The organism is Streptomyces sp. NPDC002324, assembly GCF_053593335.1.
In genome coordinates, this window is record NZ_JBSFCF010000021.1 from 1 (window position 1) to 56,718 (window position 56,718).

General features: G+C 71.7%; 48 protein-coding genes (1 of these 48 only partly in view). 17 read left to right on the plus strand and 31 right to left on the minus strand.

Annotation, left to right across the window (positions count from 1 at the left end):
• Positions 1-163: 163 nt before the first annotated feature.
• Positions 164-1,444, minus strand: coding sequence for an ABC transporter substrate-binding protein (locus ACWCRJ_RS25395; RefSeq protein WP_450941440.1), 1,281 nt, complete (start codon positions 1,442-1,444; stop codon positions 164-166).
• Between the two features lie 33 nt (positions 1,445-1,477).
• Positions 1,478-2,518 carry a carbohydrate kinase family protein gene (locus ACWCRJ_RS25400; protein ID WP_450941441.1) on the minus strand — a complete coding sequence of 347 codons (1,041 nt, stop codon included), beginning with the start codon at positions 2,516-2,518 and terminating at the stop codon, positions 1,478-1,480.
• A gap of 150 nt (positions 2,519-2,668) precedes the next feature.
• Here ACWCRJ_RS25400 and ACWCRJ_RS25405 point away from each other — a divergent pair, with 150 nt between their 5' ends.
• The 3 genes from ACWCRJ_RS25405 to ACWCRJ_RS25415 all read left to right on the plus strand — a co-directional run bounded on the left by ACWCRJ_RS25405 (position 2,669) and on the right by ACWCRJ_RS25415 (position 8,000).
• Positions 2,669-3,418: a DeoR/GlpR family DNA-binding transcription regulator gene (locus tag ACWCRJ_RS25405; RefSeq protein WP_450941442.1), complete on the plus strand. Its 750-nt coding sequence runs from the start codon at positions 2,669-2,671 to the stop codon at positions 3,416-3,418.
• A gap of 106 nt (positions 3,419-3,524) precedes the next feature.
• A complete protein-coding gene (locus ACWCRJ_RS25410; RefSeq protein ID WP_450941443.1) occupies positions 3,525-4,865 on the plus strand; it encodes a 6-phospho-beta-glucosidase in 1,341 nt (446 codons plus the stop codon).
• An 87-nt stretch (positions 4,866-4,952) separates the two neighbouring features.
• The gene (locus tag ACWCRJ_RS25415; RefSeq protein WP_450941444.1) at positions 4,953-8,000 is read left to right on the plus strand and encodes an alpha-mannosidase; all 3,048 of its coding nucleotides are present in this window, start codon (positions 4,953-4,955) and stop codon (positions 7,998-8,000) included.
• 250 nt (positions 8,001-8,250) lie between these two features.
• On the opposite strand, the gene ACWCRJ_RS25420 is transcribed toward ACWCRJ_RS25415, so the two are convergent.
• On the minus strand, positions 8,251-9,405 hold the full coding sequence (locus tag ACWCRJ_RS25420) for an ATP-grasp domain-containing protein (RefSeq protein ID WP_450941445.1): 1,155 nt from the start codon (positions 9,403-9,405) through the stop codon (positions 8,251-8,253).
• A 279-nt stretch (positions 9,406-9,684) separates the two neighbouring features.
• On the opposite strand from ACWCRJ_RS25420, the gene ACWCRJ_RS25425 reads away from it, so the two are divergent.
• Genes ACWCRJ_RS25425 through ACWCRJ_RS25435 form a run of 3 tightly spaced genes read left to right on the plus strand, consistent with a single transcriptional unit; the run spans position 9,685 to position 12,261 of the window.
• Positions 9,685-10,596: a metallophosphoesterase family protein gene (locus tag ACWCRJ_RS25425; RefSeq protein ID WP_450941446.1), complete on the plus strand. Its 912-nt coding sequence runs from the start codon at positions 9,685-9,687 to the stop codon at positions 10,594-10,596.
• Positions 10,541-11,278: a 4'-phosphopantetheinyl transferase family protein gene (locus ACWCRJ_RS25430; RefSeq protein ID WP_450941447.1), complete on the plus strand. Its 738-nt coding sequence runs from the start codon at positions 10,541-10,543 to the stop codon at positions 11,276-11,278. The genes ACWCRJ_RS25425 and ACWCRJ_RS25430 overlap by 56 nt, the downstream gene beginning before the upstream one ends.
• Complete coding sequence (locus tag ACWCRJ_RS25435; protein WP_450941448.1) at positions 11,275-12,261, plus strand: polyprenyl synthetase family protein; 987 nt, start codon at positions 11,275-11,277, stop codon at positions 12,259-12,261. Before ACWCRJ_RS25430 ends, ACWCRJ_RS25435 begins: the two co-directional genes overlap by 4 nt.
• A gap of 49 nt (positions 12,262-12,310) precedes the next feature.
• Here the strand turns inward: ACWCRJ_RS25435 and ACWCRJ_RS25440 are convergent, their stop codons facing one another.
• The 5 genes from ACWCRJ_RS25440 to ACWCRJ_RS25460 form a co-directional block, all read right to left on the minus strand.
• Positions 12,311-12,538 carry a hypothetical protein gene (locus tag ACWCRJ_RS25440; RefSeq protein ID WP_450941449.1) on the minus strand — a complete coding sequence of 76 codons (228 nt, stop codon included), beginning with the start codon at positions 12,536-12,538 and terminating at the stop codon, positions 12,311-12,313.
• Positions 12,539-12,663: 125 nt separating this feature from the next.
• On the minus strand, positions 12,664-14,091 hold the full coding sequence (locus ACWCRJ_RS25445) for an FAD-dependent monooxygenase (RefSeq protein WP_450941450.1): 1,428 nt from the start codon (positions 14,089-14,091) through the stop codon (positions 12,664-12,666).
• Positions 14,075-15,283: an MAB_1171c family putative transporter gene (locus tag ACWCRJ_RS25450; RefSeq protein WP_450941451.1), complete on the minus strand. Its 1,209-nt coding sequence runs from the start codon at positions 15,281-15,283 to the stop codon at positions 14,075-14,077. The genes ACWCRJ_RS25445 and ACWCRJ_RS25450 overlap by 17 nt, the downstream gene beginning before the upstream one ends.
• A 53-nt stretch (positions 15,284-15,336) precedes the next feature.
• Positions 15,337-15,867 carry a toxin-antitoxin system, toxin component gene (locus ACWCRJ_RS25455; protein WP_450941452.1) on the minus strand — a complete coding sequence of 177 codons (531 nt, stop codon included), beginning with the start codon at positions 15,865-15,867 and terminating at the stop codon, positions 15,337-15,339.
• A 31-nt stretch (positions 15,868-15,898) separates the two neighbouring features.
• Positions 15,899-16,555 (minus strand): helix-turn-helix domain-containing protein, encoded by a 657-nt coding sequence (locus ACWCRJ_RS25460; RefSeq protein ID WP_318811083.1) that lies wholly within the window; start codon positions 16,553-16,555, stop codon positions 15,899-15,901.
• Between the two features lie 274 nt (positions 16,556-16,829).
• Here ACWCRJ_RS25460 and ACWCRJ_RS25465 point away from each other — a divergent pair, with 274 nt between their 5' ends.
• The gene (locus ACWCRJ_RS25465; protein ID WP_450941453.1) at positions 16,830-17,513 is read left to right on the plus strand and encodes an MmyB family transcriptional regulator; all 684 of its coding nucleotides are present in this window, start codon (positions 16,830-16,832) and stop codon (positions 17,511-17,513) included.
• Between the two features lie 71 nt (positions 17,514-17,584).
• On the opposite strand, the gene ACWCRJ_RS25470 is transcribed toward ACWCRJ_RS25465, so the two are convergent.
• From ACWCRJ_RS25470 to ACWCRJ_RS25485, 4 genes are read right to left on the minus strand one after another with little or no spacing between them, the layout of a single operon-like run.
• On the minus strand, positions 17,585-18,385 hold the full coding sequence (locus ACWCRJ_RS25470; RefSeq protein WP_450941454.1) for an ABC transporter ATP-binding protein: 801 nt from the start codon (positions 18,383-18,385) through the stop codon (positions 17,585-17,587).
• 23 nt (positions 18,386-18,408) lie between these two features.
• A complete protein-coding gene (locus tag ACWCRJ_RS25475) occupies positions 18,409-19,188 on the minus strand; it encodes an ABC transporter permease (RefSeq protein ID WP_450941455.1) in 780 nt (259 codons plus the stop codon).
• Positions 19,185-19,958, minus strand: coding sequence for an ABC transporter permease (locus ACWCRJ_RS25480; RefSeq protein WP_450941456.1), 774 nt, complete (start codon positions 19,956-19,958; stop codon positions 19,185-19,187). The genes ACWCRJ_RS25475 and ACWCRJ_RS25480 overlap by 4 nt, the downstream gene beginning before the upstream one ends.
• Complete coding sequence (locus ACWCRJ_RS25485) at positions 19,955-20,917, minus strand: ABC transporter substrate-binding protein (RefSeq protein ID WP_450941457.1); 963 nt, start codon at positions 20,915-20,917, stop codon at positions 19,955-19,957. Before ACWCRJ_RS25485 ends, ACWCRJ_RS25480 begins: the two co-directional genes overlap by 4 nt.
• A gap of 272 nt (positions 20,918-21,189) precedes the next feature.
• Between ACWCRJ_RS25485 and ACWCRJ_RS25490 the strand changes: the two genes are divergently transcribed.
• Positions 21,190-22,038 (plus strand): IclR family transcriptional regulator domain-containing protein, encoded by an 849-nt coding sequence (locus ACWCRJ_RS25490; RefSeq protein WP_450941458.1) that lies wholly within the window; start codon positions 21,190-21,192, stop codon positions 22,036-22,038.
• Here ACWCRJ_RS25490 and ACWCRJ_RS25495 read toward each other — a convergent pair.
• Genes ACWCRJ_RS25495 through ACWCRJ_RS25505 form a run of 3 tightly spaced genes read right to left on the minus strand, consistent with a single transcriptional unit; the run spans position 22,015 to position 24,208 of the window.
• Positions 22,015-22,968, minus strand: a complete 954-nt coding sequence (locus ACWCRJ_RS25495; protein ID WP_450941459.1) for a PDR/VanB family oxidoreductase — start codon at positions 22,966-22,968, stop codon at positions 22,015-22,017. The two genes, ACWCRJ_RS25490 and ACWCRJ_RS25495, sit on opposite strands and share 24 nt — an antisense overlap.
• Complete coding sequence (locus tag ACWCRJ_RS25500) at positions 22,965-23,147, minus strand: hypothetical protein (protein ID WP_450941460.1); 183 nt, start codon at positions 23,145-23,147, stop codon at positions 22,965-22,967. The genes ACWCRJ_RS25495 and ACWCRJ_RS25500 overlap by 4 nt, the downstream gene beginning before the upstream one ends.
• A complete protein-coding gene (locus ACWCRJ_RS25505) occupies positions 23,144-24,208 on the minus strand; it encodes a Rieske 2Fe-2S domain-containing protein (protein ID WP_450941461.1) in 1,065 nt (354 codons plus the stop codon). The genes ACWCRJ_RS25500 and ACWCRJ_RS25505 overlap by 4 nt, the downstream gene beginning before the upstream one ends.
• A gap of 285 nt (positions 24,209-24,493) precedes the next feature.
• Between ACWCRJ_RS25505 and ACWCRJ_RS25510 the strand changes: the two genes are divergently transcribed.
• Entirely contained in the window at positions 24,494-26,545 is a 2,052-nt protein-coding gene (locus ACWCRJ_RS25510) for a phosphocholine-specific phospholipase C (protein ID WP_450941462.1), read from the plus strand.
• Between the two features lie 131 nt (positions 26,546-26,676).
• On the opposite strand, the gene ACWCRJ_RS25515 is transcribed toward ACWCRJ_RS25510, so the two are convergent.
• Positions 26,677-27,636 carry a hypothetical protein gene (locus tag ACWCRJ_RS25515; RefSeq protein ID WP_450941463.1) on the minus strand — a complete coding sequence of 320 codons (960 nt, stop codon included), beginning with the start codon at positions 27,634-27,636 and terminating at the stop codon, positions 26,677-26,679.
• Complete coding sequence (locus ACWCRJ_RS25520) at positions 27,633-28,433, minus strand: phosphatase PAP2 family protein (RefSeq protein ID WP_450941464.1); 801 nt, start codon at positions 28,431-28,433, stop codon at positions 27,633-27,635. The genes ACWCRJ_RS25515 and ACWCRJ_RS25520 overlap by 4 nt, the downstream gene beginning before the upstream one ends.
• A 230-nt stretch (positions 28,434-28,663) precedes the next feature.
• On the opposite strand from ACWCRJ_RS25520, the gene ACWCRJ_RS25525 reads away from it, so the two are divergent.
• On the plus strand, positions 28,664-29,278 hold the full coding sequence (locus ACWCRJ_RS25525) for a TetR/AcrR family transcriptional regulator C-terminal ligand-binding domain-containing protein (RefSeq protein WP_450941465.1): 615 nt from the start codon (positions 28,664-28,666) through the stop codon (positions 29,276-29,278).
• Positions 29,279-29,478: 200 nt separating this feature from the next.
• Here the strand turns inward: ACWCRJ_RS25525 and ACWCRJ_RS25530 are convergent, their stop codons facing one another.
• Positions 29,479-30,525, minus strand: coding sequence for a DUF2510 domain-containing protein (locus ACWCRJ_RS25530; RefSeq protein ID WP_450941466.1), 1,047 nt, complete (start codon positions 30,523-30,525; stop codon positions 29,479-29,481).
• A 555-nt stretch (positions 30,526-31,080) separates the two neighbouring features.
• Between ACWCRJ_RS25530 and ACWCRJ_RS25535 the strand changes: the two genes are divergently transcribed.
• Positions 31,081-33,753 carry an ATP-binding protein gene (locus ACWCRJ_RS25535; protein WP_450941467.1) on the plus strand — a complete coding sequence of 891 codons (2,673 nt, stop codon included), beginning with the start codon at positions 31,081-31,083 and terminating at the stop codon, positions 33,751-33,753.
• A 1-nt stretch (position 33,754) separates the two neighbouring features.
• Here the strand turns inward: ACWCRJ_RS25535 and pcaDC are convergent, their stop codons facing one another.
• The 5 genes from pcaDC to ACWCRJ_RS25560 form a co-directional block, all read right to left on the minus strand.
• Positions 33,755-34,876 carry a bifunctional 3-oxoadipate enol-lactonase/4-carboxymuconolactone decarboxylase PcaDC gene (gene pcaDC, locus ACWCRJ_RS25540; RefSeq protein ID WP_450941468.1) on the minus strand — a complete coding sequence of 374 codons (1,122 nt, stop codon included), beginning with the start codon at positions 34,874-34,876 and terminating at the stop codon, positions 33,755-33,757.
• On the minus strand, positions 34,873-36,309 hold the full coding sequence (gene pcaB, locus ACWCRJ_RS25545) for a 3-carboxy-cis,cis-muconate cycloisomerase (protein ID WP_450941469.1): 1,437 nt from the start codon (positions 36,307-36,309) through the stop codon (positions 34,873-34,875). Before pcaB ends, pcaDC begins: the two co-directional genes overlap by 4 nt.
• Positions 36,306-36,911: a protocatechuate 3,4-dioxygenase subunit alpha gene (pcaG, locus tag ACWCRJ_RS25550; protein ID WP_450941470.1), complete on the minus strand. Its 606-nt coding sequence runs from the start codon at positions 36,909-36,911 to the stop codon at positions 36,306-36,308. The genes pcaB and pcaG overlap by 4 nt, the downstream gene beginning before the upstream one ends.
• 6 nt (positions 36,912-36,917) lie before the next feature.
• Complete coding sequence (gene pcaH, locus ACWCRJ_RS25555; protein WP_450941471.1) at positions 36,918-37,691, minus strand: protocatechuate 3,4-dioxygenase subunit beta; 774 nt, start codon at positions 37,689-37,691, stop codon at positions 36,918-36,920.
• 114 nt (positions 37,692-37,805) lie between these two features.
• Positions 37,806-37,967, minus strand: a complete 162-nt coding sequence (locus tag ACWCRJ_RS25560; RefSeq protein WP_450941472.1) for a hypothetical protein — start codon at positions 37,965-37,967, stop codon at positions 37,806-37,808.
• Between the two features lie 297 nt (positions 37,968-38,264).
• Here ACWCRJ_RS25560 and ACWCRJ_RS25565 point away from each other — a divergent pair, with 297 nt between their 5' ends.
• Complete coding sequence (locus ACWCRJ_RS25565) at positions 38,265-38,726, plus strand: MarR family winged helix-turn-helix transcriptional regulator (RefSeq protein WP_450941473.1); 462 nt, start codon at positions 38,265-38,267, stop codon at positions 38,724-38,726.
• Between the two features lie 2 nt (positions 38,727-38,728).
• Here the strand turns inward: ACWCRJ_RS25565 and ACWCRJ_RS25570 are convergent, their stop codons facing one another.
• Positions 38,729-39,733: a DUF3048 domain-containing protein gene (locus ACWCRJ_RS25570; protein ID WP_450941474.1), complete on the minus strand. Its 1,005-nt coding sequence runs from the start codon at positions 39,731-39,733 to the stop codon at positions 38,729-38,731.
• A gap of 130 nt (positions 39,734-39,863) precedes the next feature.
• Here ACWCRJ_RS25570 and ACWCRJ_RS25575 point away from each other — a divergent pair, with 130 nt between their 5' ends.
• Complete coding sequence (locus ACWCRJ_RS25575) at positions 39,864-41,054, plus strand: zinc-dependent alcohol dehydrogenase (RefSeq protein ID WP_450941475.1); 1,191 nt, start codon at positions 39,864-39,866, stop codon at positions 41,052-41,054.
• Between the two features lie 45 nt (positions 41,055-41,099).
• On the opposite strand, the gene ACWCRJ_RS25580 is transcribed toward ACWCRJ_RS25575, so the two are convergent.
• Positions 41,100-42,176: an ATP-dependent DNA ligase gene (locus tag ACWCRJ_RS25580; protein ID WP_450941476.1), complete on the minus strand. Its 1,077-nt coding sequence runs from the start codon at positions 42,174-42,176 to the stop codon at positions 41,100-41,102.
• A gap of 87 nt (positions 42,177-42,263) precedes the next feature.
• Between ACWCRJ_RS25580 and ligD the strand changes: the two genes are divergently transcribed.
• A complete protein-coding gene (ligD, locus tag ACWCRJ_RS25585) occupies positions 42,264-43,274 on the plus strand; it encodes a non-homologous end-joining DNA ligase (RefSeq protein ID WP_450941477.1) in 1,011 nt (336 codons plus the stop codon).
• 37 nt (positions 43,275-43,311) lie between these two features.
• On the opposite strand, the gene ACWCRJ_RS25590 is transcribed toward ligD, so the two are convergent.
• From ACWCRJ_RS25590 to ACWCRJ_RS25600, 3 genes are all read right to left on the minus strand, one after another.
• Complete coding sequence (locus tag ACWCRJ_RS25590; RefSeq protein ID WP_450941478.1) at positions 43,312-45,438, minus strand: HEAT repeat domain-containing protein; 2,127 nt, start codon at positions 45,436-45,438, stop codon at positions 43,312-43,314.
• A 100-nt stretch (positions 45,439-45,538) separates the two neighbouring features.
• A complete protein-coding gene (locus tag ACWCRJ_RS25595) occupies positions 45,539-47,746 on the minus strand; it encodes an OmpL47-type beta-barrel domain-containing protein (protein ID WP_450941479.1) in 2,208 nt (735 codons plus the stop codon).
• Positions 47,746-50,226, minus strand: coding sequence for a ThuA domain-containing protein (locus tag ACWCRJ_RS25600; protein WP_450941480.1), 2,481 nt, complete (start codon positions 50,224-50,226; stop codon positions 47,746-47,748). Before ACWCRJ_RS25600 ends, ACWCRJ_RS25595 begins: the two co-directional genes overlap by 1 nt.
• Before the next feature lie 199 nt (positions 50,227-50,425).
• Here ACWCRJ_RS25600 and ACWCRJ_RS25605 point away from each other — a divergent pair, with 199 nt between their 5' ends.
• Complete coding sequence (locus ACWCRJ_RS25605; RefSeq protein ID WP_450941567.1) at positions 50,426-51,460, plus strand: multicopper oxidase domain-containing protein; 1,035 nt, start codon at positions 50,426-50,428, stop codon at positions 51,458-51,460.
• A 33-nt stretch (positions 51,461-51,493) separates the two neighbouring features.
• Here ACWCRJ_RS25605 and ACWCRJ_RS25610 read toward each other — a convergent pair whose 3' ends face one another.
• Positions 51,494-52,369 (minus strand): hypothetical protein, encoded by an 876-nt coding sequence (locus tag ACWCRJ_RS25610; RefSeq protein WP_450941481.1) that lies wholly within the window; start codon positions 52,367-52,369, stop codon positions 51,494-51,496.
• A 153-nt stretch (positions 52,370-52,522) separates the two neighbouring features.
• Between ACWCRJ_RS25610 and ACWCRJ_RS25615 the strand changes: the two genes are divergently transcribed.
• A complete protein-coding gene (locus tag ACWCRJ_RS25615; RefSeq protein ID WP_450941482.1) occupies positions 52,523-53,581 on the plus strand; it encodes a LacI family DNA-binding transcriptional regulator in 1,059 nt (352 codons plus the stop codon).
• A 10-nt stretch (positions 53,582-53,591) separates the two neighbouring features.
• Here ACWCRJ_RS25615 and ACWCRJ_RS25620 read toward each other — a convergent pair whose 3' ends face one another.
• On the minus strand, positions 53,592-54,050 hold the full coding sequence (locus ACWCRJ_RS25620) for a hypothetical protein (RefSeq protein ID WP_450941483.1): 459 nt from the start codon (positions 54,048-54,050) through the stop codon (positions 53,592-53,594).
• A 406-nt stretch (positions 54,051-54,456) separates the two neighbouring features.
• Here ACWCRJ_RS25620 and ACWCRJ_RS25625 point away from each other — a divergent pair, with 406 nt between their 5' ends.
• Positions 54,457-56,397, plus strand: a complete 1,941-nt coding sequence (locus tag ACWCRJ_RS25625; protein ID WP_450941484.1) for a helix-turn-helix domain-containing protein — start codon at positions 54,457-54,459, stop codon at positions 56,395-56,397.
• On the opposite strand, the gene ACWCRJ_RS25630 is transcribed toward ACWCRJ_RS25625, so the two are convergent.
• On the minus strand, positions 56,375-56,718 hold the 3' portion of the coding sequence (locus ACWCRJ_RS25630) for a glycoside hydrolase family 64 protein (RefSeq protein ID WP_450941485.1). 874 nt of this gene lie beyond the right edge of the window; the window shows 344 of its 1,218 coding nt (coding positions 875-1,218); its start codon lies beyond the right edge, outside the window — the gene reads right to left on this strand; its stop codon occupies positions 56,375-56,377. The two genes, ACWCRJ_RS25625 and ACWCRJ_RS25630, sit on opposite strands and share 23 nt — an antisense overlap.

Genomic DNA, 56,718 nt, shown 5'->3' on the forward strand with positions numbered 1-56,718 from the left:
CCCTTTACACCCCCACGACGCCATACGCGATTTGGGTCGGGGTGACTGGTGTTCAGCGGTGTGCTCTTCCGTTGGGGGGCGCCGCGGGCGGACGCGGGCGGGGCCCGGCCCGCCACGGTGCCTCGGCACCGTGGCGGGGCCGGTGACCGGAGGTGACGTCACCTCACTTCACCCCCTGCCGCCTGGCGATCTGCTTGGCCTGGGAGACCGCGTCCTTCCAGGCGTCGTCGGGCTTCTTGCCCTTGGCCTCGATGCTGGTCAGCTCGGCCATGAAGGGGGCCATGACCGCCGAGTCGGCGGGTGCCTCGTAGCTCACGGGGATGGCCTCGGCGGCCGGGCCGAAGACCTCGATGATCTTCTGTCCGCCGAAGAAGGCGTCGGGGCCGGTCATGGCCGGCATCGCGTACGTCTCGGGGGAGGCGGGGAAGATGGCGGCGTCGGTGAAGCTCTTGGCGTTGTTGTCCGGGCTCAGGATCCAGCTGATGATCTTGAACGCCTCTTCGGGGTTCCGGCACTGCTTGGGCAGGGTCAGGTAGGAGCCGCCCTGGTTGGCCGGCCCGCCCGGGGTCGCGGTGACCCGCCACTTGCCCTTGGTGTTCGGCGCCGCCGACTCGATGTCCAGCGCGTGCCAGGCCGCGCCGACCTCGGTGGTCAGGGTCTTGCCGACGGCCGCGTTCCAGCTCTGGTCGTTGATCTTGGCGTCGAGGCCGAGCGTGTAGGCGCGGATCGCGTGGTCCCATGCGGCGCGGATGTGGTCCTGGTCGCCGATGAAGTGGTTGTCCTGGTCGATGAACCGCTTGGTGCCCTGGCCGACCGCGATGCTGAAGACCGAGCCCATGTTGTTGATGAGGAAGGTGCCGGGCAGCGCCTTCTTCAGCTCGGTGCCGAGCGCGAAGTAGTCGTCCCAGGTCTTGGCCTCGGCCGCGACCTTGGCCGGGTCGCTGGGCAGCCCCGCCTTCTCGAACTGGTCCGCGCGGTAGAAGAGCGCGGTGGGGCCGATGTCGATCGGGAAGCCGATCTGCTTGCCGTCCTCGGTCTGGGCGAGCTTGGTCTTCCACTCCAGGTACTGCGAGGAGAGCTTCTTGAAGCCCAGGTCGTTCAGGTCGAGGAAACGGTCGGCGTTGGGCAGGAAGGAGGCGATGTCCTCGCCCTTGATGCCGGTGATGTCCGGCACGGAGGAGCCGCCGGCCGCGAGGGTGGTGGTGAGCTTCTGCTTGAAGTCGCCGCCGATGGAGGAACTGGTCAGCTTGATCTGGCTCTTGAAGTGCGTCTTGGCCTCGGCGACCACCTTGTCGCTGAGGGCTCCGCCCCAGTACCACATGGTGAGGCTCTTGCCGTTCTTGGTGCCGCCGGATTCCGAGTCGCCGCCACAGGCGACGGTCAGTCCGGAGGCCGCCGCGGTGAACACGGCAGCCTGGAGGAAGCCTCTACGAGAAAGGTCCACGGGTCACTCCTGTTTGTTCCTGTTCGTGGTACTTCAGGGCTTTGGTGCGTGGGGTCGGTGGGGCCGCGCGGGCGGGGTGACCGGGGCGTGACGCACCGGTGGGCCGACGTCGGCGGGGATACGGTCCGTGAGGAAGCCGTAGGCCTTCTTCAGGCTGGGGTCGGTCAGCGAGCGCCACCAGCGGTCGACGCCGTACCAGCCGGGCGCCGCCAGGCCTCCGCCGTGGTGGCCGACGGACAGCCCGGCGGACAGGACGGCGAACCGCAGCCGCTCCGCCAGGGGCCAGCCGCCGAGGGAGGCGGCGACGAAGCTCGCTCCGAAGACGTCACCGGCGCCCGTCGCGTCGAGCACGTCGACGTCCAGGGCCGGGACCTCCGCGTACTCCCCGGTCGTCTGGTCCACCGCGACCGCTCCCTCGCCGCCGCGGGTGACGACGGCCACCGGCACCAGCTCGCTCAGCGTGCCGAGCGCGGCGGCCGCGCTGTCGGTGCGGGTGTACGCCATCGCCTCTCTCTCGTTGGGGAGGAAGGCGTGGCACAGGGCGAGTTGGTCGAGCAGGTCGCGGGACCAGCGCTGGGTGGGGTCCCAGCCGACGTCCGCGTAGATGTGCGTGCCGTTCGCGGCGGCCTTGGCGAGCCATGCGCGGGGCTCGGCCTCGATGTGCACGAGCGCCGTGCGCGACTCGGGCGGGTCGCCCATCAACACGTCCTGCGAGTACGGCGGTTCCTGACCGTGGGTGACCAGGGCCCGGTCGTGACCGTGCGCGAGGGAGACGGTGACGGGGGTGTGCCAGCCGTCGGCGGTGCGCGAGAGGGAGAGGTCGACGTTCTCCTGGCCGGCGAGGACGTCACGGCAGTACCCGCCGTAGTAGTCGTAGCCGAAGACCGTGGCCAGGGAGGTCCGCAGGCCGAAACGGGCGGCGGCCACCGCGAGGTTGGCGATGCCGCCCGGACCGCAGCCCATGCCGCCGGTCCAGATCTCCTCGCCGGGGGTGGGCGGTTTTCCCAGCCCCGTGAGCACGAGGTCGTAGAAGAGCAGCCCGGTCAGCAGCACATCGGGCCGGTCGTCGTCCACGCGTGCACCCTCTCGTCGAGACGTTCGAAGATCACTCTTCAAAAGTCTTCAATTTCGGTGCACAGATCGTGCGCGCCTCCGAGAGGTTTGGCAAGAGTCGAGCAGAAGTGAGCATAGAAATGATTGGGAATGACGAGTACTGTTCAGCGCGTGCTGGCAGAGCGTAGACACCAACTCATCCTGCGGGCCCTGCGATCAGGGGGCCCGGCGGCCGTCACCGACTTGTCCGAACAGCTCGGTGTGAGCCCCGCCACCATCCGGCGTGACCTCGTCAGGCTGGAGGAGGAGGGGCTGCTCACCCGGGTGCACGGCGGCGCGGTCGTGGACGAGGGCGACCAGCCCTTCGCCGAGGTCGCCGAGGTGCGGGTGGCCGAGAAGGACGCGATAGCGGCGCAGGCCGCCGCGATGGTCCGCGACGGCCAGTCCGTGCTCCTCGACATCGGGACCACCGCCTACCGCCTGGCCCGGCAGCTGCACGGCCGCCGCCTCACCGTCATCACCAGCAACCTGGTGGTCTACGAGGAGCTGGCCGACGACGAGGGCATCGAACTGGTCCTGCTCGGCGGCATGGTCCGCCGTGAGTACCGTTCCCTCGTCGGCTTCCTCACCGAGGACAACCTCCGGCAGCTGCATGCCGACTGGCTGTTCCTCGGCACGAGCGGAGTGCGCCCCGGCGGGCAGGTGATGGACACGACCGTCGTCGAGGTCCCGGTCAAACGCGCGATGATCAGGGCAGGTGACAAGGTCGTCCTGCTCGCCGACTCCGCGAAGTTCCCCGGTACGGGGATGGCGCGGGTCTGCGGCCCCGGGGAACTCGACGTGCTCGTGACCAACGGGTCCCTCGACCCGGGCACACGGTCGTCGTTCGAGGACGCGGGGGTCGAAGTGGTCACCGTATGACCGCCCGCACGGCCGCCGGGCGGCGACGGCTGACACGTGTCGGACGGAGCGCGCGCGGCGGCCGGACGGCCGGGACACAAGCACGATCGGCAAAGGTGGTAGTTGCGTGAAGCTGACGATTCTGGGCGGCGGAGGATTCCGGGTGCCCCTCGTGTACGGGGCGCTCCTCGGGGACCGCGCCGAGGGCCGGGTCACCCGTGTCGTCCTGCACGACCTGGACGCCGAGCGGCTCTCCGCCGTCACCCGCGTCCTCGCCGAGCAGGCCGCCGACGTACCCGACGCCCCCGAGGTGACCGCCACCACCGACCTCGACGAGGCCCTCACCGGCGCCGACTTCATCTTCTCCGCGATCCGCGTCGGCGGCCTGGAGGGCCGCGCGAACGACGAGCGGATCGCCCTGGCCGAGGGCGTCCTCGGCCAGGAGACCGTCGGCGCCGGCGGCATCGCCTACGGCCTGCGCACGGTCCCGGTCGCCGTGGACATCGCCCGCCGCGTGGCCCGTCTCGCCCCCGACGCCTGGGTCATCAACTTCACCAACCCGGCGGGCCTGGTCACCGAGGCCATGTCCCGGCACCTGGGCGACCGCGTCATCGGCATCTGCGACTCACCGGTCGGCCTCGGCCGCCGGATCGCCCGCGTCCTCGGCGCCGTGAACCCGGCTGAGGCGTGGATCGACTACGTCGGCCTCAACCACCTCGGCTGGGTCCGCGGCCTGCACATCGCCGGCCGCGACGAACTCCCGCGTCTGCTCGCCGACCGCGACCTGCTCGGCTCCTTCGAGGAGGGCAAGCTGTTCGGCGTCGACTGGCTCCAGTCCCTCGGCGCCATCCCGAACGAGTATCTCCACTACTACTACTTCAACCGCGAGGCCGTCCGCGCCTACCAGGCGGTCGACAAGACCCGCGGCGCCTTCCTCAAGGACCAGCAGGCCCACTTCTACGAGGAGATGCGGCGCCCCGACGCCCACGCGCTCAAGGCCTGGGACCGCACCCGCGCCGAGCGCGAGGCCACCTACATGTCGGAGAACCGGGAGACGGCCGGCGCCGGCGAACGCGACGCCGACGACCTCTCCGGCGGCTACGAGAAGGTCGCCCTCGCCCTGATGCGGGCCATCGCCCGCGACGAGCGCACCACCCTCATCCTCAACGTCCGCAACAAGGGCACCCTCTCCGCCCTCGACACCGAGGCCGTCATCGAGGTGCCCTGCCTGGTCGACGCCAACGGCGCCCACCCGGTCGCCGTGTCCCCGCTGCCCGACCACGCCACCGGCCTGGTCTGCGCGGTCAAGGCCGTCGAACGCGAGGTCCTCGCCGCCGCCGAGTCGCGTTCCCGTACGACGGCGGTGAAGGCCTTCGCGCTGCATCCGCTGGTCGACTCGGTGAACGTCGCCCGCCGCCTGGTCGAGGGCTACACGGCGGTGCACCCTGGCCTTGCGTACCTGAAGTAGGCTCCCGCCCGGAAAGCGCTTACTGCCCGTGTGCGGGCTCCTTCCTCCGACCTCTGCTCACCGCTCCGCCCTCTCTGGAGACCTCCCATGCATGACGAACGCCACCGGATCGAGGAACGCGTCGAGCGCGTCCACACCCAGCGCATCAAGCCCGCGATCTACGCGGCCTCCGTGCCCTTCGAGGTCGAGGCCTGGCAGGCCCCGGGCGAGCCCGTCCCCTTCGAGGAGGCCGCGGCCGCCTCGTACACCCCCTTCGCGATGGACACCCCCTGGGGCCCGCCGTGGGGCACCACCTGGTTCCGGATGCGCGGACAGGTCCCCGCCGAGTGGGCGGGCCGCCGCGTCGAGGCGGTCGTCGACCTCGGCTTCGTCGGCGACTGGCCCGGCAACCAGGCCGAGGCCCTGGTCCACCTCGCCGACGGCACCCCGCTGAAGGCGGTCAACCCGCTCAACCAGTACGTACCGATCGGCAACCCCGTACGCGGCGGCGAGACGATCGACTACCTGGTCGAGGCGGCCTCCAACCCCGACATCCTCGCCGACAACTTCTCCAGGATCACGCCGCTCGGCGACATCCTCACCGCCGGCGACAAGCCCCTCTACACCTTCCGGCGCGCCGACATCGCCGTTCTCGACGAGGAGGTGTTCCACCTCGACCTGGACCTCCAGGTGCTGCGCGAGCTGATGGTCCACCTCGGCGAGCACGAGCCCCGCCGCCACGAGATCCTGCACACCCTGGACCGGGCCATGGACGCCGTCGACCTCGACGACGTCTCCGGCAGCGCGACCGCCGTCCGCGAGATCCTCGCCCCGGTCCTCGCCAAGCCCGCCCACGCCAGCGCCCACACCATCTCCGGCGTCGGCCACGCCCACATCGACTCCGCCTGGCTCTGGCCCATCCGCGAGACCAAGCGCAAGACCTCCCGCACCTTCTCCAACGTCACCGCGCTCGCCGACGAGTACGAGGACTTCATCTTCGCCTGCTCCCAGGCCGTGCAGTACGAATGGGTGCGCGACAACTACCCGCAGGTGTGGGAGCGGATCAAGAAGGCCGTCGACAAGGGCCAGTGGGTGCCGGTCGGCGGCATGTGGGTCGAGTCCGACGGCAACCTGCCCGGCGGCGAGGCCATCGCCCGCCAGCTCGTCCACGGCAAGCGGTTCTTCATCGAGCACTTCGGCATCGAGACCAAGGGCGTCTGGCTGCCGGACTCCTTCGGCTACAACGCCTCCTACCCGCAGCTCGCCAAGCTCGCCGGCAACGACTGGTTCCTCACCCAGAAGATCTCCTGGAACCAGACCAACAGGTTCCCCCACCACACCTTCTGGTGGGAGGGCATCGACGGCACCCGCATCTTCACCCACTTCCCGCCGGTCGACACCTACAACGCCCGCTTCAGCGGCGAGGAGATGGACCGAGCGGTCCGCAACTACCAGGAGAAGGGCGGCGGTACGCGCTCGCTGGCCCCCTTCGGCTGGGGCGACGGCGGTGGCGGCCCCACCCGCGAGATCATGGAGCGCGCCCGTCGCCTCGCGGACCTGGAGGGCTCACCGAAGGTCGTCGTCGAACACCCCGACGAGTTCTTCGCCAAGGCCCGCGCCGAGTACGAGGACGCCCCCGTCTGGAACGGCGAGCTGTACCTCGAACTCCACCGCGCCACCTACACCTCCCAGGCCCGCACCAAGCAGGGCAACCGCCGCAGCGAGCACAAACTGCGCGAGGCGGAGCTGTGGGCGACGACGGCCGCGCTGCACGCGCCCGGCTACTCCTACCCGTACGAGAAGCTCGACCGCCTCTGGAAGACGGTCCTCCTCCACCAGTTCCACGACATCCTGCCGGGCTCCTCGATCGCCTGGGTCCACCGCGAGGCGGAGGCCGAGTACGCGCGGGTGGCGAAGGAACTGGAGGAGCTGACGGCCGAGGCGGTCACGGCACTCGGCGCGGGCGACGCGCGCGTCTTCAACACCAGCCCGCGCGACCGGGCCGAGGTGGTCCGCACGGCCGCGGGCGCGCCGGTGTACGTCGAGGTGCCCGCGGGCGGCAGCGCGCCGCTGACCGCCGCCGAAGCCCCGCACTCCGTCACCGTCTCCGGCCGCGTCCTCGACAACGGTCTGGTCCGGGTCGAGATCGCCGAGGACGGCACCCTCGCCTCGGTCCGCGACCTGGTCGCCGACCGCGAGGTGCTCGGCGACACGGGCAACCTGCTCCGCCTGCACACCGACCTCCCGAACTACTGGGACGCCTGGGACGTCGACAAGCACTACCGCAACCGCTACACGGACCTGCTGGACGCCGACTCGGTGACCGTCGTCGAGGAGGACCCGCTGCTCGGCGCGGTCCGCGTGGAGCGCTCGTTCGGCAAGGGCTCCCGCATCACCCAGACGATCACCCTGCGCGCCGGCAGCCGCCGGATCGACTTCGAGACGGACATCGACTGGCACGAGGCCGAGAAGTTTCTCAAGGCCGGCTTCCCGATCGACGTCCGCGCGCCGCACTCCTCCGCCGAGATCCAGTTCGGCCACATCCAGCGCCCCACCCACACCAACACCAGCTGGGAGGCGGCCCGCTTCGAGGTCTCCGGCCACCGCTGGGTGCACGTCGGCGAGCCCGGCTACGGCGTGGCGGTGATCAACGACTCCACCTACGGCCACGACGTCACCCGCACGGTCCGCGAGGACGGCGGTACGACCACCACGGTCCGCCTCAGCCTGGTCCGCGCCCCGCGCATCCCGGACCCCGAGGCCGACCAGGGCAAGCACCGCATCACGTACTCCCTGCTCCCCGGCGCGACCATCGAGGACGCGGTCGCCGAGGGCTACGCCCTCAACCTGCCGCTGCGCGTCGCCGACGCGGCGGGCGCCCCCGCGCCGGTGGTCTCCGTCGACGGCGACGGTGTGACCGTCGAGGCGGTCAAGCTCGCCGACGACGCGTCCGGCGACGTGGTGGTCCGGATCTACGAGTCGAGCGGCGGCCGGGCCCGGGGCGTCCTGCGCACCGGCTTCCCGCTCGCCGGGGCCCAGATCACCGACCTCCTCGAACGTCCCCTGTCCGAGGCGGCCACGGAGGGGAACGGCGTCCCGGTGACCCTGCGCCCGTTCGAGGTGCAGACGCTGCGGCTGGCGGTGGGGGAGCGGTGACCGATCTTTCCAGGGGGTGCTGAGCGGGGCCGCGGCGGACATCTCGTCCGCCGCGGCCGTGTTCGCCGAGCGCAGGGGGCTTTCACGCGGGAGGGCGGGTGCGGGTGCGTGGGGCTTCTCGCGCAGTCCCCGCGCCCCTGAAAAGCAGGGGGCGTGCTTTTCAGGCCCGCAGGGCCTGGGTTTTTGGGGGCGCGGGGAACTGCGCGAGAAGCCCCCACCTGACCCGCACCCGCGAACGGGCCCCCGGTCCTCAGACCGCCAGCGGCCGGTCCGCGGACGGCTTGCAGGCGACCGGTGCTCCCACGGCGAGCGGTCGCGCCTCCACGGACTCCGGCTCGGGCAGCGTCACGGCGACCGGCGTCTCGACCTGGTGCGGCAGCACGACCGGACGTACCGGCCGCGTCCCCGACACCACCGTGTAGTCCTGCCCCAGCCGCGTCGGCAGCATGTCCCCGGTTTCCTCGCCGAGCGCCAACTGCACAGCGGCCCAGGGCGCGTTGATGCCGCACAGCGCGAGCTGGTGCAGCCCGCCCGCCGGACGCGTGTTGACGTCCATCAGCACCGGCTCGTCGCCGAACATCCGGAACTGGATGTTCGTCAGGTAGTGCAGTCCGAACCCCTCCGCGATCCGCCGCGCGGGCTCGATCCACGCGGGGTTCTGGCTGAACCCACGACGCCGCCCGTTCTTCGTGCGGCCCACGGACATCCGCACCCGTCCGTCGGGACCGGTGAGGCAGTCGACGGACACCTCCGGCTGCTCCAGACGCGGCATCACCATCCAGTCCACGGGCTCCTCGGCCGCCCGCAGGGCCTCCACGACCATGTCGAGCTGCACGTACGGGCTCGGGAAACCGCTGAGCTGGGAGAGCGAGAAGGGGGCGCGCGAGACGACCCGGAAGCCGACACCACCCGCTCCGGACGCCGGCTTGAAGCAGGCCCGGTGCCCGGCGTCCTCCAACTCGTCCACCGCCGCGACGAGTTCGTCGGCGTTCGTCACCCGGAACCACGGCGGCACCGGAACCCCGTGCGTCCGGACCGCCTCGTACGCGGTCACCTTGTCCTCGAAGACCTCGATGGCCCCGGCGGTCGGCGCCAGCAGGACCGTGCCGACGGCCGCGAACTCCTCGCGGTGCGCGGCCAGGGTCGCCTGGTGCAGCCGGGGCACGAACACGTCGATGCCGCGCTTGGCGCACTGGTCGAGCGCGTACTCGACGTACGCGGCGGGGGAGAGGCCCTCGGGCTCCAGGTCGGCGGTGTCGGCGGCGGCCAGCACGGGGGAGTCGGCGTCACCGTGCGTGGCATGGATGTCCACCGGACGAGCGTGCGGATTATGCCGCAGCTGATCCATGAAGAAGACGTTCTCCGCGTACGTGCGGTTGAGCCAGACGCGTACGCGAGAGACCATGCAGGCCGCCTTTCAGGGGTTCGCGGGCACGGCGGAGCAGGCCGTGCCCGGCCAGGGGGGATGGAGGTACGCCGAACCGCCGTACGCGAAAGAGAGGGCGTGGCGGTGGTGTAGGAGGGATCATACGGCCACCGGGGCCCAGGTTTCTGTCACGCGCGTGTTAATCCTCGCGCGGCGGGCTCTCCGGGACGCGGGACGGACGGCCCGGCAGGTCGGTCTTGTCCGCCGACGCGCCCGTGTGTTCTCGTGTTGATGTTCGGTGTCCGGAAGGGAGAACGGGTGGACTCGAATGCCGGCCGGCACGGAAATCTGCTGGCCATCAGCGATCTGCACATCGGCTATCCCGAGAATCGCGCCCTGGTCGAGCGGATGCGCCCCGAGACCGACGACGACTGGCTCCTGGTGGCGGGTGACGTCTCCGAGAGCGTCGCCGACATCCGCTGGGCCCTGGAGACACTGGCCGGCCGCTTCGCCAAGGTCGTCTGGGCGCCGGGCAACCACGAACTGTGGACCCACCCCGGCGAGAGCGTTCCGTACCGGGGCGTCGAGCGGTACGAGCACCTGGTCGCCCTCTGCCGGGAACTGGGTGTCGTCACTCCGGAGGACCCCTACCCCCTCTGGGAGGGACCGGGCGGCCCGGCGGTGATCGCCCCGCTGTTCCTTCTGTACGACTACTCGTTCCTGCCCGAGGGCTGCGCGACGAAGGACGAGGGCCTGGCGTACGCGCACGGCACCGGCATCGTCTGCACCGACGAGCACCTGCTGCACCCCGACCCGTACCCGAGCCGCGAGGACTGGTGCCGCGCCCGGGTCGCCGAGACCGAACGCAGACTCGCCGAACTGCCGCCCGGCCTGCCGACGGTGCTGGTCAACCACTACCCGCTGGACCGGCACCCCATGGACGTGCTGCACCACCCCGAGTTCGCCATGTGGTGCGGCACCGGACTGACCGCCGACTGGCACCGCCGCTTCCGCGTCGAGGTCATGGTCTACGGTCATCTGCACATCCCGCGGACCACCTGGCTGGACGGGGTCCGCTTCGAAGAGGTGTCCGTGGGTTACCCCCGCGAGTGGCGGCCGCGTCCGGGACCGCCCGGCAGGCTGCGCCGCATTCTGCCGATGGAGGTCGAAGCCGGTGATCGAGGAACTGCTCCCGGGAGCGGTCGTGGCCGTGGAGGCGTACGCCCCTGACACGGACGCGGCCGTCGAGGGGATCGAGCTGTACCCCGAGGAGGAGGCGGTCGTGGCGCGCGCGGTGGCGAAGCGGCGCCGCGAGTTCACCGTCGTCCGCGCCTGCGCCCGGCGGGCCATGGAGAAGCTGGGCGTGGCGCCGCGGGCCCTCGTGCCCGGCGAACGGGGCGCCCCCGTCTGGCCGGACGGGCTCACCGGCAGCATGACCCACTGCGAGGGGTACGCGGCCGCCGCTCTGGTCCGTCAGGACGACCTCGCCTCCCTCGGTATCGACGCCGAGCCGCACGGTGCCCTGCCCGAGGGCGTCCTGGCGGCGATCGCGCTCCCCGCCGAGGAGACCCGGCTGGGGCATCTGACGGCCGGCGACCCCACGGTCCACTGGGACCGGCTGCTCTTCAGTGCCAAGGAGTCCGTCTACAAGGCGTGGTTCCCGCTCACCGGGCGGTGGCTGGACTTCTCGGAGGCCGACATCGAGATCTCCGTCGAACCCGGCGGCCGCTCCGGCGCGCTGCGCGCCGCACTCCTCGTGCCGGGACCGGTGGTGGACGGCCGACGGGTCGACGCCTTCGACGGACGCTGGACGGTCCGGCGGGGACTGGTGGCGACGGCCGTGTCGGTTCCCCGTTCCACGGCGCCCTTCGCCGCGGGATCCCGCTCCGGCGAGGCCCGGGACGCCGGGTGATCGTCCTTGCCTGCGCGGACCTGCACAGACGGGTCTCGTCGGCCGTCGACGCGGAGATCGCGGCGGCCCTGGAGCATCTCGGGTCTTCGTCCACGGCCGTACGAACGGCCATATCCGGGCTGCTGGTCCACCAGCGGATGACCTACCCGCTCTGCCTCCTCCCGCTCCTCGTGCACGCCGCCGAGACCGGCGCCCCGGAACCGGCGATCCCGCTGTCGGCCGTCCACGTCCTGTGGTGGACCTCCGCCTGCTACCTCGACGACCTGGCCGACAGCCACCAGGGGCGCCCTCCCGCCGGACTCGGCACCGACGAGGCGCTGTTGGCGGCCGTCCTCACCGGACAGGCCCTCCCCCTGCGGATCGTCCAGGCCCAGCCGCTCCCGCACGCGGTGCGCAACGCCCTCACCGCCGAGATCGTCGACTGCTGGTTCGCCGCCGTGGAGGGGCAGTTGCGGGATCTGCGCGGCGACCTGGAACACGCCTCTCCCGAAGCGGTCGTCGCCGTCTGTCGCGGCAAGTCCGGTGTCCCGTTCGGAATGATCACGGCGATGGCCGCGATCCTCTCGGGCGCGGACACCGAACGGACCGAGCAGTGGCGGGAGTTCGGCAACGCCTTCGGCGTTCTCTGGCAGCTGTTCAACGACCAGGAGGACCTTCTCTCCGGCCGCGACGAGGACCTGCGCAACGGCACGGTCACCTATCTCCTCACCTGCGCGGTGCGGGAGACACCCCCCTCGGCACGGGGCCGGCTCGCGGAACTCGTGCGCGCCGCCCGCGGTTCCGCACAGGCGCGCACCGAACTGCGGGCACTGCTGCTCGACCCCGTCGTGCTCCGCCACTACGAGAAGGACCTCGCGGCGTTCCGCGACGAGGCACACCGGGTGCTGGACCGACTGGACGGCGACCCGGCCTCTCTGCGGTCCCTGCGGCAGCTGGTGGACCAGGTCGCCGCGCTGTATCTGACGAGCCACCAAGGGCCCTAGGGGCGACGGCGACGGTCCGCCGGGCCCCGGCGGACCGCCGCCGCACGCCTCAGACCTCCGGGCACCAGCTCCGCAACAGCCGGAAGAAATCCTCCTCGTTGCCCGCGAGTCCCGCCGCCGTCAGCGCCTGCTCCGCCTCGGCGAGCACGGCGGGCGGCACGACGGGTGGTCGGCGTGTCCCCCCGGGCCCGTCGAACGCTGCTCGTACGGTCCCCAGCAGCCGTAGATAGGCCTGTACGGCGGCGCGCTCGCGGTCGGTCAGTACGGCGGTCGGCATCGAACGGCTCTCCCCTGGTCGGATCGGCGAAACTGCGTGCCCGCCCCGGCGTACGGGTGGCACACTCCCAGCTTGCCGTCCCCCACTGACAATCCCGTTCTCCCGCGCGCTGAAGTCGCCCGGGGCTACCGCGGAGCCGTCCCCAGCACCGTCTGCCGCTCATGCTCCGTCAGCGGCGGTTCCGTCAACGGGGATCTGACCGGACCGCGCAGCACCGCCAGGAGGACCTCCGGCCTGACGAGGGCACCGATCGGTGCGCTGAGGGTGACCACACCGAGATACGCCTTGAAGACCAGCGGCCGGCCGAGCGCGGTCCGCGCCAGCCGGTCCACATAACGGCCGAAGAGTCGTTGCACGGCGTTCGGCCGCTTGCCGATGGCCTCCGGGTAACGGATGTCGGTGCCGGTGGCCAGGTCCCAGGCCAGGGACACCGGCACCGCCACGGCCTTCTGGGCCCGGCGGGCGAGTCCGGGCGCCGTCAGACCGTGCGCGGCGACCCGTTCCCGCAGTGCCAGGGCGCTCTGGGCGGCGACGGACATGCCGTGGCCGTATATCGGGTTGTACGTGGCGACCGAGTCACCGATCGCGACGAAACCGTCGGGCCAGCCGGACACCTTCTCGAAGAAGCGCCGCCGGTTGATCGTGCTGCGGGTGACCACGACGTCCGTCAGCGGCTCGGCGCGGGCGATCAGCTCGCCCACGACCGGGTGCCTGACGTCCCGCGCGAACGCCTCGAACTCCTCCGCACGGGTGGTCGGTTGACCGCCCCGGGTGCCCGACAGCGTCACCAGCCAGCGCCCGCCCTCGATGGGCACGAGGGTGGCGCTGCGCCCCGGTACCGGCTGCGAGCCGTCCGGCTGCACATTGACCACCGGGTACTCCTCGGTGCCCGCCGGCGCCCGGAAGACCCGGCTGGCGTACACGAGCCCGGAGTCGACCTCCTCCATCGGCGCCGGCGCGACCCCGAGGGAGTCGAGCCAGGCGGAGCCCCGCGAACCGCGTCCGGAGGCGTCCACGACCAGATCGGCGGCGAGGACCCGCCCCTCGCCGTCGGCGGAACGGACCCGCAGCCCCGTCACCCGGGAGGCGTCGCCCTCCAGCCCCAGGATCTCGGTGCGGTCGAGAAGGGTGACCCGGGGCCCGGCGAGCAGCCGGGCGCGGACGACCGACTCCAGCAGATCGCGGCTGCACGCGATCATGAACTCCATCTCGGGCCAGCGGCGCAGCCAGCCCTGGGGCGACAGGGAGACCAGACCGGTCGGCAGCGGGATGCGCCGGGCACCGGCCGCCAGCCAGGCGTCCGTGACCCCCGGCAGCAGCTCCTCCATCGCGCGGGCCCCGCCGGACCACAGCAGATGGGCGTGCCGGGCCTGGGGCACGCCCCGGCGAGGGCCGGGCTCCTCGGGCAGCGTGTCGCGTTCGACGACGGTGACGTCGGCGTGGTCGCGCAGCGCGGCGGCGGCCAGCAGGCCGGCCAGGCCCGCGCCGACGACGACGGCACGCCGGGATGTCGTGACCGCGGTGTCGCGCGGGCCGCTAACGGGTTCGCTCATGGAAGTCGCTCTCTGACCTGGTCGCGGCGGCCCATTCACGGGCGGCCGCTACGACGGGTGACTGACGCAGGGCGATGGACATCCGTACGAGGTCACGGGGGTTCTCGGTGGGCGGGACGGCGGCCTCGGCCGTGGCGGAGCTGATGACCCGGCCCTCCGGGTCGTGCTCCCTGGCCCGGACCGCCGCCGTCACCATCGCCGCGTCGGCCTCCGCCCGCGCCTGAGCGGGCTCGGAACCCGCCGCGACGGCGGCGTCGTACGCCTTGGCGCGGACCCCGGCGTCGAAGTACGGGTACAGGCTGAGCATGCCGTCGTGGATGTCGGACTCCCGCTGCGTCATCTGCAGCCGGGCGGGCGCCCACCAGGAGATCCGCACCTCGTGGCTCGCCTGGGCCCAGACGGGACGCAACTCCCGCCACAGCGGGCCGAGCCGACGGTACGTCGACCAGATGGTCCAGGAGTCGCCGAGGCGCTCCCCGGCCAGGGGCAGACAGAAACCGACCGCACAGACCTGCGCGCCGACGGACGACAGCACGGGGGCGACGTACGTGCTCAGGTAGTCCAGGTCTCCGCCCTGCCAGCGGGCGGCCACGGCGATCAGCTTGACCGCCGCGAACGGTACGTTCAGCAGGAAACCGAACGCGATGATCAGCAGTCCGGCGCGCAGCCAGCCACGCACCTGCAGCGCCCAGCGCCAGCACATGACGTTCATCGCGACACCCGCGACGGTGAACCCGGCCAGGTACAGCACGATCATCTCGCGCATGAACGGCGTGCCGGCGTAGTACGTGTCGAAGTCCCGCACGCGCTCCACGGGGGCGTCGCCGAGCACGAACAACAGCACGATCGCCGCGCACACCGCGCCGTACCCGGCGATCCAGCGGTGCGAGAGGCGGCGGGTCGTCTCGGGCGGGCCGCCCCGCCAGTTGGTGATCAGCACCAGGCAGGAGCCGCTGAACGCGCTCAGCAGGAAGTACACGACGGCCGCCGAGACGTTCGTGACGCCGGTGACGCGGTTGACCTCGCTGATCGTCGGCGGCGCGGCGAAGCAGAAGACGAGGGTGGCCAGCGTCATCAGCGCGCACACGGACCTGATCAGGGGGTCGCCCCAGTTCCGCAGCAGCGCGGGCGTCTTCGAGGCCAGGGCGATCGCCATCGCGATGGCCGGAAGGTAGTAGCTGGACCCGTCCATGTTCTCGGTGTCTCTGCGTCTTCGCGTCGTGACGTCTCGGCGTTTCCGGCCGCTCAGCCCTGCGGCCCGCGGTAGCCCAGCGAGGCCCCGATGCGGCCGGCCAGGTGATCGCGGCGCACGGGCCCGCGCATCGCCGAACCGGCGAGCCAGGCACGGCACTTGCTCGCCAGCAGCAGTCCGAAGCTCTCGGCGTCCTGCTCGTCCGTCAGGTCGAAACGCGTACGCGCGGCGACCTTCAGCACGGTCGCCCGCAGATCGGCGTCCTGGCTCAGTAAGCGGGCGGCGACCGTGGTGCCCTCCACGTGCCGGCCACAGTGCCCGGCCTGCATGTGCCACAACTCGTGGCCGAGAATCACCAACTGGTGGTCGGGCGCGGTGCGTTCCTCGATGACGACCAGGTCCTGTTCGGCCATGTCCAGCCACAGCCCGCTGGCCGTGCCCGGTGGGAAGACGGCCGTGCGGTACCGGACCGGGCGGCCGCGGCGCCTGCTCATGGCGTCGCACAGGGCGCTGTAGAGATCGGCGGGGTCCGCCGGTGCCGGCAGGGTGAGTTCGCCGACCAACTCGCCGCACAGACGGCGCATTTCCTTTCCGATGCCCACAGATCTCCCCCGGTCAGGACTCGGGCCGCTTGACGCTCTCCAGCAGCATGTCCAGCCACTCCGCCACCTTGTCGCGGTGCTGGTCGGTGGGCAGCTGGGCCGCCCGCCAGGCGATGGAGCGCACCCCGTGGTTCTGCAGCAGCCGCTGCAACGGGTCGTCCGCGGCCTCGGCCGCCGCGCGTTCGCGGTCGGCGAGCTGCTGGAGAAGCTCCTGCTCGGTCCGCATCAGGGCGCTCGCCAGCGCCTCGGGGTCCTCGGCGGTGAGGAAACCGGCGTGCACCCTGAAGAAGCGCTGGATGGCGTCGCAGTGCTCCATCGTGGGCCGCCGGTCCCCGTTGATCAGGGCGCCCGCCTGCTGACGGGACATCCCCGCGCCGTCGGCGATCTCCTGCTGGGTGTACTTGCGGCCGCCCGGCTTGAGACGGGTGCGTCGCAGCAGGTCCAGGCGCTGCAGAAAGCGGGCCTGGACGTCGGGTTCACCGGCGCGCTGTCCGCTCAGCAGGGCCTTCACCACGGCCTCCGGCACGCCCGAGGCGACCGAGAGCCGTCGGGTGTCGAAGACCTCCGTGTGGCGTACGCGCAGCTTGTCCGCCAGCGCGGTGACACGGGCCACGACGGCCGGCAGCAGAACCGTCGCCGCGGCGTCCGGAACCTCGAAGCCATCCGTCACCGACAGATCTCCTACGTCTCTCTCAGGCCAATTTCGCGGTACTGCGGAATCCGTGGATCCAAGCCTGGCGCGAGACCCTGGTCCCGGCAAGTACACCGTGAACTGCGGGGAGACTAGCGGTTTTGTCGAACTCACATCCAGGTCTCGCCACAACTGTGGCGAGATTCAGCCGTCAACCGTCGCCGAATGCCACGATAGTTGACACCGATCCGACCGGGGCACCAGGATCAAGGCGCCGCGTGAAGGCCGCATAGGCAAGAGGGGTGACCTCCCGATGGCGTTTCAGGCAGGAGGGGAGCGGTGGGTACCGCGGCCCGTCCCCGACACTCTCGAAGCCCAGGAAGCACAGGCGTACCTCCAGGACTACGCCGTGCTGCTGGATTCCGTCCTGTTCCCGTCCGTCGTCCTCGACCACCGCTGGGACGTCGTTCTGGCCAACGCCGCGTTCCGGGCCCTCTTCAACGGCGTGGGGCCGCACCCGACGGCCATGCCGGGTGACAACTTCCTCCGCTTCGTGCTCTTCCACCCCGACGCCGCCACGGTCCTCGGCGACCACGAGGCCGGCTGGTGCCTGCCGATGCTCGCCCATTTCGCCGCCGCGGTGGAGCACCACCCCCAGGACCGGGGCCTGCAGGCCGTCCGCCGGGAGATCGCCCAGGACCCGATCATGGACGCCGCCTACCGCCACGGACTCCCGCACTGGCTCCGCGCGGTCGGCCCGGCGGCCATGCGCCACGACGGCGCCGTACGCCACGTCGTCCACCCGGACCCGCGCTGGGGCGCCACCGTCTGCCGCGTCGTCGGCGAGACCCCGGACACCCTGCGCGACATGGGCTACCACCGCATGACCCTTGTTCTGCGCGAGGTGGGCCGTCCGGCCGACCCGCTGCGCAGGACGCGCCGCCCCCGGCACGCCGCCACGAGCCATCTGAGTGTGGTGCCCTCTCCCGAGCGGTGAGCCGCACCCCCTCCGGCGCCGCCGGCGTTCAGGTCGCCGACGGCGCCGGAGGACAACCCCTCCACCCGCGCTCACCCCTTGTCCAGGGCCGGCGGGACACCCCGCTTCGCCGCCTGGATCTGCTCGTACACATGGGTCCGCAGCTCAGCGAAGCGGGGTGCCACCCGGGTGTGCAGCTGGTCCCGGTCGGCGGGCAGGTCGACCTTGAGCTGTTCCCGTACGACGGTGGGGGAGGCGGAGAGGACGAGGACCCGTTCACCGAGATAGACCGCCTCGTCGATGTCGTGGGTGACGAAGAGGATCGTGACGCCCCGCTCCCGCCACAGGCGCCGCACGAGGTCCTCCAGATCGGCCCGGGTCTGGGCGTCGACCGCCGCGAACGGCTCGTCCATCAGCAGCACTTCCGGCTCGTACGCCAGCGCGCGGGCGATGGCGACCCGCTGCTGCATACCGCCGGACAGCTGCCAGGGGTACGCGCCCGCCGCGTCGGACAGACCGACGGAGGCGAGCGCGTCGTCGACCAGTTCCCGCCGCCGAGCCCTGCCCGATCTCTTCTGCCGCAGGGGCAGTTCGACGTTGTCGCGGACCCGCATCCAGGGGAACAGGCTGCGCCCGTACTCCTGGAACACGACCGCCATGCCCGGCGGCGGTCCGTCCACCGGCCGTCCACCGAGGCGGACCTCACCGGCGGTCGGGTCCAGCAGCCCGGCCACGCATTTCAGCAGGGTCGTCTTGCCGCAGCCCGACGGGCCCACCAGACAGACCAGTTCACCGGCGTCCACGGTGAAGGTGAGGTCCCGCACCGCCTCCACCCGGCGCCCGGAACCCTCGTAGACCTTCTTCAGGCCCACCACTTCCAGCAAGGCGTCCATCGCCGGCTGCCCCTTCTCCAGTTTCACCAGGACCGCCGGGAGGACGCGCGCAGACCGTGGTACCAGCCCAGCACGCGCCGTTCCACCAGCCGGAAGACGACGGACAGCAGGAACCCGAGCAGACCGAGGACGAGAATGCCGGTCCACATGTCGGGGATCGCGAAACCGCGCTGGAACTGGACGATCGTGTAACCCAGTCCGTCGCTGGACGCGGTCATCTCGCTGATGACCATGAGGATGACGCCGATCGACAGCGCCTGCCGCAGCCCCGCGAAGATCTGCGGACTCGCCGAGCGCAGGACGACGTTCCGCAGCCGGGCCGCACCCGTGATGCCGTACGACCGGGCCGTCTCCGACAGCACCGGGTCCACCGCCCGTACGCCCTCGACGGTGTTGAGCAGGACCGGCCACACACAGCCGCTCGCGATGACGGCGATCTTCATCGTGTCGCCGATGCCCGCGAACAGCGTGATGACCGGGACGAGGACGGGCGGCGGCACGGCCCGCAGGAATTCCAGGACCGGCTCGCACACCGACCGCACCCGGCGGTAGGAGCCGATGACCGTGCCGAGCGCGACGCCGACGACGGCCGCCACCGCGTACCCGGCCGACAGGCGCAGCAGGCTCGGCAGCACGTCGGCGCGCGCCCGCTCGGCCGTCCAGACGTCCGGGAAGGTGGCGAGGATCGTGCGCAGGGGCGGCCGGAACACATCGGTGCTGCCGTACGAGGCGAACCACCAGACGGTGACCAGGACGAGGGGGAGGGCGACGACGGACAGCAGCCGCAGCAGCGGCCGTCTCACCCCGCCACCTCCCCGCGCACCGACGGGTGCCAGGCCAGCGCCCGCCGCTCCACCGTACGGGCGCCCGCATTGACCAGCAGCCCCAGCAGCCCGGTGACCACGACCAGGGCGTACATCTCCGGCACCGCCTGTGAGGTCTGCGCGACCGAGATGCGCTGTCCCAATCCCGGTGCCCCGATGACCAGTTCGGCCGTCACCGCCAGGACGAGGGCCACGGCGGCGGCCAGCCGCAGGCCCGTCATGACGTACGGCAGGGCGGTGGGCCACAGCACGTGCCGGACCCGCGCCCAGGGGCCGAGGCCGTAGGAGCGGGCCGTCTCCTCGGCGACCGGGTCGACGTCCTGGACGCCGTACAGGGTCTGGATCAGGATCTGCCAGAAGGACGCGTACACCACCAGCAGGAGCACCGACCGCAGTTCGCTGCCGTACAGCAGGACGGCGAGAGGGATGAGGGCGACCGAGGGGATAGGGCGCAGGAACTCGATCGTGGAGGACGTCGCCTCCCGCAGATACGGCACGACGGCGATGACGACCCCCGTGAGGATCCCGGCGGTCGCGGCGATCAGAAGCCCGACCGCCCAGCCCGTCACGGTGTCACCGAGTGCCGTCCAGAACGCCGTGTCGGTGAGTTCGCCGGCCAGCGCGCCGGCGACCCGGCTGACCGGCGGGAGGTACTCGTCCTCGACGATGCCGAGCCGCGGGAGGGCCTCCCACAGGGCGAGGAACCCCGTCAGCCCGGCCGCGCCGAGGAGCGTGTCGGCACCCCTCACGGCAGCAGCTCGTCCAGGTCCGGGGTCTTCTCGAACAGGCCGTCCTTCTGCCCCAGTTCGCCGAGCCGCTCGATGGAGGCGCGGTCCGGCTCGGCGGGCCAGTGGGGCAGGACGACCGTCTCCAGCAGGTTCTTCGGGATCTTCGTGTACGTGGTGATGATGTCGCGGACCTCGTCCGGGTGCGCGTCGGCGTAGGCCAGTGACTCCGCCGTGGCCTCCTGGAACTTCTTCACCGTCTCCGGGTTATCGGCGGCGTACTGCTTCGAGGTGAAGTACATGGCCACGGTGAGGTACGGCGACACGTCGACGAAGTTCGAGGCCAGCACGGTGCCGCCCTGGGACTTGATGGCGGCCAGCGCCGGCTCCACGACGCAGGCCGCGTCGACCTGGCCCTTGGCGAGCGCGGCCGGCATCTGGTCGAACGGCATCTCCACGTACTTCACCTCGGACGGGTCGCCGCCGTCCTTGCGGACGGACTCGTTGACCGAGGTGTCGCAGATGTTGCCCAGGGTGTTGGCCGCGACCTTCTTGCCCTCCAGGTCGCTGGCGGTCTTGAGCGGGCTGCCCTTCCCGACCATGATCTCCGCGAAGTCGGCGCCGGCCTTGCCGGTCGAGGCGACCCCGTTCACCACGGCCTTCACCGGCACGTTCTTGGACCGGGCGACCAGCAGAGAGGTCATGTTGCTGAAGCCGAAGTCGAACTGGCCGGAGACGACCCCGGGCACGATCGCCGCCCCGCCCTGCGCGAGCGTGGGCTCCAGTTCGAGCCCGCGCTTGCTGTAGAAGCCCTTCTTCTCGCCCAGGTACAGGGGCGCGACGTCGATGATGGGGATGACGCCGAGTTCGAGCGTGGTCGTGCCCCCGGACCCCGCGTCCCCACCGCCCGGCCCGGAGGAACCGCAGGCCGTCGCGGTGACGAACAAGGAACCGGCCGCGAGACCGATGAGCAGACGACGCATGACTCCCCCTGGTGGGAACGCTCCTCGACAGGCTGTGCGCACACCGCACAGAAGTGCTCAGCGGGACCGTAGAACGCCATCGGTTGCGGGTCAATGCCCTTGCCCTGCAAGCCCGTTGACAGTTGCGGAAGTGTGCTCCTAGCGTGCGCACCACGCACCGTCGTGCGAACGGTACGCGGGTGCCGAGCTTCGTTCGTGTGGTGTCCGTGCGGTGTTCGTGCGGTTCACGTGTGGCGTTCGTGCGGTTTCCGTGCGTCTTCCTGGAGGCGACGATGCCCGATCGAGACCGGTTCGGCGCAGCCCGCCGGCCGCACTTCGTCCGGTCCTTCGAGCGGGGCCTCGCGGTCGTCCGCGCCTTCGACGCCGAGCACCCCGCACTGACGCTGAGCGAGGTCGCCCGGGCCTGCGAGCTGACCCGGGCCGCCGCCCGCCGCTTCCTGCTCACCCTCGTCGACCTCGGCTACGTCCACACCGACGGCCGGCTGTTCCGGCTCACCCCGCGCGTGCTCGAACTCGGCTACGCGTACCTGTCGAGCGTCACCCTCCCCGACCTCGCCGTGCCCCATCTGGAACGGCTGGTCGCACAGGTCGGGGAGTCCTCCTCGCTGTGCGTCCTCGACCGCGACGACATCGTGTACGTGGCGAGGGTCGGCGTGCGCCGCATCATGACGGCGACGATCACCGTGGGCACCCGCCTTCCGGCCCACGTCACCTCCGTCGGCCGGGTGCTCCTCGCGCATCTGCCGGACGAGGAGACCGACGCCCGCCTCGCCCGCGCCGACCTCGGACCCCTCACCCGGCGCACCCTCACCTCCGCCGACCGGCTCAGGACCGAGCTGCGCCGGGTGCGCCGCCAGGGGTACGCCGTGGTCGACCAGGAACTGGAGGAGGGGCTGCGGTCGGTGGCCGCCCCGGTGCGCGACCGGCACGGCGAGGTGGTGGCCGGCGTGAACATCCCCGTCCACGCCGGCCGCACCTCCGTGGAGTCGGTGCGCCGGGACCTGCTGCCCCACCTGCTCGCCACGGCCGCCCGGATCGAGGCCGACCTGTGCGTGACGGGGACCGCCACGGGCCGGGCGCGGGCCGGGACCGTACCGCTACAGGTCGAGCACCAGCCGTGATCCCTGGCACCGGGACACGCAGATGAGCATGGTCTCCCCGGCCTCGCGCTCGTCGTCGCTCAGCACCGAGTCGCGGTGGTCGGGGGTGCCCTCCAGGACGTCCGTCTCGCACGTCCCGCAGGTGCCCTCCGCGCAGGAGAACAGGACCTCGACCCCGGCGGCCCGCACGGTGTCGAGCACGGACACCCCGACCGGCACCGTGACGGTCTTCCCGGTCCGCTCCAGCACGACCTCGAACTCGCTGTCGGGGCCCGTCTCCTGCTCCTTCGGCCGGAACCGCTCGACGCGCAGTGCCTTCCCCGGGCACCGCGCCTCGACCGCGTCGAGCAGGGCGCCCGGCCCGCAGCAGTAGACGAGCGCGTCCTCGGGCAGGCCGTCCAGCACGGAGTCGAGGTCGAGCAGCCCGGTCTCGTCCTGCGGGGCGACGGTGACCCGGTCTCCGTATCCGCCCAACTCCTGCTGGAACGCCATGGATTCACGGCTGCGTCCGCCGTAGAGCAGCGTCCACTCCGCGCCCGCCGCCTCGGCCGCCGCCAGCATCGGCAGGATGGGGGTGATCCCGATGCCGCCGGCCACGAACCGGTAGCGGGGCACCGGCTCCAGGGCGAAGTTGTTGCGCGGCCCGCGCACCCGGACCTTGTCGCCCCGCGCCAACTCCGTGTGCACGTAGGCCGATCCGCCGCGTCCGTCGGGCTCGCGCAGGACGCCGATCCGCCAGACGTCGCGGTCCGCAGGGTCACCGCACAGTGAGTACTGCCGCTCCAGCTCCGGCCCCAGCAGCACGTCGATGTGCGCGCCCGGCTCCCAGGCCGGGAGTTCTTCGCCGAGCGGATGCCGCAGGGTCAGGGCGAGCACACCGTCGGCCGCGAACTCCCGGCTCTCGACGACGAGTTCGGCCTCGTACGCGGGCGACGAGGGAGACGGGGTCATGACGTGGTCCCTTGCGGCTCGTGTCCTTGGGGGTGGGCGAGCATCCACTCCCACATCTCGATGGGGTCCTGCGCGGTGTGCTCGCGCCCGCAGTGACAGGTGCCGTGCAGGATGTCCGTGCCCGGCAGCCAGTCGACGCGGTAGACCTCTCCGGTCCGGTAGGTGGGCGGCGTGCTCACTGGACCTTCTCCACCGGCTTCTCGCCCTGCTCGACCAGCCGGGCCAGGATACGGCGGGCGGCCAGACCACCGGTGTCGATGTTGATGCTCAGCTCCTGGTAGCCGGTGCGCTCGGTGCCGAGCGTCTCCTGGAGCAGGTTCAGCGCGACGACGTCCTGCATGACGACCGTGTGGTTGTTGCCCTTGAGGAACTCGGTGACCTCCTCGCTCTCGGTCGCCCAGTCCCGCGAGACCATCCAGAAGTCGTACACCTTGCCGTCCGAGGACGGGGTGATCGCGTAGGTGATCTCGGTGTGGAAGCCGTTCGGGTCGCTGCCGTCCGCCTCGGGGAGCACGCCGACGGGGGCGATCCGGCTGTGCAGCAGGTACAGGCAGGGCGCGAAGTACTCGATGTCCTGCCAGCGGGTGATCCGGCCCTCGATGCCGGTCGACCTCGCGTAGAACGGCGGGCACTCCGCGTCGTCCATGTGCCGGCTCACCCGCACGACGCCCGCGCCCTCGTCGACCTCGGTCGTGATCGGGGTCTCGGCCACCTCGGGGGTGCCGATGTAGCCGCCGTGCAGATAGGTCTCGTGGGACAGGTCGAGCAGGTTGTCGACGAGGAGACCGTAGTCGGCGTCGATCGGCTCCATGCCCCGCACGGTGGTCCAGCCGGGGGCGGCCAGGTGCCGGGCGCGCGGGATGGTCTGCGGGTCGGCGAGCGCCGGGTCGCCTATCCAGACCCAGATCAGCGAGTCCTGCTCGACCACGGGGTACGAGGCCACGCGCGCCGTCCGCGGGATGCGCTTCTGCCCCGGCACGTACACACAGGCGCCCGTCGTGTCGTACGTGAACCCGTGGTAGCCGCACACGATCCGGTCCCCGTCCAGCCCGCTCTCCGACAGCGGGTACCGGCGGTGCACACACCGGTCGTGCAGCGCCACCGGCGTCCCCTCCTCCTCGGTCCGGTAGAACACGAGCGGCTCGCCCAGGATGGTCCGTCCGAGCAGCTCCCGCCCGACCTCCTCGGCGTAGGCGGCGACGTACCACTGATTCCTGGCGAAGGCGGTCATGTGAGGCATGGCGATCCCGTCCCTGAGAACCCTGAGCGCGGAGCCACGTCACTCCGCGTGCCACCACATTCCTGAGCGCGCCCGGGGCCGGGCAATACCCCTTCCGTCAGACGGAAGCCCGCCGCACACGGCTTTGCCCGAAGGAGGGCCGCCCGCCCGCCGCTGTTCGCACGGCGGACCGCCCCGCGTCACACCCGCGCCACGGACCCTTCCCCGGCGTTGGTTCCTCTTGGACCATTCCTTGCGCGCAGGTCACATCCGACGCACCACGTCAGGACAAGAGGTCATCCACCCATGCCTGAAGTCAACCGGCGGCGATTCCTCCAGGTAGCGGGCGCCACAACGGCGTTCAGCGCACTGTCGGCCAGCATCCAGCGGGCCGCGGCACTGCCCGCGCACCACCGTTCCGGCACGATCGAGGACGTCGAGCACATCGTCGTCCTCATGCAGGAGAACCGGTCCTTCGACCACTACTTCGGCGCCCTCAGAGGCGTACGGGGCTTCGGCGACCCCCATCCGGTGACGCTGGACAACGGCAGGTCGGTCTGGCACCAGTCGGACGGTACGAAGGACGTCCTGCCCTTCCACCCCGAGGCCGACGACCTCGGCATGCAGTTCCTGGAGGGCCTGCCGCACAGCTGGCCGGACGGGCACGCCGCCTACAACGGGGGCAAGTACGACAAGTGGGTGCCGGCCAAGGGCACCACGACGATGGCGTACCTGACCCGTGAGGACATCCCGTTCCACTACGCCCTCGCCGACACCTTCACCGTCTGCGACGCCTACCACTGCTCGTTCATCGGCTCGACCGACCCCAACCGCTACTACATGTGGACGGGGTACACGGGCAACGACGGCAAGGGCGGCGGCCCCGTCCTCGGCAACGACGAACTCGGCTACGACTGGACCACCTACCCCGAGCGGCTCGAAGCGGCCGGGGTCTCCTGGAAGGTCTACCAGGACATCGGCGACGGCCTGGACGCGGCCGGCTCCTGGGGCTGGATAGCGGACGCCTACCGGGGCAACTACGGCGACAACTCGCTGCTCTACTTCGACAAGTACCGGAACGCCGAGCCCGGCGACCCCTGGTACGACAAGGCCCGCACCGGGACGAACGCCAAGGCCGGCGACGGCTACTTCGACCGGCTGCGGGCCGACGTGAAGGCGGGGAAGCTCCCGCAGATCTCCTGGATCGCCGCGCCCGAGGCGTTCTCCGAGCACTCCAACTGGCCCTCGAACTACGGCGCCTGGTACATCTCCCAGGTCCTCGACGCGCTGACCTCCAACCCTTCGGTCTGGGCGAAGACGGCCCTCTTCATCACCTACGACGAGAACGACGGCTTCTTCGACCACCTCGTGCCGCCGCTCCCGCCGCGCGACGCCTCCCACGGCAGGTCGACGGTCGACGTCGGCCCGGACCTCTTCGCGGGCGGCGCGAACCATGTCGCCGGTCCGTACGGGCTCGGCCCGCGTGTGCCGATGCTGGTCGTCTCCCCCTGGAGCAAGGGCGGTTACGTCTGCTCGGAGACCCTCGACCACACCTCGATCCTGCGGTTCATGGAGCGCCGGTTCGGGGTGCGAGAGCCGAATATCTCGCCGTGGCGGCGGGCGATCTGCGGTGACCTCACCGCCGCGTTCGACTTCTCCCGCAAGGACAGCCGGCCCGCCGCGCTGCCGGACACCGACGAGTACGAGCCGCAGGACCGCGAACGGCACCCCGACTACAAGCCGGCCGTGCCGGGCGACCCGAGCATGCCGAGGCAGGAGCGCGGGGTGCGCCCGGCCCGGCCGCTGAAGTACGCGCCGAGAGTGGACGGCGCGGTCGACCCGAAGGCCGGGACCCTCACCCTCACCTTCGCCTCCGGCGGCAGGGCGGGCGCGGCCTTCCTCGTCACCTCCGGGAACCGTACGGACGGACCGTGGACGTACACCACCGAGGCAGGCAGGACGGTCTCGGACACATGGAACCCCGCGTACTCCGGCGGCTCGTACGACCTGACCGTGCACGGTCCCAACGGCTTCCTGCGGGCCTTCGCGGGACCGGGGAAGGCGGGGAGGGCCGGGCCGGAGGTGACCGCGCGGCACACCGGTGACGACGTGGAGCTGACCTTCACCAACAAGGGCGCCGGCACGGTGACCCTGAAGGTCGCGAGCGCCTACGGCGGCCGGTCCCGCTCGGTCAGGGTGCGGGCCGGGGCGAGCGTCCGCGAGGTCTTCGACCTGGCGTCGAGCCGCCGCTGGTACGACCTGACCGTCACCGCCGACGGGGGCTTCCTGCGGAGGTTCGCCGGGCACGTGGAGAACGGCCGGGCCGGGGTGAGTGATCCGGCGCTGGGGCGGCGGTAGGCAGGGCGGCGCCCGGTAGCTCCCGGGCGGTGCCGGTGGGTGCCGGTGCCTCGGTGTGCGCCGGTGTGTGTCGGTGCCTCGGTGCCTCGGTGCCTCGGTGTACGCCGGTGGGTGCCTCCTCCCTGTCCGCTTCAGAGGGGAGTGAGGTGCCCGGGCGCCGTGCGGGGGAGCAGGGACGGTTCCGCCGGGGCGTGGTGGGGTTCCAGGGCCAGCACGGCCGCGACCGGGTGGTCCTCGTCCACGGGAGCGGGGTCCGTCGGCCGGACCTCGGCCCGCGGGGTCACCCGGGTCAGCAGCACCACGCCCCGCGCCGCGAGGGCCGCTCCCGCGACGGCGAGCGACACCCCGGCGACGCCGCCCCGCAGGCCCTCGCCGAGGAGGGTGAGGCCGATCACGGCGGCGGCCAGGGGGTTCGCCAGGGTCACGACCGCGAGGGGCCCGCCCAGACCCCCTCGGTACGCCGTCTGGGACAGCAGCAGGCCGCCCACCGCGAACGTGGCGACCAGGAGGGCCACCACGACGACCTCGGCGTCCAGGAGGGAGCCGGAGCGGTCGGTCGCGGCGACCGTGACGGTCTGGGTGAGCGCCGAGGCGACGCCCGAGGCCATGCCGGACGCGCCGGCGTGGCGCAGTCCGGGCCTGGTGCCGGGGCGGGAGAGGAAGCCGATGAGGGCGGCGGTCGCGCCGGCCACGGCGACGGCCTCCGGGACGCTCAGCACGTCGTCGGGGGCGGGCCCGGACGCGGCGATCAGGATCGCGGCGAGTCCCGCCAGCGTGAGCGCCGTGCCACGCCACTCCGTCGCGGTGACCCGGCGTCCGGCCAGCCGGGCCCCGAGCGGCACCGCCGCCACGAGGGTGAGCGCACCCAGGGGCTGGACCACGGTGAGGGGGCCGTACTTGAGGGCCACGACGTGCAGCAGCGCGGCGCCCGCGTTGAGCGCCACCGAAGCCCACCAGGCACCGCTGGCGAGCATCCGCCCGACGCCCGTGGCGGCGCCGCGGGAGGCGAGCCTCTCCTGCGCCACGGCGGCGGCCGCGTAGGCGACGGCCGAGACGAGGGACAGGGCGACGGCGACCAGGGTGGCGTTCATCGGCCCGCTCCCACCAGGACGGGCTCCTCGACCGGAGCGAGGGCCTTGGAGCGCTGCCCGGCGGTGGTGACCGTCCGGTGCGGCGGCGGGATCACGGCGAGGGCGGCGGCCAGCAGGGTGCCCGCCACGATCGCGTCGAGCCAGTAGTGGTTGGCGGTGCCGACGATGACGACCAGGGTCACCAGCGGGTGCAGCAGCCACAGCGCGCGCCACCGGGAGCGGGTCGCGGAGATCAGGCCGATCGCCACCACCAGCGCCCAGCCGAAGTGCAGCGAGGGCATCGCCGCGAACTGGTTCGCCAGGGCATCGGTCGTGGGCGCCGCCGAGTAGACCGTCGGCCCGTACACCTGTCCGGTGTCCACGAGACCGGCGACGTCCAGCAGCCGCGGCGGGGCCAGCGGAAACGTGAGGTGGAGCAGCAGGGCGGCGGCGGTGAGGGCGGTGAGAACCCGGCGCGCCCGGACGTAGTGCGCGGGCCGCCGCAGGTACAGCCAGACCAGGAAGGCCACGGTGGCCGGGAAGTGCACGGTCGCGTAGTAGACGTTCGCGAGGTGGACCAGCGTGTCGCCGTGCAGCAGCGCGGACTGGACGGAGCCCTCGTCCGGCAGACGCAGGAGCCGCTCCCGGTCCCACACCAGGTGGGCGTTGCGGTAGGCCTCGGCGGTGTGGCCGTCGGCCAGCGTCCGGCCGAACTTGTAGACGAGGAAGAGCCCTGCGACGAGCAGGAACTCACGGGCGAGCGGCGGCCGCACTGTCACGGCGGCCCGCTCCTCCACAGGCTCGGTGTGGCATTCCATCCCCGGCCCTTTCGCTGACGGCGCCGGTGGCGCTGGTTTCTCCTGGTGGTACGGACGATCGATACGCGGTGGTACCGATACGCGTAAGTACCGATACGAGAGTGTACCGATACGCCACTGTACCGAAACGGCAGGGTATCGATACGGCACTGTACCGATACGGCGGCGTTCCGGTACAGTGGCGTATCGACAGGCCTTTCGGCTGGGGACGACCGAAGGAGACACGAGTCATGACGTCGCAGGCAGCGGAGGGGCCGGAGACGGCCGTCGCCTCGCGCCGCTCCAAACTCACACCCGAGCGTGAGCAGGAGTTCTTCGACGCTGTGCTCGAACAGATCCGTGAGTGCGGCTACGACTCGGTGACCATGGAGGGCGTCGCCGCGACCACGCGGTGCAGCAAGTCGACGCTCTACCGCCAGTGGAGAACGAAGCCGCAGTTCGTGGCCGCCGCGCTGCGCGCGCGCCGCAGTGTCCGCTTCGCCGGCATTGACACCGGCACTCTCGCGGGCGACCTGCGCGAGGTCGCCCGGCACGCGGGAGCGGGCTATGTGCTGGAGGGGCGGCTGTTCCAGGCGCTCGGCCACGCCGCCGTACAGGACGACGAGTTGCGGACGGCCCTGCGGGACGCGCTGGTGGAACCGGAGATCGACGCGCTCCGCACGATGATCGCCCGGGGAGTGGCCAGGGGCGAGGTCGCTGCGGACCATCCGGCGCTGGAGTTCGTCCCGGCGCAGATCTTCGGCGTCCTGCGGGCCCGTCCGGTCCTGGACGGCCAGGACGCGGACGAGACGTACATCATCAAGTTCATGGAGGCCGCCGTGCTGCCCACGCTCGGCCTCGCCTGAGACTCGGGCCGCCGTCCGTGGCATCGATCCGGACGACGACCTGATCGCGCCGCACCGTGGGGACGGGGGCGGCGCGCACCCGGCCGGGTGGGGTTCCTCTGGAGCGGAGCGGAACCCCACCCGGCCACCTTTTCCGCCCGGCGGACGGAGCCTGGCAGGGGTGGGGGTAGGGGTGGGTGTGGGCGTGATGGTGCGAAGAATCACACGCCCTGACCGCTGCCGCCCCCGCTGATCGACGCCTTCTTGATGCCCTTGGTGATCTCGTCGATGACCGACTGCTTGGGTGCCTTGTCGCTCACGTCGACGCCGAAGCGGACCACGACGAGCCGGGCGGAGTCGGCCGGGGAGGGGAAGGCCAGCGACTCGACGTAGCCGTCGTCGCCCTTGCCCGTGACCACCTTCCAGCGGACGTAGTACCCCTTCTCGCCGGCCACGGTCACCGCCTTGGACGCCAGCTCCTGGTGGGAGGTGATCTTCCCGTAGCCCTCGGTGCCGTAGGCGTCCTCGGCGGCCTGGGAGATGTCCTCCTTGGCCGCCGCCTCGGCCGTGGTGGCCTTCAGTTTCAGCAGCTCGGCGGGTGAGGAGTAGGCACCGCCGCGCGTGCAGGTCTTGGTGGCGTCGGCCGGGCACTTGTACGACGCCTCCGTCGTCACCTGCGCACCGGACTGCAGGGGCCCGCCGAGCCAGCCGTCGGGCACGGGGAGACTGATGCCGCTGGTCGCGTCGGTGGCGTACCCGTCCTCGACCTGCGGGGGCTGCCCGGAGTCGTCCGGCCCGGGGGTCCGGCCGTCCGACCCGCCCGACCCACCGGGTCCGCCCCGACCGCCGTCGTCGCCGCCCCGGCCGCCGTCGTCGCCCCGGCCGTTCTGCCCGCCGGAGCCCTGGGACGTCGTACTGCCCTCGCTCCCACCGTCGTCGCCGGCCAGCGCGTACACCCCCACCCCGATGCTGACCAGCACCGCGGCCGCCACGGCGACGGCTATCCCGATACGGAGGCCGCGCCGGGGAGCGGGCGCGGGGTACCCGGGATACCCGGGGTACCCCCCGGCTGCCGTCGGGTACGGTCCCGCACCCGGCGGGTACGGTCCGCCACCCGCCGGGTAGGCCGGAGGCCCGAACCCCGCGGCCGAGCCCACGGGCCGGATCTGGTCCGTCCACGCCTTGCCGTCCCACCAGCGCTCGGTGGCGGGCGCGTCACTTGTCTGGCCGGGGTCGGGGTACCAGCCGGGAGGAGTTGCCTGCGTCATGGTGCAACCGTATGAGGCCGGAGTGAAAACCGGATGAGAGGGGACGCCTATCGGCGCGCCCGCGGCCTGATTTCCTGCCCGGACCGGTCAATTCCTGAGCCGATCCTCCTGCTTTCCTCGCCTAACGTCTCATTTCGATGCCTACCGGCCGATTTCCGCACCATCGAACCGAGTTCGACGACGACGGCCCTCTGGTGGTCGGCGGTTCGGGCGACGGCCGAACACCCGCCCGCCCCCAACGGCCCACCGACCGCGCGGACAGCCGGAGTGGTCCGGACATTTCGAACGCCTCGCCACCGCCGATGACAGTTCTTCCGGGGTCGGCGTTCCATACTCGGGAGGATTCACCGACGGCGGGAAGCCGGCCTCGCGGCCCAGGCAGTTGACTGCCCATCACTCACAACGCGGCAGGTGGGCGACCATATGCGTCGTCCTGGAGCCCTCTCCTGTCACCCGACACGGCAATAGGTGCCCGGTCCGGCCTCCACGTCGGCAGTCGGAGGGCTACGCTCAATGACCTGTACGTCGTCAGGGCGGCGCTGGGGAGGTAACGGGATGACGCAGGGACGGTCCGATCCGGCCACCTCGGCCTCCCTGTGGGAGCGCGAAGCGGAGAACGGCGCCATCAGCCAGGCGATCGACGAACTCCGTGTCGACAAGGCGTCCCCGGGGACTGTCCTGGTGTTCAGCGGTGAGGCGGGCATCGGCAAGACCGCTCTCCTCTCCGAGGCCCGCCGGATAGCCGCGGAGCGGGGCTGCGTCGCTTGGTACGCGCGCGGTGGCGAGACCGTCACGTCCGTCCCCTTCAATGTCGTACGGCAGCTGCTGCAGCCCGCGTTGATCGGACTGATGGAAGAAGAGGTCCGGGAGTATTTGGGCGACTGGTACGACATCGCCGGACCCGCGCTCGGACTCACGGAGCCGGGTGAGGGCCCGGCCGACCCGCAGGCTGTGTGCGACGGACTGGTCGCCGTCGTGAACCGCCTCTCCCGGCGGAGCTGGCCGCTCGTACTCCTGATCGACGACGCCCACTGGGCCGACCAGGAGACCTTGCACTGGCTGTCCGCGGTGACCGGACGCCTCACGGAGATGTGCGTCCTCGTCCTGGTGGCCCGCCGTCCCGGCGAGGCCACCGGAGACGGCAGCCGTCATCTCGCCGAGGTCGCCTCCAAGGCCCGCCCGGTCCCCACGCTCAGGTCGCTCACTCCCGATGCCACCGCCGGGCTCACCCGCGCCACGGTCGGTGAACACGCCGACGATCCGTTCTGCCGCGAAGTGTGGGCCGTGACGGGCGGCAACCCGTACGAGACCGTCGAACTCCTCGCGAAGGTGCAGGACAGTGAACTGGAACCGGCCGAGGGCTCCGCGGCCGAACTGCGAGCCCTGAACCGAACGGCACGAGGCCGCGGTCTCGTCGCCCGTCTCGAAACACTCGGCGTCGACGCCACCCGCTTCGCCTGGGCGGCGGCCATCCTGCACACCGGCATCTCCGTGGAGATCGTGGCCCGGCTCGCCTCCCTGAGCCCACAGACGGCGGCGGAGTGCGCCGAACTGCTGACCGCGGCCCGAATCCTCACCGAATCCAGTCCCGTCAACCGGCGGGCCGAGGACGGCGATCTGGAGTTCGTGCACCCGCTGATCGCCACCGCGGTCTACAAGTCGATCCCGCCGGGTATCCGCACCGCGTTCCACGGCGTGGCGGCGACGGTCGTCAGCGAGTCCGGGCGGGGCGCCGCGGCGGCCTCCCGCCATCTCGTCGAAGTGCACGCCGACGGCGACCCCGAACTGGTCGAGCAGTTGCGCGCCGCCGCGCGCGAGCACCTCGCCGTGGGCGCCCCGGACGCCGCCCGCCGCTGTCTGGAGCGTGCTCTGAAGGAGCCGCCGCAGCAGGAGGTCCGCGTACGTGTGCTGTACGAGTTGGGCTGTGCCACCCTTCTCACCTCGCCCGCCACCACCGTGGAGTACCTCCGCTCTGCGCTCGCCGAGCCCGGCCTGGACAGCTCCGAGCGCGTGGACGCGGTCTTCCGCCTCTCCCAGGCGCTGCTCCACAACGACCAGTTGGAGGAAGCGGTCCGCACGGTCGACGCGGAGGCCGCGCGGCTGGAACCGGGCCCGGCGCGGATGCGGCTCCAGGCCGCCCACTACATGTGGGAGGTCATCCACGCCGACGTGGAGCTCTCGCCGACGCACTCCCAGGAGCTGTCCGCCCTCGCCGCGGCCTGTACGGGGAGGGACAACTCCGAGCGCGCGCTGCTCATTCTGCGCGGCTTCGACGCGGTGGTGCGCGGCGAGAGCGCGGAGGAGGTCGTCGAGTTCTGCGACCGTGCGCTCGTCAACGGCAGACTGGCGCCGGGGCTTGGCTGGACCGACAGCGAGTGGGACATCGAGCTGCCGCTGATGCTGGCCATCGCGTACGCCTACGCGGACCGGCTCGACCGGGCGGAGAGCCTCTACACCGAAGCACTGCGCACCTATGAGAGTGCCGGGTGGAGCGGCGGGCATCTCGCCCTGGCCCACGCCTACGTGGGCCACGGACATCGCCTGCGGGGTCGTCTCCGGGAAGCCGAGGAGGCGTTGCGCAAATCGCTGGCCTTCGCCGAGCGGGTCGGCCGCGGGCTCCCTCTGCATTGGTCGTCGACCTGCAACCTGGTCGACACCCTGCTTGCCCGTGGCCATGTCCAGGAGGCCTGGGCGGTCGCCGAGGAACACGGCTTCGCGCCTCCGTACCCGTCGACCGTCGTGCTGCCGGACCCCCGTTCCGTACGGGGCCGGCTGCTCCTCGCCGTCGGCCGCACCAAGGACGGCATCAACGAACTGGAGGCCGCGGAGAAGGCGGCGGCGGCCAGGGGCCACCACAACACGGTCATCGCACCCTGGGGCGCGGATCTCGCGCGTGCCCTCGCTTCCGAGGACCCGCGCCGCGCCGCCGAACTCGCCGTGAGCGTCCGCCGTCGTGCCGAACGCCTCGGCACGGACACCGCCATCGGCGAGGCCCTCCGCGTCGAGGCCTTCCTCGCCACCGGCAAGCAGGCCGCCTCCCTGTATGCCAAGGCCGTCACCTACTTGGCGGACTCGCCCGCGGCCTACGAACACGCGGCGGCCCGCGTCGACTACGGCATCGCCATCCGCTCGGCCGCCGAACTCAACCGGGGCCTGGCCCTCGCCGAGTCCTGTGGCGCCGACGGTCTGGTCGAACGGGCGAGGAAGGCATTGGACCAGCTCGTGTGAATCAGCCCCGCTCCTCCTCCGCCAGCACCCGCTGAGCCGTGGCGAACGCCGAGTTCGCCGCAGGCACCCCGCAGTACACGGCCGTCTGGAGGAGGACGGCGCCGATCTCCTCCGGGGTGAGGCCGTTACGGCGGGCGGCTCGGATGTGCATGGCCAGTTCGTCGTAGTGGCCGTGGGCCACCAGGGCGGTCAGGGTGATCAGGCTGCGTTCGCGGCGGGACAGGGTGGGGTCGGTCCAGATCTCGCCCCAGGCGTATCGGGAGATGAAGTCCTGGAAGCGGGCCGTGAAGGGCGTCTGCCGGGACTGGGCGCCGTCGACGTGTGTGTCGCCGAGGACCTGGCGGCGCACTTCCATACCGCGTCTCGCGTAGCCGTCGAAGTGCCCGCGCAGCGCGGCCAGGACGGCTTCCGGGCGCTCGGCGGGGGCGAGATGGGACGCGCCGGGGATCTCCGTGAGCGACGCTCCCGGCACCGCGTCGGCGATCTCCCGCAGATGCGCGGGCGGCGTCGCCGGGTCCTGCCGGCCGGCGACGAGGAGCGTGGGCGCGGTGATGTCCGGCAGGTCCCCGCGGATGTCGAACGAGGCGAGCGCGTCGCAGCAGGCGGCGTACGCCTCCGGGTCGGCGGCGCGGTGGTCGTCGACCAGCTCCGGCACGGTGAAACCGGGCGTGAACCAGCGCGCGTCGGCGGTCTCCGCGAGCCCCGCCAGCCCCTCCCGGCGCACCAGCTCCGCACGCTCCCGCCAGGGCCGGGCCCCGTTGAAGTGGGCCGAAGAGCAGATCACGGCGAGGGACGAGACGCGTTGCGGGTGGTGCGCGGCCAGGTGCAGACCGACCGCGCCGCCCAGGGACACCCCCGCGTACGCGAACCGTTCGACGCCCAGCGCGTCCGCCAGGGCCAGCACCAGCGCGGCCAGGTCTCCGACCGTCGCACCCGGAGCGAGCAGGTCGGCGGGGGAGTCGCCGTGCCCCGGCAGGTCCCAGCGGATCACCCGGTGCGTGACCGACAGCTCGGGCGCCACCTTGTCCCACAGTCTGGTCGAGGTGCCGAGGGAGGGGCCGAGCAGCAGTGGGGGAGCGGAAGTCGGGCCCTCCGCGCGGTGATTGAGCATCGAGTCGGTCAACGTCGCTCCAGGGCACGGTCGGTGAGGGCTCCGGCGGAGCCGGTGTAGTGCGTGGGGTCGGTGAGATCCGTCAGGTCGAGGTCTCGCAACTCCGGTTCCTCGGCGAGCAGTTCGGCCAGCGGGCGGCCCTCGGCGTGGACCCGCCGGGCCACCCGCGTCAGCAGCTCCTTTGCGCGGGCTCTGCCCAGCACCGGAGCCAGCTCGGCCGCCAGCCGCTCGGAGACGATCAGCCCGTGGGTGAGGTGCAGGTGGGCGCGCATCACGCCGGCGTTCACCCGCAGCCCCCGCGCGAGGTCCACCGCGTCCCGCGCCGCGCCCCCGACCAGCCGCAGCAGGTCACGCAACGGCTCCCACTCGGCGTGCCACGCCCCGGCCGGCCGCTCGTCCTCGGCGACCGGCGCGCCGTACAGCGTCGCCGCCAGCTGGGGCGCCCGCCGGGCCGCCGCCGCGATCAGCGTGGACCGTACGGGGTTCGCCTTGTGCGGCATCGCCGACGAGCCGCCCCCACTGCCCTCGGCGACCTCCGCGATCTCCGTACGGGCCAGGGTGAGCACATCCGCCGCGATCTTGCCGAGGGCACCCGCGGTGAAGGCCAGCGCCCCGGCGAGGTCCGCGATCGGGGTGCGCAGGGTGTGCCAGGGCAACTCCGGTTCACGCAGGCCGAGTTCACCGGCATACGCGGCGACGAGTGCGCGCGTGTCGACCTGGGTGTCCGACGGGGCCGGGGAGTCCGCCGAGGCGGCCTCGCTGCCACCCTCGGCCGCGGCCTCACTGTCGGTCCCGGCATCGGCCCCGCTCTCGGCGCCGGTCGCCCTGAAGACGGTGAAGGCCGCCAACGTGCCCGCCGCGCCCCCGAGTTGGGCGGGCAGGCTCGCCCGTACGACCGCGAGCCGGTCCCGGGCGTCCAGGACCAGCGAGCGCCAGCCCGCCGCCTTCAGCCCGAAGGTCGTGGGCACGGCGTGCTGGGTGAGGGTGCGGCCCGGCATCGCGGTGTCCCGGTGCGTGGCGGCGAGGGCGGCCAGCGCGGACTCCGTACGGCCGAGGTCGGCCAGGATCAGGTCGAGGGTGCGGGCGGCGACCAGCATCGTGGCCGTGTCCATGATGTCCTGGCTGGTCGCGCCACGATGGACGTACGGACCGTACGCGTCGCCCACCGCCTCGGTGAGGTCCGCGACCAGCGGGATCACCGGGTTGCCGCCGCCGCGGGCCCGTTCCGCGAGGGCGGTCACGTCGAAGGTGGCGGTGTCCGCCGCCGAGGTCACCGCGGGTCCGGCCGCGGCGGGGACCAGCCCCAGCGCGGCCTGGGCGCGGGTCAGCGCGGCCTCGGCGTCGAGCAGTGCCCGCAGGTAGGCGGTGTCACCGGTCGACGACGCGGCCGGGGAACCGGTCCACCCGGGGGCGAGCAGACCGGTGTCGACATCGGCAGAAGTCACTGGAACTCCAGGAAGACCGTCTCGCCTTCGCCCTGAAGGCGGATGTCGAAACGGTAGGTGCCGTTGCCCTGCTCCTCGGCGATCAGCGTGCCCCGGCGCGCCTCGTCCACCCGGGCGAGCAGCGGGTCGGCGCTCAGCGCCGCCTCGTCGCCCGGCAGGTAGATCCGGGTGAACAGGTGGACCAGCAGGCCACGCGCGAAGACGCACACGCTGAGGTACGGCGCGTTGCGCCCGCGTGCGCCGGGGCGCAGCGTACGGGCCGTCCAGTGCCCGTTGGCGTCGGTCTGGACGCGGCCCCAGCCGGTGAACTCCACGCCGTTGCGGCCGAGGAAGCCGCCGCTCGCCGGGTCGCGCCGCATGGAGCCGTCGACCCGGGAGAGGTTGCCGTCCGGATCCGGGCCCCACAGCTCCAGGAAGGCGTCCGGCAGCGGGTTGCCCTCGCCGTCGAGGACGTAGCCCTGGAGCGCGATCGTGTCGGGGTGGCCCACGGGGGCGATGTCGCCGCCGCCACGGAAGGGCAGGGCGTGGCCGTAGAAGGGCCCGACCGTGTGGGACGGGGTCGGGAGCACCGTTTCGGGGCGGCTGGTGTCGATCTTCGTCATGGCAGGTCAGCGTCCTTCTTCGATCCAGGTGGCCTGCGGGCCGTCGAGCACGATGTCCCAGGCGTAGCCCATCGAGAACTCCGGCACGGACAGACTGTGGTCGTAGGTCGCGACCAGCCGCTGCCGGGCCGCGTCGTCCGTCACCGACTGGATGATCGGGTCGTAGGGGAACAGCGGGTCGCTCGGGAAGTACATCTGCGTCACGAGCCGCTGGGTGAACGCCGAGCCGAAGATCGAGAAGTGGATGTGGGCCGGCCGCCAGGCGTTGAGGTGCTGGCGCCACGGGTACGGGCCCGGCTGGATCGTCGTGAAGTGGTAATGACCGTCGTCGTCCGTCAGCGTGCGGCCGACACCCGTGAAGTTCGGGTCCAGCGGGGCGTCGTGCTGCTCGCGCTGGTGGGCGTAGCGGCCGGCCGAGTTGGACTGCCAGATCTCGACCAGCTGGCCGCGCAGCGGGCGCCCGGCGCGGTCGAGGAGCCTGCCGGAGACGGTGATGCGCTCACCGATCGGCTCGCCGTCGTGCTGCCGGGTGAGGTCGTTGTCGATCTCGGTGATGTCCCGCTCCCCGAAGGCGGGGGAGGACAGCTCCACCAGTTCCGGGTCCTTGGTGACGTCGATCCCGACGGGCGGCTGCTTCGGGTGCCGCAGCACCGAGGACCGGTAGGGGGCGTAGTCCCGGCGCGGCTGATGCTCCACGGGCGCGCCGTCGGCGACGCGCTTGGCGTAGGCGGCGTGTTCCGCGGCGATCTCTTGGTCGATGTCGTGCTGGGTGAGGGTCATGGGCTGTCCCTGGGTTCCTGACGTTCATGTCGAAGGGTGAAGGGTCGATGTCGCGCCCGTCAGGGGCGCGCGGGGGAGCCGCGCGACCAGCTCCCGCCTGTGGTCCGCAGCTTCTTACGTCGCCGCAGCGGAGCGTCGGCGCTCCGGAACGAGGGCGAGCGTCCCGGCCGGCCCCGCACCGGAGGCGCCCGGCGGATGGCCGGGGGCGACGGCGTGTGTCGCGCCGTCCGGCACATCGGCCACCGCCTCCGGGGCGGTGGCGACCACCTTGTCCATCCGCGGGGGCCCCTCTCGTCCGCGCCCCCGGTGAAGCAGTTCATCAGGGCACTGAGCATTTAGGTGAAGTTTCGTTCACGCTGCCACTCGTCGGTCCCCTCGTCAAGACCTGACGGAACGACCGTGTCACGTGTGTGCGCGGACCTGGACAGGCGCTGTCCGGTGGCGGATATTATTCCGTGCACGTACGAATCGACGTGCATGTACGCATCGCCGTCGGTGATCCACGGACGGCGGCGCGCACTGTCCGACTCACCCGACGCACAGTGTCCGACTCATCCGAGCCGAGGAGCGAACATGGCCGCGGTGGACCTCTCCGCCCACCCCGGGCACCTGGCCCGACGGCTGCAACAGGCCCACTACCTGCTGTGGAACGTGATGGTCTCCGAGGAGATCACCTCGCCGCAGTTCGCGGTCCTCAACACCCTCGTCGCCGAGCCGGGGCTCGACCAGCGCTCGGTGGGGGAACGGGTGGGGCTCGACCGCTCGACCATGTCCGAGGTCATCAGCCGGCTCGGGCGCCGGGGCCTGCTCGACAAGGTGCGCGATCCGCAGGACGGGCGGCGATCCCTGCTCCGGCTCACGGAGGACGGCGTGCGGACGCATCGCAGGCTCACGGTGCGGACGGCCCGGATGAACCAGGTGTTCCTGGCGCCGTTGTCTCCGGACGAGCAGGACATGTTCTTCCGGCTGATACGACGGGTCGCCGACGCGGCCGAGGAACTGCGCAGTCCGGCCGAGCCGCCGGGCGCCCGGTAGCCTCACGCCTTCGCGTACACCACCCACACCTGGCCCCGCGCGAAGTTCATCGGCTCGCCGTCCGCCGTCGTGAAGGCCGTGCCGTCCGCCGGGGTCTTCCGCTCCCAGCGGGTGTCGAAGACCCGGCCGTCCCGCAGGACCTCCGCCCGGCCCGAGCCGACCGTCTGCGTGTACGGGGTGTTGTTGCCCAGATAGTCGTGGAAGCGGGACTCGCGGATCGTCACGTGCTGGACCACGACCGTGGCCGGGGCGACACGGGTGCCGTCGGTGGTGACCGCCCGGGTGCCGTCCATGGAGACCTCCCAGCGACGGCTCTCCTGCGACCAGGCGAAGGTGAAGCGGGCCGCCGGATAGCGGACGGTGCGGGAGTCCTCGGGCGTGCCGCCGTCGGGGGCGGCACCGTAGCGGAAGCCGGTGGTCAGGGCTTCGGCGCCGGGTGGGGAGTCGATCAGTTCCTTCGGGCGCAGATACAGGTTGTGCGGGACCGGCTTCTCGTCGCCGCGGAAGTACGCGCCCTGGGCGTCCTCGGGAGTCTCCGCGTGCAGCGGCGCCCGGTCTATCAGCGGAAGGAGCTTGCCCTGCGCGCCCGAGAAGGCCAGGGTCGGCTCGTCGAACTGGCGCAGCAGCTCCAGATCGGATTCGCGGGCGCTGCGCACGGGGCCGACGCTCTCCGGGAAGGTCGTCGCGTAGACGGCCATCAGGCGGCTGAGACCGCCCTCGACCTGCTCGGCGTAGACGATGTCGGCGGCGTCGAGGCCGGTCTGGGGACGGGCGGCGGAGACATTGTCGATCTTCACCGCGAGGACGGAACCCACGGGCGGCGCGCTTGTCCGGTCGTCCCGGCCGCCGTCGCTCCGCCCGCGTCCGTCGTCGCCGTCCGGCCCGGTCACCGTGCACCCCGCCAGCAGTGCGGCCGCGGCCAGGGCGGGGAGCAGCGCCCCTCTGCGCGCGCGGCGCCCCGCCCGCCGCGCGCGGGGTCTTCCGCGTACCGTGCTCGTTCCGTCCATAGTGTCTTCGATTGTGCGCTTATCCGTTGATGAATGGCTATACCGGTTCGTTTCTGACTGGTTCGGCGAGGAGGTGCCGGGTACCCGTGCGGAACTTGCTGACCGAGGCAGGGAACGGAGTGTGGGCGCGATGAAGGCAGTGACGTGGCAGGGCAAGCGGGACGTCCGCGTGGAGACCGTGCCCGATCCGGTGATCCAGGAGCCGACGGACGCGGTCATCCGGATCACGTCCACCGGGCTGTGCGGCTCCGACCTGCACCTGTACGAGGTGCTCACCCCGTTCATGACACCGGGCGACATCCTCGGGCACGAACCCATGGGCATCGTCGAGGAGGTCGGCGCCGGCGTGCCCGACCTGGCGGTCGGGGACCGGGTGGTCGTGCCGTTCCAGATCGCCTGCGGTGCCTGCTGGATGTGTCTCACCGGACTCCCCACCCAGTGCGAGACCACCCAGTGCACCGGCGAGGGCATGGGGGCCGCCCTCTTCGGCTACACCCGGCTGTACGGTGCCGTGCCGGGTGCCCAGGCCGAGTACCTGCGCGTCCCGCAGGCCCAGTTCGGGCCGATCAAGGTGCCGCACGGGCCCTCCGACGACCGGTTCCTGTACCTCTCCGACGTCCTCCCCACCGCCTGGCAGGCGGTCGAGTACGCGCACATCCCGCCCGGCGGCAGCGTCGCCGTGCTCGGCCTCGGGCCCATCGGGGACATGGCCTGCCGGGTGGCCCTGGAACGCGGTGCCGAGCAGGTGTTCGGGATCGATCTGGTGCCCGAGCGGCTGCGCCGGGCACGGGAACGGGGCGTCGAGACGTTCGACCTCCGGGACTACGAGGACGAGAAGGATCTGGTCGGCGCGGTCCAGGACCGGACCGCCGGACGCGGACCCGACTCGGTGATCGACGCCGTCGGCACCGAGGCCCATGGCAGCGCGGCGGCCCGGCTCGTCCAGAACACGGCCGGACATCTGCCCCGCGCGCTCGGCGCGCGCATCGCCGAGCACTTCAGCGTGGACCGGCTGGCCGCCCTCTACACGGCCATCCACCTCGTACGCCGTGGCGGCACCATCTCCCTCTCCGGCGTCTACGGCGGCAAGGTCGACCCGCTGCCGCTGCTCACCATGTTCGACAAGCAGATCCGGCTGCGCATGGGCCAGGCGAACGTCCGCACCTGGACCGACGACATCCTGCCCCTCCTCACGGACGGCGACCCCCTGGGCGTCGACGACTTCGCCACCCACCGGGTGCCGCTGAGCGACGCCCCGCACGCGTACGAGATGTTCCAGCGCAAGGAGGACGGGGCGATCAAGGTCGTGATGGAGCCCTGATACGGGCCTCCCCGCCCGCGACGCGCCCGGCGCCGCGGCTGCCCGTCAGGGCCCGGTGCCGGGGCCGAGGATCTCCGCCAGGTCGTAGGTGACCGGCTCCTCCAGCTGCCCGTAGGTGCAGCTCCGCGCCGTACGGTCCGGGCGCCAGCGGCGGAAACGGGCCGTGTGGCGGAAGCGGACACCGTTCTCCATGTGGTCGTACGCGACCTCGGCCACCCGCTCCGGCCGCAGCGGCACCCAGGAGAAGTCCTTCTTCGCCGACCACCGGCTCGGTGCCCCCGGCAGCCGGGCCGTCTCGTGCGCGGCCTCCTCGGACCAGGCGGCCCAGGGGTGCTCCCGGGCATCCTCCAGGCGCCACGGCTCCAGTTCGTCCACCAGCTCCGCGCGCCGCTTCATGGGGAAGGCCGCGCAGACGCCGATGTGCTGGAGGGCGCCGGCGCCGTCGTAGAGGCCCAGGAGCAGGGAGCCGACCACCGGCCCGCTCTTGTGGAAGCGGTAGCCGGCGACCACCACGTCCGCCGTCCGCTCGTGCTTGATCTTGAACATCGCCCGTTCGTCCTGCCGGTAGCGCAGATCGAGCGGCTTGGCGATCACTCCGTCCAGGCCCGCCCCCTCGTACTGCTCGAACCACTGCTCGGCCAGCTCGCGGTCCGTGGTCGCCGGAGCCACATGGACCGGAGCCGTCACCCGGGACAGGGCCAGCTCCAGCAACGCGCGGCGGTCGGTGAGCCGCACGTCGAGCAGCGACTCGTCGTTCAGGGCGAGCAGGTCGAAGGCCACGAACGAGGCCGGCGTCGTCTCCGCCAGCATGTTCACGCGCGACGCGGCAGGGTGGATGCGCTCGGTCAGGGCGTCGAAGTCCAGCCGCCCGCCCCGCACGATCACGACCTCACCGTCCATCACACAGCGCTCCGGCAGCCGCTCCCGCAGGGCCTCCACCAGCTCCGGAAAATACCTGGTCAGCGTCTTGCCCGTACGGCTGCCGATCTCCACCTCGGGCCCGTCGCGGAACACGATCGCCCGGAACCCGTCCCACTTCGCCTCGTAGTGCATGTCCGGCGGGACCTTCGCCACGGACTTGGCGAGCATCGGTTTCACGGGCGGCATCACCGGCAGATCCATGCTCCGATTCTGCGACCGCGGTGCAGGTGTCGCGCGGTGGATGCACCCGGTATGCGGCTTTCCTCCGTTCCGCCTACCGTGGCTCGCATGGGCGAAGCGGTGGAGCTGGAGGCTGCGGGGCGGACGGTACGGCTGTCCAGCCCGGGGAAGATCTTCTTCCCCGAGCGCGGCTTCACCAAGCTGGACCTCGCGCGCTACTACATCGCCGTAGGACCCGGCATCCTGCGGGCCCTGCGCGACCGGCCCACCACGCTGGAGCGCTACCCGGAGGGGGTCGCGGGCGAGAACTTCTTCCAGAAGCGGGCACCCAAGAACATGCCCGACTGGATTCCCACCGCCCACATCACCTTCCCCAGCGGCCGCAGCGCCGACGAGATGTGTCCCACCGAGGTCGCCGCCGTAGTGTGGGCGGCGCAGTTCGGCACGCTCACCTTCCACCCGTGGCCGGTCCGCCGCGGCGACGTCGACCGCCCCGACGAACTCCGTATCGACCTCGACCCCCAGCCCGGCACCGACTACGCGGACGCGGTACGCGCCGCGCACGAACTGCGCGAGGTCCTGCACGAGTACGGCGGGCTGCGCGGCTGGCCCAAGACCTCCGGCGGCCGCGGCCTGCACGTCTTCGTGCCGATCCGGCCCGACTGGACGTTCACCCAGGTGCGCCGGTCGGCCATCGCCGTGGCCCGCGAACTGGAGCGCCGGATGCCGGAGCAGGTGACCACGGCCTGGTGGAAGGAGGAACGCGGCGCGAAGATCTTCGTCGACTACAACCAGACCGCCCGCGACCGCACCATCGCCTCCGCCTACTCCGTACGACCCCACCCACACGCGCCCGTCTCCGCGCCCCTCATCTGGGACGAGGTGGGCGTCGCCGTGCCGCGCGACTTCGACCTGGGGACGATGCCGGCGCGCTTCGCGGAGGTCGGCGATGTCCATGCCGACATGGACGAGCACGCGTTCTCCCTGGAGGCGCTGCTGGAGCTGGCGGCGCGGGACGAACACGACCACGGGCTCGGGGATCTGCCGTATCCGCCGGAGTACCCGAAGATGCCGGGCGAGCCGAAGCGGGTGCAGCCGAGCAGGGCCAGGAAGGCGTGAGACGCGGACCGGGTCGCTTCAGCCGCACCCATGCCGGTCACCCGGTGCCCCGCCCCGCGTCGGTCTCCGCGTCGCTCTCCAGTGCGGCCACCATCTGGCGGCAGTCCCTCAGCAGCTCCTCGTCGGCGGTGATGTCCTGCCGCGGACCGGCCGACCCGTCGTGGTGATGGCGGCGCGGTGACGCCAGCTCCGCCCGGAGCAGGGGGAGCGCCGGTGCCGCGGCGGCGCCCATTTCCGTGAGGCAGGCGGCCAGGGACGGCCGGGACCTCGGATCGGCGGTCCAGTGGGGGAGGAGGCGGGGCAGTGCCGCGTCGATGTCGCCCGTCACCTGCCAGAAGGTGACCGCCGCACGTGCGGTTTCCTCCGTCGTACGCAGGAGGTCGCCCAGGGGCGCCGCGGCCGGACCCAGGGTGCCGAGCAGCCGCAGGGCGACGTCACGGGTGGAGGCGTCGTCGGACTCCAGACCGGTCCGCAGGGCCGGCAGTGCCGTCGCGCTGTCCCCTGTCGTCGCCCACAGGGCATGGGCCGCCGCCAGGCGGGTGTCGGCGGACCCGGCGCCATGGGTCAACTCCCTGAGCAGCGGTGCCGTTTCGGCCGCCGCCTCGCCGTACCGGGACAGGGCCCGCAGCACGCACCACTGGGTCGTCCGGCTGTCCCCGCCCGCGCGGAGCCGGTCGACGAGCAGGGCCGGCGACTCGGCGTGGGCGATCAGACCCAGGGCGCCGACGAGCCGGTCCCCGGTGGTGCTCCGGTCGTCCGGTCCGAGCGCGGCGAGCCGTTCGTGCAGCACGGGGCCCAGCTCGGCGGCGGTGTCGTGGTCGAAAGCCCGGAGCCACCGTTCGAGGTGCGGGGGCAGCTCGGGGAGCCGGGCCACCACGGAGCGCACCGCGTTCGCCACGCGCTCGTCGCCCTGGAGCGCGAGCAGGTCGATGGCCCTGCCGAACGCCATGTCGTCCCAGGACAGGCCGCTCTCGTCGCCTCTGCGGCGCTCCGCGAACTCCGTGAGGAAGTCCACCACGTCGTCGGTCACGACACGGGTGATCGGAGCGAGAGTGCGCAGTTCCCCCAACGCGGCCCGGCACAGCGCGAGTTCGGGCGCCCGAAGCTGCCGGGCGAGCGCGATGACCGGTTCGTCGTCCGGGGCACGCCACCCCCGCAGTACCTCACCGCACATGGCGATCGCCCGCATGCGCTGCTCCCGGTCCGGGCTGCCGAGCTGGTCGACCAGCAGCGGGAACCGTATGTCGGTCCGGTCCTCCAGACCGCGATGGAGCCTGCGCAGAATGTCGGGGGTCTCGTCGTCGTGGTCGGCCTCCGTGCGACGCGTGGCCTCCAGCTCGCGCAGATGCGACACCAGGGTGTCCGTCCGGGGGCGCTCGGACGGGGGCCGGGCCGTCCCGGCGGCGGCCGCCTTCCGCTCGTGGGCGTGCCGCATCACCCCGACGGCGATCTCCACGGTGTTCTCGGGCAGCCGGTCGGGGGCGCTGCGCGCCAGGTGATCCAGAGCGCTCAGCCGTGCCTCGGGGGCACAGTCGTCCGATCGCGCCGCCGCCCCCAGCACGGCCCCCGCCTCCTCCGCCAGACGCTCCCCGTGTCTGACGGCCAGCTCCCCGACCGCGTCCACCAGAGCCCGCTGTGCCTCCGGCTCCCGCTCGTGCGGCAGCCGCGCGCCCAGCGCGGCGAAGGCCCGCACCGGATCGGGGTGCAGCTGTGCCAGCGCCTCGGCGGCCGCCGCGCGCACGTCCGCGTCCGGGTCGGCCAGCAGCCCGAGGAAGGCGTCGGCACGCCCCCGGACCTTTTCCCAGGCGTCCAGGAACGGCTGGACGTACGCCGCGTCCTCCTCCTCGTCCTCGAAGATGCCGCCGATCTCCCGCGGATCGGGTTTCTCCTCGCCCGCGATGCTGCACAGCAGGTACACGATCGCGGCGCGGTCGGCGAGTCCCTCCCACGCGGCCAGCTCGAACAGGAACGGGATGCACACCACGGTGCTGCCGTAGACGTCCCCCTGGTGATGCACGGCCCCGTACATGCCGTCCAGCGCGATGTCCCGTTCTGCGGGGTCGTCCGACGCCAGGCCCCGCAGCAGGTCCGGTACGTCGGTCGCCGAATCGGTGTACGCATGCCCCAGCGACGCCCAGTCGACGTCGTCGATCCCCGTGAGCACAAAGCCTCCCCGTCGCACAGCCGTGGCGTACGGCAGCCACTGATCACAGCTTGCCGTACGCCACTGACAACGGGCCGGGCCGGAGCGGTCCCGGGAGTCCCTACAGTTCCTTGATCCTGACGTCCCGGTAGGAGACGACGTCCGTCGTGCCGTGCACCTGGAGGCCGAGGTGGCCCGAGGCGAACCGGCGCCCGTCGGTGCCCGGGTCGTCCGCGCGGGGCGGGGCGAAGTCCTGGCCGCCGGTGTTGTCGAACTCGTTGATCAGCACGCCGTTGCGGTAGACCGAGTAGTGCTGGTCGACCACGCGGATCTCGTAGTCGTTCCAGGTGCCCTTCTGGGTGACGCCCGCGCCGGCGAGCCCCACCCGGTCGAAGCCGTAGACCGACCCGGTCTTGTACATGTCGCCGTCGGGCCGGTCGAAGACCTGCACCTCATGGCCGTACTTGATGGCCACCCACTCCGGCCGTGACTCCTCCGGGTGGTCGTGGACCCCGGGGAAGCGGACGAACACACCGGAGTTGGCGTTGCCCGTGCCGGGCGCGTCGTCACGCCACTGCAGGCGCAGCGAGAAGTCGCCGTACTTCCGCTCGGGGAACCACAGCATGCCGAGGCCGGCCTTCGTGGTGCCGGAGGTGATCGAGCCGTCGGCGTTCCGGGCGAACGAACCGCCGCCCACCTGCTGCCACTTGGCGAACGACTCGGCCGTGCCGTCGAGGATCGTGCGATAGCCCTCCGTCTGGCCGGGCCTGCCGATGCCGGACTCCGCCGCCGCCTCCCGTACGGCGGTGTGCTCGCGCGGGTCGACGACCCCGTCCTTGAGCAGCCTGCCGAGGACGGTGTCCACGTGCTTCAGGAACAGGGCGTGGGACGTCCACTCCTTCTCGTCCTCGATCAACTCGTTGATGCGGCACCGGTTGTCGGTCACCCGGTTCGGCACACCCGAGTCGACCGTGCCCACGAAGACGGTCAACCGCTCGTCGTACTCGGCGCAGTTGGGGGCCGGAACCCCGCCGCCCGCGGCGACGGTGAAGCTCACCGACCGCGCGGTGGCCGTGTTGCCCGCCTTGTCGCTCGCCCGGTAGGTCACCGTGTGGGTGCCCGCCCGGTCGACCACCACGGGCGCGGTGTAGGCGAGATAGGGGCCGCCGTCCAGTGCGTACTCGACCGCGGCGACACCCGAACCGCCGTGGTCGCTCGCGCTGACGGTGACCTTCGCACTCCTGAGGTACGCGCCGGCGGAGTTCCGTTCGCCCTCGACGGTCGCGCCCGTCACCGGGGGAGTGGTGTCGGCGGCGGGCGGGGCGACGACGGTGAAGGAGACGTTCTTCTCGGCCGCGACGTTGCCCGCCTTGTCCGTGGCCCGGTACCGCACCTTGTGCGTGCCGGCCTCGTGCACCATCACGGGCGTGGTGTACGGCTGCCAGGCCCCCGAGTCGCCGAGCGCGTACTCGATGGTGTTGACGCCCGATCCGGTGTCCGACGCGGTGACGGTGACGGTGGCCATGGACACGTAGTCGCCCTGCGGGTTCTTCTCGCCGGCCACTGTCGCCGAGGTCTCGGGCGCGGTCGTGTCGTCCGTCGGCGGTGCCACGACCGTGAACCCGACGTTCTTCTCGGCCGCCGTGTTGCCGGCCTTGTCGACCGCGCGGTAGCGGACCTTGTGCGTGCCGACCCGGTCGATCACCAGGGGCGCCGTGTACGGCAGCCAGGCGCCGTCGTCGCCGACCGCGTACTCGACCCGCTCGACCCCGGAGCCGCCCGTGTCGGTCGCCTTCACCGTCACCGACGCCGATCCGACGTACGCGCCCTGCGCGTTCCGCGTCCCGGCGACCTCGGCCGACGTCTGAGGCGCGGTGGTGTCCTCGCCGGTGCCCTCCGTCACCACGAGGATGCCCTGCATCTGACCGTGCCCGGGGATCGTGCAGTAGTACCGGTAGCGGCCCGGGGTGAGCGTGACCTCGGTGGTGTGCCGGCCCGCCTGGTCGTCGCCGGGGTTGGCCAGGATGTTGAGCGGGACGTCGTTGTTGTACTCCGGGTCGGAGACGTCGAACGTCAGGGTGTGCGGCATCCCCATGGTGTTGCCGGTCGCCCTGCTGTTCTCGAAGACGATGGTGGTGGGGCCAGCCACCGCGGTCTGCGGGACGGTCAGGTACTTGGTGATGTCGTCACCGGCGGTCCAGGTCAGCACCTGGGCGGCCGCGTCCGGGGCCGGTGCCTGTCCCGTGCGGCCGGACGCGGGTGTCGAGGTGAGCACGAGCACCATCAGCAGGGCCGCCAGCAGGGTCACCCACACGTGTCTTTCCCGCATCACTCCGCCTTCCTCGCCAGCTCGTCGGCCGCCGGTGTGGGACCGCCGCCCGTGTAGGTGACGCGCCACAGTGCCGACTTGGCGTCCGAGGTGAAGAACCCGCGTCCGTAGTCGAGGACGTACAGCGCGCCGTCCGGTCCGAACTTCCAGTCCATGAGGTTCCTGATGCCGTCGGCCCCGACGGGCACGATCTTCTTCAGCGACTCCGCGTGGACCGGGAGCCCGCCGCTGCCCTGGTTCTTCGGGTCCATGACCACCGCGTGGCGCGGCTGGTCGGCGTCGTAGAAGTCGCCGACGAACCACTTGCCGTCCCAGTAGGCGGGCCAGCGAGCCGAGTTGTCGCCGGAAGCGGAGTACCGGTAGACCGGCCCGTTCATCGTGGCCTGGCCGCCACCCTTGAGCCACGGCAGCAGGTACTTCGCCTCCTCGTTCCTGTACGAGGGCAGGCCGCTTGCGTCCCGGGGGAAGTCGGGGGCGCCTCCCTGCGGCGAGTACCAGATGTTGTTGCCGGTCACCGGGGGCAGGTTGACGAGCCCGTCGTTGTTCGGGGACTCGTTCTTCGGGTGGTCGCAGTCGTACCAGCCCAGCGGCTTCGACGGGTCCGGCAGATTACGGTCCCGGTAGGGCTGCTCGTTGCCCATGCAGTACGGCCAGCCCTGGTTGCCGGCCTCGGTGATGGCGGCGAAGGTGTCGTACTTCGCCGGGCCCCAGGTCGTCGAGGGCGCGCCGGCGTCCGGGCCGACCCAGCCGGCGTAGAGGACGTCCGTCTGCCGGTCGACGAAGATCCGCGCGGGGTTCCTGACGCCCATCACATAGATCTCACCGCGGGTCTTGCCGCCGCCCTCGGCGGTCTCCTCGCCGGTGAAGAGGTTGCCCGCGGGCAGGGTGTAGGTGCCGTCGGGCTCCGGGTGGATGCGGAGGATCTTGCCGTTGAGGTTGTTGGTGTTGCCGGCGGTGCGGCGCGCGTCGGCGAACGAGAGGCCCTTGTAGTTCGGTTCGGGGTTGTTGCCCGAGTAACCACCGCTGAATCCACTGGAGTTGTTGTCACCGGTGGCGATGTACAGGTTGCCCTCGGAGTCCCAGGTCATCCCGCCGCCGGCGTGGCAGCAGCTGTGGATCTGCACCGGCCACGCGAGCAGGGTCTTCTCGCTGCCCAGGTCGAGCTTGTTCGTCGTGAGGTCGAGGGTGAAGCGGGAGACGCGGCGCTCGGCCGTGCGGGTGTCGCGGTCGATGCGGGAGTGCGGGGTGTAGTGGAGATACACCCAGCCGTTCTGCTGGAAGCCCGGGTCCAGCTCGATGCCCAGCAGGCCCTCCTCGACCTTGATCAGCTCGTCGCCGCCGCCCTTGTTGCCGAAGACGGTGAGCGCGCCGGCGAGGGTGACCTGCTTGGTCTTCGGGTCGTAGACGTGGATCTCGCCCTTGCCCCTGCCGATGTCGGGGTTGTTCCAGTCGGTGACCACGGGCCTGGACGAGTCGGCGCCGCCCCGGCCGATGTAGAGGACCCGTCCGTCGGGCGCGGTGACCAGGCCGTGCGGCTCGCCGATCTGGTCGTTCTGCCCCGGCTGGTTGGGCCGGGTCAGCCGCTCGGCCTTGTAGTTGGCGTCGATGGTGGCCTTGCAGTCGGCCCGCGCCAGGCGGGAGGTCCACAGCAGGGCGCCACGCAGATGCGTGCGGAAGTCGGTCTCGTCGTACGCCGAGACGGTCCCGCCCATACCCGTGTAGAAGGAACGGCCGCCGTCGTAGTCACGGCACCAACTCACCGGGTGGTCCCAGCCGTTGGCGCTGGTTCCCGGCTGATACGTGGACTCGCGGACCCGGGCAACGGTGTGCACCGTGCCGGACGGGTTCTTCGTCCAGTTGAGCCACTTGTCCGGCCGCTTCCACTGCACGGGCAGATCCTTGGTGGCCGGATGCCGCCGGTCGCCCACCTCGACGGTCGCCCGCTGTACGCCCGCCGGGCTCGACGCGGCCGGGCGGGCTCCGATCAGGCCCGTGAACCAGTCCGAGTACGGCTCGGCGCGGGCCGCGTCATGGACGCCGACGAAACCGCCGCCCGCCTCCATGTAGGTCTCCAGCCCCGCCTCCTGCTCGGGATCGAGGACGTCACCGCCGCCGGTGAGGAAGACGACGGCGTTGAACCCGCTCAGCCGGTCCTCGTCGGTGAAGACGGACGCGTCACCGGTGGCGACCACCCCGAACCGCTCGGAGGCCGGACCCGACAGACCGATCCGCTCGATCGCCTCGATCCCGGCGTTCACGACGGGCGGTTCGTCCCCGGCCGCCGCGGAGCCGTGGAAGATCAGCACCCGGGGTCCGGACCCGCCCGGCGGCGACTTGATCGACATCGTTGTCAACGGCGGTTCCGGCGCCTGGCCCGCGTGGGCCGCGGGGCCCGCCAGGAGCCCCGCGGTGACGACCGAAGCGGTCAGCGTGGCCGCCCAGGCCCGTCTCTTGGCGTCGCTCAACCCTCGTAAGTACATGGGCACCTCCTCGGTCACAGCAACGGCGCCATGGAAGCTAGCCCCCATTTGCACGGCTCGCCAAGACCTATGACCGGAATGGTGCGAACTTTGTCCTGGGTGTGGAGAAACCGCCGGGGTGCCGCTACCGTCACACAGGTTGATCACAGGTGCGTCTCCGCAAGATCCGTATGAACATGGGGAGTTCCGCATGGACGCGATGGACAGGCGAGGGTTCAACCGGCGGGTGCTGCTGGGCGGCGCCGCCGCCGCGACATCGTTGTCCGTGGCCATCGGGACCGTCAGCGCCCCCGAGGCCGTGAGCGCCGCCGGACGGGCCAGGACGGCCCCGGCGGGAGGCGAGGTCAAGCACATCAAGATGTACGCCGAGAAGCTGTCCGACGGGCAGATGGGCTACGGCTTCGCGAAGGGCAAGGCCTCCATACCGGGCCCGCTGATCGAGCTGAACGAGGGCGACACGCTGCACATCGAGTTCGAGAACACCATGGACGTGGCGGCGAGTCTGCACGTGCACGGCCTCGACTACGAGACGTCCAGCGACGGCACCAGGCTGAACAGGAGCGAGGTCGAGCCGGGCGGCACCCGTACCTACACCTGGCGCACGCACGCCCCAGGCGCCCGTCCGGACGGCACCTGGCGGGCGGGCAGCGCCGGCTACTGGCACTACCACGACCACGCCGTCGGCACCGCACACGGCACGGGCGGCATCCGCAAGGGTCTCTACGGCCCCGTCGTCGTCCGCCGCAAGGGCGATGTGCTGCCCGACAAGACCGTCACCGTCGTCTTCAACGACCTGCGCATCAACAACAAGCCCGCCCACACCGGCCCCGACTTCGAGGCCACCGTCGGTGACCGCGTCGAGTTCGTCGTCATCACGCACGGCGAGTACTACCACACCTTCCACATGCACGGTCACCGCTGGGCCGACAACCGCACCGGGATGCTCACCGGCCCCGACGACCCCAGCCAGGTCATCGACAACAAGATCGTCGGACCCGCCGACTCCTTCGGCTTCCAGATCATCGCGGGCGAGGGGGTCGGGGCGGGCGCCTGGATGTACCACTGCCATGTCCAGAGCCACTCCGACATGGGCATGGCGGGCCTGTTCCTGGTCCGCAAGACGGACGGCACGATTCCGGGGTACGAGCCGCACAAGCCGCACGGGGCCGTCGATCCGGAGGCGCCCGACACGGCGGGCGGGTCCGGATCGACCGGCGCCTCGCACCGGCACTGAGAGACGGGCGGGACGGGCGCCGCCCGCGACGGCTCACCCCGCCGAGGACGCCTCGACGTCGAACACGAACCACTCGACGTACGGCTCCTCCTGGACGTACAGACGCGACCCCCGGCTCACGATCCGGCGCCGCCGGCGCAGAGGGGTGCCGTCCGGGCGGGACAGCAGCGCCGTGCGGGTGGTCTCGACGGACGTCTCGGTGAGGCGCGCCAGGGTGAGCAGGTCGTGGGCGCCCCGGTAGCCGCCGAGGAACGCGACCCGCTCCTCGTGCACGGCCACGCCCCTCGCACCCCTCACCGCCGTCGTACGCGCACGGAACGAGCCGCCGCCCCGGATCTCCACCAACGGGAACCGCGTGTAGGGGTACACCCAGGTCGCGGCACGGCCCACATTGAGGGCGTAGCAGTCGGCGATCTGGTCGACGCCCGGCGGCGGCCGGTACTCCCACAGCGGTGTCCCCGTGCTGCTCCAGCGGCGGGCGCCCGGCGCGCTCAGCGGGTCGCCGAAGACGCCCTCGTCGAAGTAGCCGATCCACAGATCACCGGCCTGGTCGGTCAGCAGGTGCTCGATGCCGTCGCCCACGCGGAACGCCCACGAGGGGCGGCCCAGCGCGTCGAAGACCCGTACCTGGTCGGAGCCGTCACGACTTCGCGCGTCGGCGACGACGAAGCCGCCGTCCGGGAGGGTGTCGAGCCGTGGGAAACGGGCCGACACCGGGCCGAGCCACGTCGTGCGGGAGCCGCCGTCCGTGACCGTGACGACCAGGGCGTCGTACGGCGTCGGGGGATCCACGTGCTCGGTCAGCAGCCAGTGGGCGCCGCCGAAGGCGTCGACCGTACTGTGCCGGAGGTGAAGGTCGGGGTACGCGCGCGGGAGGCGGGCGTACGGGGACAGGCGCTCAGCCCTCATGGGCCTTTCTCATGGTCATCCGAGGATCCTCGACGAGCGACGGCCCCGCGCGCAACGGCATTTCGGGGCACCGGCCGATGATCGGGGAGCGCTCTCAACGACGTCCCTCCGGGGCTATCCTGAGCGCACCCGCCACCGGAGGAGAGTCCCCAAGTGACCGAGACAGCGTCGCGCCCCACGCTGGAGGCCGTGGCCGCGCGGGCCGGCGTGTCCAGGGCGACGGTCTCGCGGGTGGTCAACGGGGGCGAGGGCGTGCGGGAGGCGCTGGTCGAGCGGGTGCGCAGGGCGGTCGAGGAGCTGGGGTACGTACCGAACCAGGCGGCCCGCAGCCTCGTCACCCGGCGGCACGACGCGGTGGCCGTGGTGATCGCCGAACCGGAGACCAGGGTCTTCGCCGACCCCTTCTTCGCCCTCCAGCTCCGGGGCATCAGCAAGGAGTTGACCGCGCACGACTCCCAGCTCGTCCTGCTGCTCACCGAGGGCCCGGAGGACTACGCGCGCGTGGGCCGGTATCTCGCCGGCGGGCACGTCGACGGGGCGCTCGTCTTCTCGCTGCACCTGGACGACCCGCTGCCGGGCCTGATCCGGGGCGCCGGCGTCCCGACCGTGTTCGGCGGCCGGCCCGGCTGGGCGGACCGCTCGCGCGGCGACACCCCCACCGTGTACGTCGACAGCGACAACCGGGGCGGCGCCCGGGACGCCGTACGCCATCTCGTCGGCCTCGGCCGCACCCGGATCGCCCACATCACCGGGCCTCTCGACCAGACCTCCGCGGTGGACCGGCTCGACGGGTTCCGGGACGTCATGGTGGACGCCGACCCCCGGCTGATCGTCGAGGGCGACTTCACCCCGGCGGGCGGGGAGCGCGCGATGCGGGTCCTGCTCGACCGGTGTCCCGAGGTGGACGCGGTGTTCGCCGCCAACGACGTGTCCGCGTCCGGAGCGCTGCGTGTGCTGCGGGAGCGGGGGCGGCGGGTGCCCGAGGATGTCGCCGTGGTCGGCTTCGACGACATGCTGCCGGTGGCCGAGCACTCCGATCCGCCGCTGACGACGATCCGTCAGGACATAGAGGAGATGGGCCGGTTGATGGCGCGGCTGCTGCTCCGTGGCCTGGACCGGCGGGGTGTCGGCGAACAGGGCGGCCAGGAGCCGCTCGGCGCGCCGACCGGCGTGGTCCTGCCGACCACGCTGGTACGACGCGCCTCCGCGTAGGAGTCCCGGCTCAGCAGACGACGCGGTCGAAGTAGAAGTGGTCGGCGCTGCTGATCTTCCGCCAGATGGCGTCCTTGCCACGGCGGTCCTCGGATTGCGCTTCCCTCGACTGGCCCCACCAGTGGTAGTAGGTCTTGCAGTCCTTCGGGAACCTCACGGCATCGGTGTCGTAGAAGTACGAGTAGTTGTCCTCCCGCTGCCCGGGGGACAGCCAGACCCGTGCCTTCTGCATGTTGCCCACCCGCACCGGGTTGCCGTGGCACGGCAGGTTGTCGCCGTTCTCCCACGTGCCGTAGGAGTCGGCCCAGCAGTTGGAGATGGACACGTAGGCGTTGGTGTTGTTGTCGACCTCACCGCCGCAGCCCGGAGTCCCACAGGTTTCCGCCGCCGCCGGACCGGTCAGCGTGGTCAGATTCATCGACGCTGCGGCCACGGTGACCAGCACCGCGTATACGAAGCCTTTCCTCAACAGGATTCCCTCCCTGGATGTCCCGGCGTCCCGCGGCACGTTCCGCGGAGTCCCCGCTCGGGACGGACGGGTGCAGGTCTCGTCAGCGCGGCAGCGTGCCGTGGTGCGTGTCCCCCGTCGCCGGTTCGCCCGGCGAGGAAGATCTTCGGTGGCCGGAAACCGAAGGACAAGAGCGGCAGGGCAAGTTGGCACGCCTGGAACGCGGTCCACGCTCTGGACTGGGAGAACGCCGAGCGGTGGAACGCCTCCGCCGGAGTGGGCGGTCCCGGCGCACGACCTGAGTACGCCGTCGGACGGGTTCTGTCGTGGCGAACCGGCGTTCTACGGTGGCGCATACTGTGCGCACGGCTGCTGGGGGGCAGCCCGGTACCAGACCGATGCTGTGGCAGAAGACCAGGGGAACCGCATGGCCGAGGCGTCGCATCGCAAGCAGCTCGGGGCCCTCCTCGAAGACCTCAAGCAGCGCAGTGGCCACAGCTATCAGCGGATCGGCCAGGGCGTCCGTGCGAGCAAGTCCACCGTGTACCGGTACTGCACCGGGCAGATCGTGCCGCCGGATTTCGCCACGATCGAGCGCATAGCGAAGACGTGCAACGCCGGCAAGGCCGAGATGGCCGCGCTGTACCAGTTGTGGCTGGCCGCGTCCTACGCCTCGGACGACGCCCCGGACGACGTCCCGGACCACGCCCCTGCCCCCGTTCCGGCCGACTCCCCGGATCACGTTCCGGACCATGTCCCGGCCGACATCCCGGACGACCTCCCGGCCGACGCCCTCGCGGCACCCGAGCAGCCGGACGTCCCCGCCACTGCCCCCGCCCCCACCCTCGCCGAACCGGACTCTCCCACCACCGGCCCGCCCGCGAGCACGCCGCCGTCCTCACCACCCGCACCACGAGCCCGACCCGTGCCGGCCGTCAGGCCCGCCGACGGTACGCGAAGACCTCGCGGACGCTCGCTGCTGTTCGCGCTCTCGGCCGTGCTGGTGACCCTTCTGGTGGCCATGACGGCGACGAGCAGCAGCCCCGCCCTGCGCGGCACTTCGCCACGGAAGTCGGAACAGTGGATACCCGGACCCGCCTGGGTGAGCGCCCCGGCCCAGGTACGGTCCACCCTCTTCGGCGTCACCATCAACAGCACCACGGGCACCATGCCGTCGTTCCGGACCGGTGCCGTGCGCCTCTGGGACAGCGACACGCGCTGGTCGAACATCCAGCCCCGGCGCGGCGAGTTCGACTGGGACGTCCTCGACCGGCTGGTCGACGGTGCCGAACGGGCCGGTCTGCCCGCGCTGTTCGTCATGGGCGGCACCCCGCGGTGGGCGAGTCCGGACGGCCCGGTCGGCCCCTACGCCGACGGTTCCCGGGCCGCGCCGCCCGACCGTCTCGCCGACTGGGACACCTTCGTGCGCGCCCTCGTGCGGCGATATCAGGGCCGCATCGAGGCGTACGAACTGTGGGTGCTGGCGAACGACTCCCGGTTCTACAACGGCAGCGTGGAGACACTGGTCGAGATGGTCCGCAGAGCCGGCCGGACGATCCGGGCCGCCGATCCGGAAGCCACCGTCGTGTGCCCCGGCATGGGGCGTCTGTGGGAGCCGGAGGCCGTCCACGTCCTCGAGCGCTTCGCGGAACTCGGCGGATACCGGCACTGCGATGTCGCGGGCGTCAAGCTCTACCAGCGCACGGCCTCCGATCCTCCGGAGACCATGCTCGCGCTCACCCGCACCGTCGACCGCATACTGCACCGCGCCGGGGTCCATCCACGCCTGTGGAACACCGGCACCATGTACGAGATCCCCCTGCAGAAGCCCTTGAGCCGCCGCCGCGCCGCCGACTACGCGGTGCGCTTCTACCTCGTGGGGCTGTACGCCCGCGACGCCAACGTCGAGCGCATGTACTTCTACAACTGGGGCGGCACCAAGATCCCCGTCGTGCTGCAGGCCGAGGGCGGGGCGCCGACCCGGGCCGCGCTGGCGGTCGAGCAGCTGCAGCGATGGCTCGCCCACGCCCGGATCCACTCCTGTGGCCATGGTCTGGCCTCGGGTCTCGGCGCCAACGTGTGGGAATGCAGGTTCACCGTGACGGAGTCCGGGCCGAGTCACGAGGCCATCGTCCGCTGGACCGATTCCGGCACCGCCCTGACCACGTCCGAACCGGGCCTCGCCTTCGTGCACCGGCTCGACGGCACGGTGACCGCCGTTCGGCCCGGCGACACCATCAGGATCACCGAGCAGCCGGTCCTCCTCGAACAACGCCCGGTGAGCCTTGCGCCGGTGCGCCGCGAACCGCCCCGGCCCGTCGGCCGGGGCGATCGCGGCGGAGCGCTCAGGCGCCCACCGTCACCGTGAACCGCCGCGGGTTGCCGTCGTGCGCCGCGCCCGACACGTCCGGCTGGCCGTCGGGGCGCACGTCGTCGTACGGAAAGGCGTACCCGATGGGCGAGTTGGCGTGCACTACCCGTGACCAGTGGTTCGTCACGGTCCCCCGGTAGTAGTCGGCCGTCGTCGTCCCGTTCGGCTGTGTGGGGTGGGTGAGCATGATCGAACGGTTGAATCCGGCGGCGAGACGGGCGAGGAGCGCCTTCTTCGTGTCGGAGTCACCGGGGTTGTTGGTGAACGGACCGTGGTTGCAGGTGAAGATGTCCTTCGAGGTCGGTCTGGTGAACGAGT

Bases quoted from the DNA above. Each gene is read 5' to 3' on its own strand.
- ACWCRJ_RS25415 (WP_450941444.1), top strand. From the start codon at position 4,953: ATGCATGACGAACGCCACCGGATCGAGGAACGCGTCGAGCGCGTCCAC.
- ACWCRJ_RS25420 (WP_450941445.1), bottom strand. From the start codon at position 9,405: ATGGTCTCTCGCGTACGCGTCTGGCTCAACCGCACGTACGCGGAGAAC.
- ACWCRJ_RS25440 (WP_450941449.1), bottom strand. From the start codon at position 12,538: ATGCCGACCGCCGTACTGACCGACCGCGAGCGCGCCGCCGTACAGGCC.
- ACWCRJ_RS25445 (WP_450941450.1), bottom strand. From the start codon at position 14,091: ATGAGCGAACCCGTTAGCGGCCCGCGCGACACCGCGGTCACGACATCC.
- ACWCRJ_RS25450 (WP_450941451.1), bottom strand. From the start codon at position 15,283: ATGGACGGGTCCAGCTACTACCTTCCGGCCATCGCGATGGCGATCGCC.
- ACWCRJ_RS25455 (WP_450941452.1), bottom strand. From the start codon at position 15,867: ATGCGCCGTCTGTGCGGCGAGTTGGTCGGCGAACTCACCCTGCCGGCA.
- ACWCRJ_RS25465 (WP_450941453.1), top strand. From the start codon at position 16,830: ATGGCGTTTCAGGCAGGAGGGGAGCGGTGGGTACCGCGGCCCGTCCCC.
- ACWCRJ_RS25470 (WP_450941454.1), bottom strand. From the start codon at position 18,385: ATGGACGCCTTGCTGGAAGTGGTGGGCCTGAAGAAGGTCTACGAGGGT.
- ACWCRJ_RS25485 (WP_450941457.1), bottom strand. From the start codon at position 20,917: ATGCGTCGTCTGCTCATCGGTCTCGCGGCCGGTTCCTTGTTCGTCACC.
- ACWCRJ_RS25490 (WP_450941458.1), top strand. From the start codon at position 21,190: ATGCCCGATCGAGACCGGTTCGGCGCAGCCCGCCGGCCGCACTTCGTC.
- ACWCRJ_RS25495 (WP_450941459.1), bottom strand. From the start codon at position 22,968: ATGACCCCGTCTCCCTCGTCGCCCGCGTACGAGGCCGAACTCGTCGTC.
- ACWCRJ_RS25505 (WP_450941461.1), bottom strand. From the start codon at position 24,208: ATGCCTCACATGACCGCCTTCGCCAGGAATCAGTGGTACGTCGCCGCC.
- ACWCRJ_RS25510 (WP_450941462.1), top strand. From the start codon at position 24,494: ATGCCTGAAGTCAACCGGCGGCGATTCCTCCAGGTAGCGGGCGCCACA.
- ACWCRJ_RS25515 (WP_450941463.1), bottom strand. From the start codon at position 27,636: ATGAACGCCACCCTGGTCGCCGTCGCCCTGTCCCTCGTCTCGGCCGTC.
- ACWCRJ_RS25520 (WP_450941464.1), bottom strand. From the start codon at position 28,433: ATGGAATGCCACACCGAGCCTGTGGAGGAGCGGGCCGCCGTGACAGTG.
- ACWCRJ_RS25525 (WP_450941465.1), top strand. From the start codon at position 28,664: ATGACGTCGCAGGCAGCGGAGGGGCCGGAGACGGCCGTCGCCTCGCGC.
- ACWCRJ_RS25530 (WP_450941466.1), bottom strand. From the start codon at position 30,525: ATGACGCAGGCAACTCCTCCCGGCTGGTACCCCGACCCCGGCCAGACA.
- ACWCRJ_RS25535 (WP_450941467.1), top strand. From the start codon at position 31,081: ATGACGCAGGGACGGTCCGATCCGGCCACCTCGGCCTCCCTGTGGGAG.
- pcaG (WP_450941470.1), bottom strand. From the start codon at position 36,911: ATGACGAAGATCGACACCAGCCGCCCCGAAACGGTGCTCCCGACCCCG.
- pcaH (WP_450941471.1), bottom strand. From the start codon at position 37,691: ATGACCCTCACCCAGCACGACATCGACCAAGAGATCGCCGCGGAACAC.
- ACWCRJ_RS25560 (WP_450941472.1), bottom strand. From the start codon at position 37,967: ATGGACAAGGTGGTCGCCACCGCCCCGGAGGCGGTGGCCGATGTGCCG.
- ACWCRJ_RS25565 (WP_450941473.1), top strand. From the start codon at position 38,265: ATGGCCGCGGTGGACCTCTCCGCCCACCCCGGGCACCTGGCCCGACGG.
- ACWCRJ_RS25570 (WP_450941474.1), bottom strand. From the start codon at position 39,733: ATGGACGGAACGAGCACGGTACGCGGAAGACCCCGCGCGCGGCGGGCG.
- ACWCRJ_RS25575 (WP_450941475.1), top strand. From the start codon at position 39,864: ATGAAGGCAGTGACGTGGCAGGGCAAGCGGGACGTCCGCGTGGAGACC.
- ACWCRJ_RS25580 (WP_450941476.1), bottom strand. From the start codon at position 42,176: ATGGATCTGCCGGTGATGCCGCCCGTGAAACCGATGCTCGCCAAGTCC.
- ligD (WP_450941477.1), top strand. From the start codon at position 42,264: ATGGGCGAAGCGGTGGAGCTGGAGGCTGCGGGGCGGACGGTACGGCTG.
- ACWCRJ_RS25595 (WP_450941479.1), bottom strand. From the start codon at position 47,746: ATGCGGGAAAGACACGTGTGGGTGACCCTGCTGGCGGCCCTGCTGATG.
- ACWCRJ_RS25600 (WP_450941480.1), bottom strand. From the start codon at position 50,226: ATGTACTTACGAGGGTTGAGCGACGCCAAGAGACGGGCCTGGGCGGCC.
- ACWCRJ_RS25605 (WP_450941567.1), top strand. From the start codon at position 50,426: ATGGACAGGCGAGGGTTCAACCGGCGGGTGCTGCTGGGCGGCGCCGCC.
- ACWCRJ_RS25610 (WP_450941481.1), bottom strand. From the start codon at position 52,369: ATGAGGGCTGAGCGCCTGTCCCCGTACGCCCGCCTCCCGCGCGCGTAC.
- ACWCRJ_RS25625 (WP_450941484.1), top strand. From the start codon at position 54,457: ATGGCCGAGGCGTCGCATCGCAAGCAGCTCGGGGCCCTCCTCGAAGAC.